Origin of the sequence: Streptomyces sp. NPDC005761 (assembly GCF_040630635.1) — a bacterium.
Classification (GTDB): Bacteria; Actinomycetota; Actinomycetes; order Streptomycetales; family Streptomycetaceae; genus Streptomyces.
In genome coordinates, this window is the sequence record NZ_JBEXXX010000006.1 from 1 (window position 1) to 57671 (window position 57671).

The following is a 57671-nucleotide window of genomic DNA, read 5'->3' on the forward strand; positions in this document are numbered from 1 at the left end:
GTGTCGGTATTCCAGCCGGGTGACCTACCCCCCGCCCCCCCCCCCCCCCGCGCGCGCGCCCCGCCCCGCGGGGGGCCCCGGGGCGGGGCACCCCCCCCCCCCCCGGGCGCGCCCCCCCCCCGACAGCGGGTCCACACCGAACGTGCGCCCCGCGGGCAGTTGGTGCGCGGCCACGGCCGAGGCGACCGTGGTGCCCCAGACCGGGACCAGCACCAGCGCCCCGGCGGTCGGCGCCCGGCCGGTCCCGACCGTGACGCCCGCCGCCGTCAGAGCCTCCCGCAGGGCGGTGGCGTCCGCCTCCCCGGCCGGGGAGGCGGCGACGACATGCACCGGCCGGTCCGCGTCCCCGGGGACCGGTGCCTCCGGTGCGGGCGTGGCCGCGTCGGAGCCGTACGGGAACCAGCCGCGTCCCGTCTTGCGCCCGTGCAGTCCGGCCGCCACCCGGTTCGGGGTCAGATACGAGGGGCGGAGCCGGTCCTCGTGGCGGAAGCCGTCCCAGATCGAGTCGATGACGGCGGCCGTCACATCGAGTCCGGTGAGGTCCATGAGTTCGAACGGGCCCATCCGCAGGCCCAGCACGTCCCGCGCGATGCGGTCGATGCCCGCCGGGTCGGCGACGGTCTCCTCCAGCAGCGCGAGCGCCTCCGTCACCAGTCCGCGCCCTGCGTGGTTGACGAGGAAGCCGGGGGTGTCCGCGACCGTGACCGCGCGGTGCCCGCAGCTCTCGACGAGCGCGGTCAGCAACGGCGGGATCTCCGGGCGCGTGGCCGCACCGGGCACGACCTCGACGATCCGCATCAGCGGGACCGGGTTGAAGAAGTGCAGTCCGGCCAGGCGCGTCGGGTCCTTCAGGGTGGCGGCGATCCGGGTCACCGACAGCGACGAGGTGTTGGTGGCGAAGACGGCCGATGCGGGCAGTGCCTGCTCCAGCCTGCTGAAGACGTCCGCCTTGGTGGCCAGGTCCTCCCGTACGGCCTCGACGACCAGCCCGACGTCCGGGCCCCCGGCCCACGGGTCGTCCAGCGGAACCAGCCGGTCCAGCGCGGCGTCCGCCTCCGAGGCGGACATCCGGCCCTTGTGCACGGCGCGTTCGAGCATGGACCGTACGAAGCCTGCCGCCTCCGTCACCGCCTCCGGCCGCACGTCGCACAGTTCGACGGTGTGTCCGGCGGTGGCTGCCCACTGGGCGATGCCGCGGCCCATGGCTCCGGCGCCGACGATCCTGATACGCATGGTGGTCCTGGTCCTCTCGATGGGGCGGTTGGCGGTCGGGCGGGACGGATCAGCGCAGGTACACGCGCTCCGGGTCGACATCCTCGCGCAGCAGCCGCAGCTCCGCCCCGGTCGGGGGCGGCACCTCGTCGACCGTGTCGGCGGCCCGGAGGTCCCAGCCGGTCGCGGCCCGGACCTGTTCCACGGTGACCCCGGGCTGGACGGCGACCAGGCGCAGTTCCTCGCCCACGCCCTCGCGGGCCAGGATGCCCAGTTCGGTGACGACCCGGGTGACGCCTGCGCCCAGCGGACGGATGCCTTCGGCGAGCGCGCGGTCGGGCCCCGGGGTGGTGCAGAAGTCGAGCGCCGCCGGGAAGGACCGCGGGTGATGACGGCGCATCACCACGAAGACCTCGCGGGAGTTGGCCATCACCTCGACGCCGCCGCCCGAGCCCGGCAGCCTGACGGACGGGCTGTGCCAGTCGCCGATCACGGAGGTGTTGAGGTTGCCCCAGCGGTCGATCTGCGCGGCGCCCAGGAAGCCGATGTCGATGTGGCCGCCCTGCAGTACGCAGCCGAAGAGCATGGACATCGAGATCACCGCCTCCGCGCCCGTGATGAGGACCGCGTCGGCGATGGTCTCGGGCAGGTGCGAGGGGTGGGCGCCGCACACCCCTGACTCGTACACCACCTCGATGTCCGGGGCCACCGTCAGACGGGCCAGTTCGGTGGCGAGGGTCGGCAGGCCGATTCCGGCGAACACGGTGCGACGGGCGGCCAGTTCGCGGGAGGCGACGACGGAGAGCAGTTCGGACGAGGTGACGGACGGGGGTGCGGTGCCGGTCATGGCCCGTTCCTTCCCCTGCTCCGTGGCGGCGATACCGTCGGCGGTGCTCACAGTCGCCGCCCGTAGTTCACCGGCTCGCTGAGCGCCTCGCCGACCGCGAGCCCCGCCCAGAACTCCTCGCCGAGCCTGTCGACGTACTCCGCATGGTCCGCCGTGCCGTGCACCCACTCGTCCAGCCAGGCACGGAGCCGCTGCTGGTCCTTGCTGATGTGCGACCAGGCCCGGTAGAAGGCGTTGTCCCGGTCGTAGTAGCCCTGCGCGAACGAGGGATGCGCACCGCGTGGGCAGTGGACGACCGCGTCGACCGCGTGCGCGGGGACGAGCGTGCGGTTGGGATCCGAACGGATCACCTCGTCCTCGACGATCTCCTCCACGACGACGACCGCCTTGTCCGCCGCGTACACCGCCTCGGCCTGGACGCCGGTCAGCCCCCATATCTGGGTGTTGCCCCTGCGGTCGGCGCGCTGGGCGTGGATGATCGTCACGTCCGGGTTGACGGGCGGTACGACGTAGATCTGCTCGGGTTCGCCGTCCGGACCGGGGTACGGCGAAGTGACCTTGCGCAGACCGCTGTTGACGGTCGGGAGATCGCTGCCTCCGTAGGAGCGCAGCGGATGGAACGGCAGCCGCCGGGCGCCGGCGAGATAGCGACAGACCATTCCGTAGTGGCTGTACTCCTCGAATGCGAGGGGTGCCGGGTCCGCGCTCTCCACCCGCCGACGGAGCTCACCGAGCGAGCCGGCCGACGAGTTGCCCACGAACGAGGAGACCAGCCGGGTCACACAGCCCGCGGCGATCATCTGGTCCACGACGATGTCCGCCGTCATCCGTACGACAGTGAGGTCACGGCGGCCCTGTCGGATGATCTCGTGACCCGCTGCGGTCGGGATCAGGTGGGTGAAGCCTTCGAGGCAGACGGTCGCGCCGTCATGGACGAAGGCGGCGACCGCCGCCTTCATCGACATCGACTTGTCTGTCCGGTCCGTCGGGGCCACGGTGCTCCTCTGCGTGTGCGGGCGCGCGCGTCGCCCCACGGTGCCAGCGGCCATTGATCGCTGTCCAATACCGAATTAAGCTCGGATCGAGACGGTGAATTAATCAATGGGTGCGGAGGGAGGGGCGGGCGTGGAACTGCGCCACCTGTTCGCGTTCGTCGCCGTGGCGGAGGAGCTGCATTTCGGCCGGGCCGCCAGGCGGCTGCAGATGGCCCAGCCGCCGCTGAGCCAGCAGATCCGTCAGCTGGAGAAGGAGCTGGGCGTCCAGCTCTTCGAGCGCAACACCCGATCGGTGCGGCTGACCAGCGCGGGGGAGTCGTTCCTCCAGCCGGTGCGGACCGTGCTCGACGACCTCGACACCGCCGTACGGGCCGCGAGAGCGGCGGGCCGCGGCGAGTACGGGCGGGTCAGCATCGGCTTCGCGGGAGCCTCCAGCCACGAGACGCTGCCCCGGCTGACCCGGGCGGTGCGCGCCGCCCATCCCGGGATCGAACTCGTCATGACGGGCCAGACCTACGCCAACGTCGCCCTCGCCCGGGTCGCGGACGGCTCGCTGGACCTGGGGTTCGTCCGCCTGCCGGTGACACAGCCCGGCGTCACCTTCCGGGTCATCGACGAGGAGGAGCTGGTGTGCGCACTGCCCTCCGATCATCCGCTCGTCGCACGTGACAGCGTGCCGCTGGAGGTGCTGGCCGGGGAGCCCTTCGTCTCGTTCCCCGCGAACACCGGCTCCACCGTGCGCGACGCGATGGTCGGGGCCTGCGAGGCTGCCGGGTTCAACCCCCGGGTGGTGCAGGAGGCCCCGGACTCGTACACGATCCTGGCGCTCGTGGCCGCGGGAGTCGGGGTGACCCTGACCGTCACCTCCGTCCAGCACATCCAGCAGAGCGGCCTCGTCTACCGGCCCCTCGCCGGGCCGCCGATCAGGCGGCAGGCGGCGCTCGCCTGGCGGGCCGACAACCCCTCGGCCGCCCTGCGCGCGGTGCTCGCCGTCGCCGAGGACGCGCTGCCCACCCCTCGCACGGCTGATTGAGACGCTCGACGTCTTGAATCAGGGGGAACAGGATATTGGACCGACTCAGTCGTCGGGTGCGAGGGTCAAGGCAGACCCTTGTCTCCTTCTTCCGCACTCACGGAAAGGCGCCCCTGTGCCCGACCAGAACGATGTCGTGATCTGCGAACCGTTGCGCACCCCGATCGGCCGCTTCGGCGGGGCGTTCGCCGGGCAGACGCCGGCCTCCCTCGCCGCACGCGTCATCGCCGAGGTCGTCGCCCGCACCGGGATCGACCCGGACCGGGTCGACGAGGTGATCCTCGGGCACGCCTATCCGTCCTCGGACGCCCCCGCCGTGGGCCGCGTGGCCGCCCTGGACGCCGGGCTCCCGCAGTCCGTCACCGGCCTCCAGACCGACCGCCGCTGCGGCTCCGGCCTCCAGGCCGTCCTCGACGCCGCGATGCAGATCAGGGCCGGGTTCAGCGAGGTGGTGATCGCCGGTGGCGTCGACGTGATGAGCGCCGCCCCGTACTACACGCACGACGGCCGCTGGGGCATCAAGGGCCCCGGTCTCCAGCTCCACGACTCGCTGGCCCGCGGCCGGGTCACCGCCGGCGGCGTCAACCACCCGGTGCCCGGCGGCATGATCGAGACGGCGGAGAACCTCCGCCGCGAGTACGGCATCAGCCGCGCCGACCAGGACGCCCTGGCCCTGCGCTCGCAGCAGCGCGCGGCCCGGGCGGCGGCCGAGGGGTGGTACGCGGCCGAGACCGTGGCCGTCACGGTGAAGACGCGCAAGGGCGAGACGGTCGTCACCGCCGACGAGCACCCCCGCCCCGACACCACCGCCGAACAGCTTGCCGCACTCCGCCCGATCCTGAGCGGGTCCGACCCGGAGGCCACGGTCACCGCGGGCAACGCCAGCGGTCAGAACGACGCGGCCGCCGCCTGCCTGGTGACCGGCGTCGCCACCGCGGAGCGCCTGGGCCTCACCCCGCTGGTCCGGCTGGTCTCCTTCGCCCGCGCGGGTGTGCCCGCGGCGACCATGGGCATCGGCCCTGTACCCGCCACCCGCACGGCACTGGCCCGCGCCGGGCTCTCCCTCGCCGACCTCGACCTGATCGAGCTCAACGAGGCCTTCGCCGCGCAGGTGCTGGCCTGCACCCGCGAACTGGGTCTCGGCGAGAAGGACCACGAGGAGCGGATCAACGTCAACGGCTCGGGCGTCTCGCTCGGCCACCCGGTCGGCGCCACCGGCGCCCGCATCCTCGCCACCCTCACCAGGGAACTGCACCGCCGCGAGGCCCGCTACGGACTGGAGACCATGTGCATCGGCGGCGGCCAGGGCCTTGCCGCGGTCTTCGAGCGCGTCGCGGTCTGAGACCTGCCGGCACGGTGGACCGCGTCCCGGGCTCGAAGTCCTCGGTGAAACAGCCGTCGTGCCGGATGCGGAACCGCTCGAGCTCCTCGCCCCGCGCCGCGACACCTCCGCGGCCCCCACCCGGGCTGCTCCCGACGATCAGCGCTTCATCAGGGCGAACACGCCCCATCCCAGGTACTCGCGCTGGTACCGGGCGTGCCGCACCGGCCCCGTGTCCAGTTCCGCGCGCATCTCGCCGGCCAGCTCGTCGTCGGGGTTCGCGTCGAGCCAGCGCCGGATGCTGAGCCACTGAGCCGCGACGTACCGGTCCCAGCCCTGCTGGTCGGCGAGCACCATCTCCACCACGTCCCAGCCCAGCTCAGCGAAGTGTCCGAGCAGTTCCGGCAGGGCGAAGAAGTCGTCCCGCCCCGTGGCGTGACACGCCTCGACGGTCTTCAGGTCCGGCGGCTCCCGGCGCCAGTACGGCTCACCGATCAGCAGCAGACCGCCCGGCCGCACCGAGCGCTCCAGCAGCCCGACCGTGCCGGCCACGCCGCCGCCGATCCAGCTGGCGCCGACGCACGCGGCCAGGTCGACGGGTTCCGGTGCGACATGGCCGGACGCGTCGCCGTGCACGAAGCCGACCCGGTCCGCCACCCCCAGCTCCGCCGCCCGCTCACCGGCGGCGGCCAGGAAGACGGTGCTGATGTCGACCCCGGTCCCGGTCACACCGTGATCGCGTGCCCAGGTGCAGAGCAGCTCGCCGCTGCCGCAGGCGAGGTCGAGCATCCGGGTACCCGGAGCCAGGCGCAGGGCCCGGCCCAGGGTGGCCAGGTTCTCCTCGGTGAACGGATTGTGTACGCGATGGCCGCTCTCGCGAATGGTGAATGCACGGGGAAGGTCCACGCCGGGAAGCTAGGCCGTCCCGGTGCCGCAGTCCACCGAATTACCTAGCGGTACACGGGCGCGTGCTCGTCGGGCGCCTGCGTCGGACCCGCCGCCAGGTGGTCCCGCCCGGCGTCCGGGTCCGTCAGCCGGTTCAGCCGCGCCGGTACGTCGAAGCCGACCAGCAGCACCACGATCACCGTGCCCGCGAACGTCAGCACGGCCAGGGCCCGGCCCAGGTCCATCCCGGAGGCGAGATGGGCCCCGAGCACCGGGGCGACGGCCCCGCCGAGGGCGCCCACGTTGTACGTGAAGCCGAGCGCCGCACCCCGGCTCGCGGTCGGGAAATGACCGCCGATGTAGCGGGGGAGCAGACCGGAGATGCCGAAGCTCGTCGCCTGGAGCAGGAACAGCAGGATGCCGAGCAGCATCAGGTTGTTCTGCACCGCGAAGACCGGATAGACGAAGGCGAGCGAGGCCAGCAGCGTCAGCGCGTACGCCTTCTTCGTGCCGATCCGGTCGCCGAGGAAGCCCGCGACCCAGCAGCCCACCATGGTGCCGAAGCCGGCGAAGTACAGCACGTCGGTGACCTGGTCCGTGGTGTAGCCCAGCTCCGTCTTCAGATACGTGGGCAGCAGGGCCTGGATCGGCCAGGAGTAGAGGAACGCGAAGAACAGCGTCACGATCATCGACAGGTACAGCACCCAGCCGCGCTTCCCGCCCAGCTGGACGGCGAACGCTGCGAGCGTGAGACCTGCGATCACCGAGAGCACCGGCACCATGCCGGCTCCGCCCGGCGTGAAGACGAGGAACAGGGAGACCGTGGCGACGACGACGAGGACCGTGTTGACGGTGGCGCGGGCAGGGGTGAGGAACAGTGGCCGGAAGGGGTTGGGCTTGGCCTCCTCCTCCGCCACGGACTCCGTCCACTCCTCGGCTTCGGGCAGCGCGCGCCGCATCCACAGCGCGATGGCGATCGGGATCAGGCCCAGGTAGAACATCCAGCGCCAGCCGAGCGAGGGCACCACCCAGTCGTAGACCTGGGCGGCGAGCACCGAGCCGACCGAGAAGCCCGAGATCAGGAAGCCGCTGGCCCGGTTGCGCAGCGCGGCGGGCCAGCTCTCCATGACGTAGGTGGAGCTGGCGCTGTACTCACCGGCCATGCCCATGCCGATGGCCAGCCGGGCGGCGAACAGACTGGTGTAGTTCCATGCGAACCCGCAGGCGAAGGTGCCCACCGAGTACAGCAGGATGCTGAGCACCATCGACAGCTTGCGGCCGTAGCGGTCGCCGATGGCGCCGAGTACGGCCCCGCCCAGCCAGCGGGTGATGAACGCGCCGGAGATCAGGCTGGCCGCCTGCACCGTGCTCAGGCCGAACTCGTCACTGATCTCGGTCAGCACGAGGGTGATCAGCACGAAGTCGAAGCCGTCGAGGACATAGCCGATCCAGGCGGCGAAGAACGACTTCCACTGGGTGCGGCTGACCTGGCGGTACCAGGGGAGCGTGGGGGGTGGTGAGATCTGCACGGTGACTCCAGGATGCGGGACGGTGCTCGCCTTTGAACAGCCGTCCCGCGTGGTGGGGGGCAGGTCAGGGCCGGGTGATGCCCTCGACGAAGCGGGCGGTCAGGGCGGTGGGGGCGGTGATGGCGGTGCCGACGACGACGCTGTGGGCGCCGCGTGTCAGGGCCTCGGCCGCCTCCGCGGGGGTGTTGATGCGGCCTTCGGCGACCACCGGGACATCGATCGCGGCAGAGAGTGCCGAGACCAGATCGAGATCGGGGCCGGTCTGCTTCGGCGTGCCGGGAACGTAGCCGGACAGGGTCGTGGAGACGAAGTCCGCCCCCAGCCCCGCCGCCGCGACCCCCTCGGCGAGGGTGGAGACGTCTGCCATGACGAGGGCGCCCGCCGTGTGTACGGCCTCGACGAGCTCGGCGAACGTCGATCCGTCGGGGCGCGGCCGGTCGGTGGCGTCCGCGGCGACGACGGCCGCGCCCGCCCCGGCCACCGCGAGGGCGTGCCGGACGGTCGGGGTGATGAACACCCCGGTGTGGCCGTCCTTCCACAGGCCGATGACCGGCAGGTCGACGACGGCGGTGATCGCGGCGACGACCTCCGGGTCGTTGGCCCGGATCGCGGCGCCACCTCCGGCGACGGCCGACAGCGCGAGCCGCACCAGGGTGGACGTCTCCCGCATGGGGTCGCCGGGGGGTGCCTGACAGGACACGATCAGCTTGCCCCGGAGGGTGGCGGCCAGTTCCTGCGCGGTCATCGGAGAGCTCCCGGGTGGTGGAGGGGAAGGGTGGTGGTGAGGGCGGCCGCGCCGAGCACGGCCGCGTCGTGGCCGAGGAGCGGGGCCCGGGGGACGAGCCCGCGCAGCGGAGCCATCAGCTCCGCGGTGAAGGCCGCCCGTAGGACGTCCCCGTACAGCGCGCCGATGCGCGGGACCCCGCCGCCGACGACGACCCGGTCGGGTCCGAGAGCGTTGGCGAGCCCGCCGAGGACGTGGCCGGCGGCGGCCGCACCGGTGGTGATGGCCGTGACGGCGTGGGCGTCGCCCGCGGCGGCCCGCGCGGCGACGGTCTCCAGCCGGTCCACGGGGGCGCCGGTCAGCCGTGCGTAGTGGGCGGCGATCCCGGGCCCGGAGGCGATGACCTCCAGGTGGCCGGTGGCGCCGCAGGTGCAGAGCAGACCGGCCGCCTCGGGACTGGGCAGGTGGCCGAGGTGCCCGGCGATGCCGGAAGCGCCGTGCAGCATCCGCCCGTCGACGGCGACGGCGCCGCCGACTCCGGTGCCGATGGCGGCGAAGAGCAGCGAGCCGTGGCCCCCGGCCTCTGCGTTCAGCGCGGCGAGCTCCGGCCCGGCGGTCGCGCGCACGTCGTTGTCGCAGGCCACCGCGTAGCCGGTGCGGTTGGCGAGGCCGACGCCCAGCGGGGTGCCGGCCCAGCCGCGCAGCGAGTCGGTGGCGCTGGTGACCATGCCGGTACGGGGGTCGATGACCCCGGCCGCCGCGATGCCGAGCACCGCGGCGCTGTGGCCGGGGTCGACCTCCGCGGCGGCCGCGGCGAGCGCGTCGAGCACCGCCGCCGCGCCCTCCCGGGCCGGGGTGGGACGGCTGTGCCGGGCCAGGACCGTGCCGTCGGCCCCGAGGAGCGCGGCGGCGATCTTCGTACCGCCGAGGTCGAGGCCGACGACGGGCGGCCCGGCGGGTGCCGGCTGTGCCGAGGTGGTCATCGGACCGGCGGCAGACCGGCGTCGCGCAGCCGTCCGGAGACGAGCGCGACGGACTCGGCGGACAGCTGGATCTGCGGGAACGCGGTGTCGCCGCACTCGATGATGCCGAGCAGCCGGAGCGCCGACTTGAACGAGCCGAGCGCCGAGGAGCTGCGGCCCATGTCCGCCTCGGGGCCGACGTCGACCATGGCGAACAGCTCGATCAGCCGCTCCTGCTCCTTGGCGGCCAGCGTCCAGTCACCGGCCCGCGCGGCCTCGTAGAGCCGTACGTAGCCGGCGGGGTCCACGTTGCCGATGCCGGGGACGACGCCATCGGCGCCGGCGAGCAGGGCCGCGTCGACGGTCAGCTCGGAGCCGGTGAGGATGCTGAAGCCCGGGACCGGGCCGTTGGCACGGCCCTCGCGGCCACCGAGCTCGACGATGAGCCGGCGCAGCCCGCCCTCGTCGCCGCTACTGTCCTTGAGCCCGGCCAGGGTGCCGTCCTCGGCGAGCTCGCGGACCAGAGCGGAGGACAGCTTGCTGTGCACGGCGACCGGGATGTCGTACGCGAACAGCGGCAGGTCCACCTCGGCGCGCAGCCGGCGGAAGTGCCCGGCGATCTCCCTGGCGTGGGTGCGGGTGTAGAACGGCGCGGTCGCGACCAGGGCGTCGGCACCCAGGGCGGCGGCCGCCCTGGCGTGCTCGACGACCCGGGCCGTGGTGGTGTCGATGACGCCGGCGAGGACCGGGACGCGGCCGTCGGTCGTGTTGACGACGGTCTCCAGGACCGTGGCGCGCTGTTCGTCGGTGAGGTAGGCGACCTCGCTGGTGGACCCGAGCGCGAAGAGTCCGTGCACACCCCCGGCGACTAGGTGCTCGACGAGCCGGACGAGGGACGTGGTGTCGACCTCCCCGCGGGAGTCGAGCGGGGTGCAGACCGGCGGGACGACGCCGTGCAAGGGTGCGGTCAGAGACATGGTGAAGGCTCCAGCTGATCGGGACACCGATCCGTGCCTGAGCGGCTACCCGGATCGGGATGTGGGACGTAAGATGTCCTATGTCTGGCTTCACCTTAAACAGATGCTCCTGCGAACGGTCAAGGGGCAACGGCACTTCAGGAGGACGTTGTGGCGCGGCCCACCATGGCGCAGGAGATCGAGCGCTGGATCAAGGAACTGATTCTGGAGCGACGGCTCGCGCCGGGCGACGCGCTGCCCACCGAGGCCGAGCTGATGGAGCTCTTCGGAGCCGGCCGGGTGTCCGTGCGCGAGGCCCTCAAATCGCTCCAGGCGGTCAACGTCGTGGAGATCCGCCGCGGTTACGGCACCTTCGTGGGCTCGCTCTCCCTGTCACCGTTCGCCGAGGGCCTCGCCTTCCGCGCTGCCGTCCGTCACCGCCAGGGCGAGCCGGGGCTCGCCGAACTGATGAAGGTGCGCGAGGCACTGGAGGCGGGACTCGTCGGGACCGTGGCGGCCGGAGTCCCCGACGAGGACCTCAAGGTGCTGCGCGCCCTGGTCGCGAAGATGGAGGAGGAGGCCGGATCGGGCGGCAAGGTCGCACGCTCCACCGACCGCGCCTTCCACCTCGCGCTCTACGCCTCGCTGGACAACCACCTGCTCAGCGAGGTGCTCGACGCGTTCTGGGCGGCCATGGACCGGGTGCGGGAGGACCTCGACGACGGCCACCAGGACCCGTCGGTCACCTGCGCCCAGCACCACGAGATCGTCGAGGCGGTCGCGGCGGCCGACGGCGTGCGCGCCGTGAGGGCGATGCGCACCCACTTCGACGGCATCCGCACCCGGCTGGAGCCGTCCCTGGTCCGGTAGCTCCGCGCAGCCGGCCAGGCATCACGTCGTCGCCGCCCTGGCCGGCCCGTGGCCGCCGCGCATGTCGGCACGGCCCGCAGAGCCTTCATGGATCAGGATCGGACGGGCCCGCACCGCACGTCCGACCCGAAAGGCCACACGCATGACAGCAGAGTCACCGGCGCAGACCGTGCAGCGCTTGTTCCCGCTGCTCGCCGAGGGGAAGAGCGCGGAGGCGGCGGCACTGTTCGCCGACTCGGTGTCGTTCTCGGTCCCGCATCCGCCGGGCATTCCGTGGGTGCCGGAGGCCGACTCGAGGGAGGGCATGCGGACGTTCTTCGAACTGCTGCGGACCCATGTGCGAGCCAAGGAGTTCGACCTCCGCCAGATCGTCGCCGAGGGCGACGACGTCGTGCTCTTCGGGCGCATGGTCTCCGAGGTCAGGAAGACCGCCCGGGACATCGACACCGCGTTCGCCCTGCACGCCACGGTCCGGGACGGACGGATCACCCGTTACCACCTCTACGAGGACAGCTACGCCGTCGCCCGGGCCTACTTCGGCGACTGATCCGCCGGGAGACGCGCCGGATCGGTCGCCGAGACCGTCACTCGCGCTGGACGCCTCCGTACAGATAGCTCCCGGCGCCGTCCAGCGTCGCCCGGCTCCAGTCCGCCACCTCCGCGGGGCCCATCGCCGCCCAGTCCGGGGTCCGTTCGACCATGGCGTGCCCCAGCCTGCGGCCCAGGGCGACCAGACGGGCGCCCTCGCCCGACCGCTCGTCGGCGTACCGGCGCAGCGCGTCGGCGGCCGACGGTGAGGCCTGCAGGACCCGCTCCAGGCAGAGCGCGTCCTGCAGCGCCTTGGTCGCGCCGCTCGCGGTGTGCGGCCTGGTGATGCTCGCAGCGTCGCCCGCCAGCAGGAACGGCGGCTCGGCGACCCGGGGCACATGGAAGTCGGCGACGTCGTGGCATGCCAGGGAGGTGTGCGCACCCCGGGCGACGATCTCGGCCCAGCCCGCCGGGAAGTGCTCCTCGGCGACGTGCCGCACGTATTCCTCGCGCGCGGCGGTCCACGACGGCGGGGGAGGGGGGCCGTAGATGGCGTAGGCGAGCAGCCCCGGCCCCTCGGCGGCGCCCGGGATCAGGTAGAACACACCGTGTCCGCCCCGGAATCCCAGCGTGATCCAGGCGGTTCGCACCAGCTCCCACTGGTGCGGGTGCCCGGTGAGCACGTCGAGCGGGAGGGTGCCCCGCCACACCACGTACCCCGCCGGAACAGGCCGCACCCCCGGGGCGAACGCCGCCCGGGTGACGGACCGCGGCCCGTCCGCCCCGACGACGACGTCGTAGCGTTTCTCCGAGCCCGCCGTACGGATCACCGCGCCGCCCGACGGATGACGCAGCACCTGGGTGACGGGACGCCCCCGGTGGTATGTCACTCCGTCGGCGTTCGCGCGCAGCGTGCGCCACAGCAGCCCCCAGTGACACGGCGTCACCGCACTTTCCTGACGGGCCAGTTCACGCGTGGAGCGGCCGCCCGGCTCCCGGGCCAGCCAGACCCGCGAGGGCACCGGGGCCGTCGGCATGCCGGAGTCCAGATAGCCGGCCGCGACCAGCTCCGCGTGGAGCGGCGGCGGGATCACGATGCCGAACCCCCGGTCCTCCAGCGCCCCGTCGCTGCGCTCGTACACCGTGACCTCGGCCCCGGCCCTGGCTCCGGCGATCGCCATGGCGCAGCCGGCGACACTCCCGCCGACGACCCCGATGCGTAAACCCGTCACCGCCATGTCCGCCACCACCTTCCCCGGTTGCTCCGACCGCTGTGGACGGAGCCCATTGAAGAGGCCGGCGGCAGCCTGCGTCCAACCGTCCCGTGACGGCTGGACGCAGGGCCTTCTTCCGCGCTATGGCGTGACGGTCACCGTCGCGCTGCCCGAGGCCTGCTTGCCGTCCGCCTTGTACGTGACGGTGAGCGCGGCGTTGCCCGAAGCCCCCGCGGGCACGGTGACCGGGACCTTGATGTTGGCGCCCTCTCCCGGACGTGTCGCCGGGAACGCCACCTGCTTGGTCGTCCATCCGGCGGGCACGGTCAGGTCGAGCGTGCCCGCGCTGCGGGTGACGTCCATCCGGTTGACGACCCGGACGGTGATGTCCGCGGCCGTACCGGCTTTCAGCGTGGCCGGCGGGGTGATGGTGATGTCGGCGCAGGTGCCGCCGAGCCACTTCAGGTCGAACGAGTCGTACGTGATGTGCTCGGCGTTGCCGCGCTCGTACAGCAGCCCGACCCGGCCGCCCGGGAGACGGGTCAGCGTCGAGTAGGCCGCGGCGCCCGCGTCGACGACCTTCTTGATCGGCCACGTCTTCCCGTTGTCACAGGACATCTTGACCGTGAGGTTCTTCCGTGACGTGGCCTCGGTGTTGCTGAACAGCAGCCAGGAGGACTGCGGGTCCGAAGCGGCGGCGTCGGGGGCGTAGCGGATGACCGAGGCGTTGTTCGCCGGGTCGGGCAGCTCGGTGTCCTGGACGAACGGGGTGTAGGTGACCCCACCGTCCGTGGAGTACGCGATCGTCCGGTAGGGCGCCGAGCGGTTGTTGAGCATGATGGTGCCGTCGTTCAGCTCGACGGTCTTGTTCTCGTCACCGCCGGGGCCGACCGGAGTGCCCATCTTCCAGGTCTCGCCGTGGTCGTCGCTGTACGCGCTCGCCGCGTAGTTGGCGCCGTTGATACGGACCGCGTACTGCTGGATCAGCCGGCCCTTGTGCGGCCCGTTGCGCAGCTGGATGCCCTCGCCGGACGAGGCGAACATCCCGGCCCAGGCGGGGTCCTTGATCTGCTTGGTGATACGGCGATGGGTCCAGGTGAGCCCGTCGTCGTCCGAGTAGCTGTAGTCCGCCTGGAGGACGTTCGGATCGGTCTCGTCGTTGCCGGTGGCCGAGCCGAAGAAGCCCTGGTTCACCCCGGCCGCGTAGAACATGAAGAGGCGGCCGGTGGTCCGGTCGACGAGCAGGCTCGGGTCCCCGTACCCCTTGGGGGCGGCGTCCTTGCGGACCACCTGCTGCGCCTGCCAGGTCGTGCCGCCGTCGGTGCTGCGCCGCAGCACGACGCTGATGTTGGACGGCAGGTCGCCCAGGGTGGGGCGGGCGTCGTAGGCGGCCAGCAGCGTGCCCTTGACCGAGGTGGTGAGGGCGGGGATGCGGTAGTGGGGGGAGCCGACGCCGTCGACGGTCAGGTCCTGGGTGGTGAGCGTGCCGGGGGCGGGTGCCGCGGCCTGCGCGGTGCCGGTGGTGGCGACCACCAGCAGGGTGGCGCCGAGCAGGGCGACCGGGACAGTTCTGTTCATGGACGATCTCTCTTCTCGGAAGGGGTGGGGCTTCGCGAAGGGTGGGAGACAGGGGGAGGTGGGCCTGGCTACGGGATGTTCAGGGAACAGACCGCGCTGCTTGCCTCGAAGATCCGCAGTTCCTTGATCATCCTGAGCGCGACGCGGTGGTGTCCGCGCTCGTTGGGGTGGAGTCCGTCGCTGAGGAGGGACAGGGGGACCTGGCCGCCGTCGCCGTCTCTCCAGTCGTTGTAGTGGTCGACGAAGACGGCCTGCTGCTGCGCCGCGACCTCGCCCATGACCTGGGCGTACTGCGAGAGGTTCGCCCGGCCCGGCCACGTCGCCGGATCCACCGGGTTGGGTGACTGCAGGACCGGAACCGGGGAGCCGGGCAGCGCACGCACCGACCCCACGAGCGAGACGAGGTTGGCCCGGTAGGCGTCGAGGCCGAGTCCCGACGTCGCGATGTCGTTCGTACCGATCATGATCGACACGACGTGCGGCGAGAAGGCGGTGACCCGCTCGCCGAACCGTGCGACGAGTTCGGCGCTGGTCGCGCCGCTCACCCCGGAATCGATCACGAAGTCGCGGTTCTTGGGCTTGCCCAGCTCCCAGCGCACCCGTTCCATCCAGTGTTCCGGGTAGCTGCGCCAGCCGTGGGTGTGCAGCGCACCGTGGGTGATGCTGTCGCCGGTGACGACCCAGGTGGCCGGAGTGTCGCTGTTGAGGATCGTGGAGATCCGGCCCAGGTCCGCGAGATCGGGGCGGGGGCTCTGCGCGACCAGCTCGGTCTCGCTCAGCACCCGGTCCCAGACCGCGGCCCGCTCGATGGTGCCGGTGAAGAACCACTCGCCGCCGGGGTGATCGCTGTCGGTGTTGCGCCCCAGTGCGAGGGCGGCCGGCTTGGTGACGTTCTTGACGAAGGCGTGCCGCACCGTCTGGAAGACGGTGCGGCCGCCGGCGTGCAGCCTGGTGCCGGACGCGTCGACGGTGACGGCGACGGTGTGGCGCAGCCCGTCGTCGTACCGTGTCCGGGTCATGACATTAATGAGGACCACGCCCTTGTCGCGTACGGAGAACTGAAGGGCGCCGCCGCTCGGGTTCAGCGTGATGTTGGAGGAGGGGGCGGTGGGATCCGAGGCGCTGATCAGCGTCATCGCCTGGTGGTGAGTGGTGGTGCGGAAGGTGACGACGATGGTTCCCGTGGTGAGCGGGGCGAGTGCGCCGGCCTGGTTCGACAGGTCGACGTATTCGCTGCCGTCCAGGTCCACCGGGGTGTCGTGGTCCAGGACCGGGCCGCTGCCCGGAGCGGCGGCGAAGGCGCGGCCGCCGAGCTGGGTGCTCAGGGCTGCCGCGCCTGCGGCAAGGAGCATGGATCGTCTGCGCACGGAAGGTGCCTCCGGTCAGGAGTGGCCGGCCTGCTCGGTCGGCAGGCCTGCGAACAGGGAGGCCACCCAGGCCAGTTGCTCCCGCTGCTGGTACTCCGCGCCGCCCTCGTGCCCGTTGAACGCGTAGATCCGCACGTCCTTGGGTCCGGCGTAGCCGTTGTAGGCCGTGAAGCAGGTGGAGGGCGGGCAGATGTCGTCCATCATCGCGATGGAGAACAGCGCGGGAGCCGTGGCCCGGGTGGCGAGCAGTGCGGCGTCGAAGTACGACAGGGTGGAGAAGACGGTCTCGCCGCGGTCGCGGTGGAGCTTCAGGTACTCGGCGATCTCGGTGAACGGGGGGCGGCCCGAAATCTCCGCCCCGCGACGGAAGTTGCAGAGGAACGGCACATCCGGCAGCACCCCCGCCAGGCCGGGCACGAGCCCGGAGACGGCCAGCGCGATCCCGCCGCCCTGGCTGACGCCGGTCACCACGATCCGGTCCGGATCGATCCCGGGCAGGCCGCGCACCGCGTCGACGCAGCGCACCGCGTCGGTGAACAGCCGCCGGTAGTAGTACGTTTCGGGGCTCTCGATGCCCCGGGTGAGGAAACCGGGTACGGCTCCGGCCGTGCCGCCGTCCGGATCGGCGGTGTCGCCGCCGGCAGCCGACCAGCCCTGACCGCGGGTGTCCATGAGCAGGTGCGCATGACCGGCCGAGGCCCAGAGCAGGTTCTCGTGCGCCAGCCCCCGGCCGCGTCCGTAGCCGAGGAACTCCACGACGCAGCCCAGCGGTTCGCTCGCCCCGGCCGGCATCCGCAGCCAGCCGCGCACCGGTTGTCCGGCGAAGCCGGGAACCGTCACGTCGTACGTACGGACCTGGGTGAGCCCGGTCTCCACCGGTGCGAACACGGGCTTGTCCGCCGCGCAGGAACGGGCCTCGTCCAGGGTCCGCGACCAGAAGGCGTCGAAGTCCGCCGGAACGGGAAGCGACGGCCGGTAGTCGCGGCAGTCCGCGAGTGAGAGGTCCGTGAACGGCATGGAGGTGCCCTCCTGGGGTGCGGCGGGTGGTGCCATGTGCGAAGTGGCGCACACGCCATCAGACGGATGACGTCAGATGTCCTATCGGCACACGGACCCTAGGCACCCACCACGTGGGCCGTCAAGGGTCCGTCCGGCCGGTTCCGCCGGCTCCAGGTGACTCGGGTGGGCGGCTCAGCGCCGGGCGCGAGCCTCGGAGATCCGGCGTCGTACGGGGGCGTAGTGCTCGCCGAGCGCCTTGATGAACCCGGTGATGTCGCCCGCCCGGGCGGCGTCCACGATGCTCTGGTGAGCCGCGATCGTGGCCCTCTCGTCGGCGTGCGTGAATCCGTCCAGGTGCGGCGCGACGATCGCGTACACATCCCAGAACGCCATCGAGAGCTGGCCGATGAGGTCGTTGCCCAGCGGTGTCACGAGCAGGGCGTGGAAGGCGCGGTCGGCATCCACGAAGCCGTGCCCGTCCTGGGCCCCGGTCGCGCGCATGGTGGCCACCAGGCCGTCCAGGGCGTCCAGCTGCTCCGGGGTGAGGAGTGAGACGATCCGGTCGGCCCGCCCGCGCTCGAAGAGCTCGCGCACGTCGACCAGGTCGGACATCACCTGGAAGTCGTCGTCGGGCGAGAGCAGCCCGCGGAAGGTGAGACTCTCCACCAGCGCGGACAGGCTCAGCCGGCCGACGTACGTGCCGTGCCCGTGACGGACCTCGACGATGTCCAGCGCGTTGAGGATCTTGACGGCCTCGCGGACGCTGGAACGGCTGGCGCCCAGCGCCTCGCACAGGGCGGGCTCGGTGGGCAGCGGGTCCCCCGGACGGAGCCTCTCCTCGAGGATGTACCGCTTGATGCCGTCGACGACTTCCTGCCGGAGCAGCTGCCGGCCGGGCCTCGTTCCGGACATATGTGAACTCCCCACCTCTTGACCCCTCTCGATTGTCAAGCTACGTTCCCACGCTATCAAGGCATCAGACATCTGACGTCTGATGCTTCAGGTTTCGCGGCCCGCCGTGAAACCCGCGCCAGACCCCCGGTTTTACCCACGACGCCCCACCCCAAGTCCCTGGAGGACCCGTGCCCGAGCTGAGAGCAGCCGGTGTCGAGCGCCGCACCTTCCTGCGTTACACGAGTGCCGTCGGTGCCGCGGCCGCCATCACGGCGGGCCTTTCCGCATGCGGCGGTCCCTCCTCGACCGCCAACGGCTCGACGGGCAAGGGCAGCGGCAGCGACCTCATCGAGGCCGGTCTGTCCTACCCGCTGTCGACCGGCTTCGACCCGATGATCACCTCGGGTGCGACCCCGTACGCCGCCAATATGCACATCTTCGAGGGTCTGGTGGATCTCGATCCGGCAACACTCGTGGCGCGGCCCGCACTCGCCACCGAGATGCCGAAGAAGATCAACGCCACCACCTACCGCGCCACGCTGCGCAAGGGTGCGACCTTCCACGACGGATCGGCCGTCACCGCCGACGACGTCGTGTTCAGCTTCGAACGCATCCTGGACCCGAAGAACGCCTCGCTGATGGCGCAGTTCGTGCCCTTCATCGACACCGTCGAGGCCGTCGACGCCGGCACGGTCGAGTTCAAGCTCAAGTACCCCTTCGCGCTCTTCCCGTCCCGCATCGCCGTGGCCCGGATCGTGCCGAAGAAGATCGTCGAGGCGGACGTCAAGGGATTCGACGCCAAGCCCGTCGGCTCGGGGCCGTACAAGTTCATCTCGGCGACCCGCGAAGACAAGATCGTCTTCGAGAAGTTCGACAAGTACAACGGCGCCCACCCCGCCAAGGCCAAGAAGATGGTCTGGCGCCTGATCTCGGACCAGTCGGCCCGCGTCAGCGCCATGCAGTCCGGCCGCGTCCAGGCCATCGAGGACGTCCCGTACATCGACGTGAAGGGACTCTCCGCCTCGGCGAAGACCGAGTCCGTGCAGTCCTTCGGCCTGCTCTTCCTGATGTTCAACACCGCCGACAAGCGGTTCGCCGACAAGCGGGTCCGCCAGGCCCTGCACTACGCGCTGGACACCGAGAAGATCATCAAGACCGCCATGGTCGGCAACGCGTCGGCCGCCACGGGCTACGTCCCCGCCACGCACCCCGACTACCACAAGGCCGCCACCGTCTACACGCACGACGTGGCCAAGGCGAAGAAGCTGCTCGCCGAAGCCGGGGTGAAGGACCTCAAGTTCACCGTCCTGACCACCGACACCGGCTGGGTCAAGGACATCGCCCCGCTGATCAAGGAGAGCTGGGCCGCGGCCGGCATCCAGGCCACCCTGGGCATCGCCCAGTCCGCGGCCCAGTACGCAAAGGTCGACAGCGGTGACTTCGAGGTCCTCGTCGCACCCGGCGACCCCTCGGTCTTCGGCAACGACGCGGACCTCCTGCTGCGCTGGTTCTACTACGGCTTCTGGCCGGAGAACCGCTACGGCTGGTCCAGGACCACCGAGTACAAGAAGGTCAAGCAGCTCCTCGACAAGGCCGCCCAGGCTGGCGACGAGGCGACCCGCAAGCAGCTGTGGGGTCAGATCACCGACGTCGTCGCCGACGAGGTGCCGCTCTACCCGATCCTCCACCGCAAGTTGCCCACCGCCTGGAACGAGAAGGGCCTGACCGGCTTCAAGCCGCTGCCGACCACCGGCCTGTCCTTCCTCGACGTGAGCCCCGCCTGACCGGCGATCCCCGCCGGGCCGTACGGCAGTCCCCGCACAGGCTGCCGCAGCGACCCGGCACTCCCGCCCGGATCGGGCCGACCCGGCCCGATCCGGCGGGAGCCCCGGACACGCGTCCGACAACCCGGTCCGGGACACCGAGACGCCCGGTCTCCCGGACCGAATGACCGCCCAACCGCAAGGAACCCGACGATGGTTGCTTTTCTCCGGCTCGCGCTGCGCCGCGTCGCGATGATGCCGGTGATGATCCTCGGTATCGCGTTGCTCGTCTTCGTGGTGCTGCAGTTCTCGCCGGTCGACCCGGCCTACAACGCGCTCGGGGAGAGCGCCTCCCCCGAGGCCCGGGAGGCCTTCGCCGAGGCCAACGGGCTCAACGACCCGTTGCCCGTACGCTACTTCCACTTCCTCGGCCAACTGATCCACTTCGACCTCGGGTCGACCGTGCCGCCGAGCCAGCCCGTGGTCGACCGGATCACCGCCGCCTTCCCGCTCACCCTCCAGCTCACCATCCTCGGGCTCGTCATCGCCGTCGTCCTCGCCGTCCTCGGCGGCGTCCTGGGCGCGATGTACCGCGACCGCTGGCCCGACCAGCTCTTCCGGGTGCTGTCCATGGCCGGGGTCGCCATTCCGTCCTTCTGGCTCGGCGTCCTGCTCATCCAGCAGTTCGCCCTGAACACCCAGATCTTCCCGACCGGCGGATACACCAACATCGCCGACTCGTTCGGCGGGTGGCTCCGGACGATGTTCCTGCCCGCCGTGTCGCTCGCGGTGCCCGTCGCAGCCTCGCTCGCCCGCCTCATCCGCACCTCGATGGTCACCGAACTCGACCGGGACTACGTCCGCACCGCCCAGGGAAACGGCCTGCCGGTCTTCCTGGTCGTCCGGTCCGTGCTGCGCAACGCACTCGTCACCCCGCTCACCGTGCTCGGCGTCAAGGTCGGTTACCTCCTCAGCGGCGCGGTCGTCATCGAAGCGATCTTCGACCTGCCCGGCATGGGCAAACTCATCCTCGAAGGTGTCACCGGAGGCGACATCGCCCTGGTCCAGGGCACCGTACTGACCATCGCCATCGCGTTCCTGGTGGTCAACGTCATCGTCGACCTGCTCTACCTGCTGGTCAACCCGCGCATCAGGACGGTGTGACATGTTCGCCACGGGCCGTCTGGCCAAGAAGCTCTCCCGACCGGGCGTCGCCTTCCGCGCCCTCCCGGTAACCTCCCGCGTCGCCTTCGGCGTCCTGACCGTCGTCATCCTCGGCGCCGTGCTCGCCCCCCTGCTCACCCAGGACCCACTGGCCACGGGAAACCCCGTCCAGGCCCCGAGCGGCGCGCACTGGTTCGGCACCGACCGGGCGGGACGCGACGTGTTCGCCCGCGTCCTGCACGGCTCGCGCTACTCGCTGGTCATCGGCCTCGGCTCGACCGCCTGCGCCCTGGTCGCCGGGGCCCTGCTCGGCTCGCTCGCCGCCACTTCGCGCAAGCTCGGTGACGAGTCCGTCATGCGCACGCTCGACGTCATCATGTCGTTCCCGCCGATCGCCCTCGCGGCCGTCCTCGTCGCCGTGTTCGGCACCAGCATCCCGGTGATCATCTTCACGATCGCCTTCGTGTACACCCCGTCGCTGGCCCGCGTGGTCCGCGCCAACGTCCTCTCCCAGTACGGCGAGGACTACGTCGCCGCCGAGAAGGTCATCGGTGCCCGGCGCGGCTACATCGTGCTCAAGCACGTAGCGGTCAACTGCATGGCCCCGGTCATGGTCTTCGCGACCGTCATGGTCGCCGAGGCCATCATCTTCGAGGCCAGCCTCTCCTTCATCGGCGCCGGTGTGCAGGACCCCGACCCCAGCTGGGGCAGCGTCCTCGCCTACGGCCGGCAGATCCTCCTGGCCGGCGGCTGGTGGGCCACCTTCTTCCCCGGCCTGGCTCTCCTGATCACGGTCCTCGCGCTCAACATCCTCTCCGAGGGCCTCACCGACGCCTCCGCCGCGCCCAGGAGCGCCCGCGCCGCCGTCGACCCCACCGCGACCACCGCACCGGACCCGGTCGAGGCCGCCGCCACCGTCGACATCGACGCCGCCCTCACCAAGCTCGCCCAGCACATCAACGCCACCGAGCCCACCATCACCCCGGTCCGCGCGGACGCCGACGAACTCCTCGCCGTCCGGGACCTGGCGATCCGCTTCCCGGACCGATACGGCGAGATCCCCGTCGTCGACAGGCTGAACTTCACCGTCCACGAGGGCGAGACCCTCGGCCTGGTCGGCGAGTCCGGCTGCGGCAAGTCCATCACCAGCCTCGCCGTCATGGGCCTCCTCGCCCGCAACGCCGAGGTCAGCGGCGAGATCCTCTACCGCGGCCGGGACCTGCTGAAGCTCCCGCCGAGGGAACGCCGCGCCTTGATGGGCCCCGAGATCGCGATGGTCTACCAGGACGCGCTCTCCTCCCTCAACCCCTCCGTGCTCGTCGGCACCCAGCTGAGGCAGCTGACCTCACGCGGCGGTACGAAGACGCCCGCCGAGCTCCTGGAGCTCGTCGGCCTCTCGCCCGAGCGCACCCTGCGCAGCTACCCGCACGAGCTCTCCGGCGGCCAGCGCCAGCGCGTACTCATCGCCATGGCCCTCTCCCGCAGCCCCCGTCTCCTGATCGCGGACGAGCCGACCACCGCCCTCGACGTCACCGTCCAGGCCCAGGTCGTCGAACTCCTCATCCGGCTCCGCGACGAGCTCGGCTTCGCCATGGTGCTGGTCTCGCACGACCTCGCCCTCGTCGGCGACCTCTCCCACCGGGTCGCCGTGATGTACGCGGGACGCCTCGCCGAGGTCGGAGAGACCCGGGCGTTCCTCACCGACCCCGCCCATCACTACAGCCGCGGACTACTCGGCTCCGTCGTCTCCCTGGAGGCCGGCGCCGAACGGCTCCACCAGATCCGCGGCGTCGTCCCCGCACCCCAGGGCTTCGGCGCGGGATGCCGCTTCGCGGGCCGCTGCGGTGCGGCGACCGACCTCTGCCGCACCGCCACCCCCGCACTCACCGGGCGCGGCACCACGAACGACCACGGCTTCTCCTGCCACCACCCGGCCGGGGCCGCCACGAAGAAGCTGGAAGGGAGCGCCCTGTGATCAGGCTCAACGGCGTCCACGTACGCCACAAGGCACGCAGCGGCGGTCTCTTCAGCCGCGACGCCGTCCACGCGCTGACCGATGCCACCCTGGAGGTCAAGCGCGGCGAGATCGTCGGCCTGGTCGGGGAGTCGGGCTGCGGCAAGTCGACACTCGCCCGGGTGCTGACCGGACTGCAGAAGCCCACCGAGGGAGAGGTCCTCTTCCACGGACGCGACCTGTGGGCCATGCCGGGCGCCGAGCGGCGGGGCGACTTCGGCTCCGCCGTCGGCGTCGTCTTCCAGGACCCGTCCACCGCCCTCAACCCCCGGCTCACGGTCCGCCAGATACTGCACGACCCGCTGGACGTGCACCGCCGCGGCACCCGCGAGGAGCGCGAGGCCCGCGTGGAGGAACTCCTCGACCTGGTCGGCCTGCCCGGACACACCCTGGCCGCTCTGCCGGGGCAGCTCTCCGGCGGCCAGCGCCAGCGCGTCGCCATCGCCCGCGCCCTGGCGCTGGAACCCGAGCTGATCGTCGCCGACGAACCCACCTCCGCGCTCGACGTCTCGGTCCGCGCCCAGGTCCTGAACCTCCTCGTCGACCTGCGCGAACGCCTCGGCCTCGGCATGGTGTTCATCTCGCACGACATCCAGACCGTGCGCTACCTCGCCGACCGCATCGCCGTCCTCTACCTCGGCCGCATCGTCGAGGAGGGCCGGGCGGCCGATGTTGCGGGCAGCCCCCGCCACCCGTACACCGAAGCCCTTCTCTCCGCGACACCCAGTCTGCTGGAGACGACGCAGCGCATCGTGCTCACCGGCCCGGTGCCCTCCGCCACCAACCCGCCGCCCGGCTGCCCGTTCAGCACCCGTTGCTGGAAGGCCGACGACGAGTGCTCGACCGCCTTCCCGGGGGAGACCTTCGGGGCCGGCGAGCACCGCTGGCACTGCGTCCACCCCCAGACCCCCGCGTCCCCCTTTGGGGACCCGAACCCCGTACCGTCCGCAAGGAGCACCGCATGACCGCCCGAACCCCCCGCTACTCGGGAGTGATCCCGCCCGTCGTCACCCCGCTCACCGCGGACGGCGAGCTCGACCGCCCCTCCCTCGAGCGGGTCGTGGGGCATCTCCTCGACGGTGGCGTCAGCGGGCTCTTCGCCCTCGGCAGCTCCGGCGAGACCGCCTATCTGACGCCCGGACAACAGGACGAGGTCATCGAGGTCATCACCTCGGCGGCAGCCGGCCAGGTGCCGGTCCTCGTCGGCGCCATCGAGACCACCACCAACCGCGCGATCGAGCGGGCCCGGCGGGCCGCCGCACTCGGCGCGGACGCCGTCGTCGTCACCGCGCCGTTCTACACCCGCACCCATGACCTGGAGATCGACCGGCACTTCCGGGACATCGCCGCCGCCGTCGACCTGCCGCTCCTGGCGTACGACGTGCCGGTCTGCGTGCACAGCAAGCTGGATCCGGAACTGCTGCTGCCGCTCGCGGCCGACGGTGTGCTGGCCGGTGTGAAGGACTCCAGTGGGGACGACGGCTCGTTCCGCCGGCTGGTCCTCGGCGCCGGTGAACTGCCGGACTTCTCCGTCCTCACCGGCCATGAGCTGGTCGTCGACGCGATGATGCTCGGCGGCGCCGACGGCTCGGTCCCGGGGCTCGGCAACGTCGACCCGCACGGGTACGTACGCCTCCACCACGCCGCGGTCACCGGCGACTGGGCCGCGGCCAGGGCGGAACAGGACCGTCTCGTCGCGCTCTTCGACATCATCCGGGCCGCCCGCCCCGGCACGGTGTCCGCCACGGCGGCCGGACTCGGAGCGTTCAAGACCGCGCTCATGCTGCGCGGGATCATCAGCACCAACGTGATGAGCCCGCCGATGCGCAGGCTGGACGCCACGGAGACGGCGACGATCGCCGCGTGCCTGGACCGCGCGGGACTCTCCCGGGTCTGATGACCGCGAGCGCGGTCGCCCGGACGTGCGAAGGTCCGGCCGGACAGCTTCCCGCTGTCCGGCCGGACCTTTTCGTGTGCGGGGCTACATCACTTCTGCGCGGCGCGGCTGCGACGCATCAGCAGGCCGCCACCGAGCACCAGGGCGGCGCTGGCGCCACCCGCGATGCCCAGGTTGTCGTTGGCACCGGTGTGCGCCATCTGCGGCGGCTTGTGGTGCTTGGACGGGGTGTGGTGCCAGGTGTGGGTCGGCGGGTTGTGCGGGTGCCAGGTGTGCGTCGGCGGGTTGTGGGTCGGCGGGTTGTGCGTGGGCGGGTTGTGGTGCGGGGGGTTGTGGGTGGGCGGGTTGTGGTGGTGGCTGGGCGGGCAGTTGTGGTCGTGGTGGTGCTTCGGCGGCTTGTGCGGCTTCGGCGGCTTCGGCGGGTTGTGGTGACCCGGCTGGCAGGCGCAGTCGTGGTCGTGGTGGTGGTGCTTCGGCGGCTTGTGGTGCGTCGGCGGCTTGTGGTGGTGCGGGGGCTTCGGGGTGTCGACCTCACCCGACTCGTTCTCGCACTCGTTGCCGAAGGCGGGGTTCAGCGCACCCACCACGTCGACCGTGTTGCCGCAGACGTTGACCGGAACGTCGATCGGCGCCTGGATCAGGTTGCCCGACAGCACACCGGGGGAGTTGGCGGCGACACCGTCGGCGTCCGCGCCCTGGGCGTCTCCGGCCTCGGAGCCGCCGTCCTCGTTCTCGCACTCGTTGCCGAAGGCGGGGTTCAGCGCGCCGATCACGTTGACCGTGTTGCCGCACAGGTTGACCGGGATGTGCACGGGCACCTGCACGGCGTTGCCCGAACCCACACCGGGCGAACCGATCGCGGCGCCGTCGGCCGAGGCGTCGGCGAATGCGTAACCGCCGGAGGCGGTCAGGATGCCTGACGCCGCCGCCATGACGAGCACGCTTTTACTCAAGGCTTTTCGCATCGATTGCCCTTCCTGGGACATTTCGCGCGGGCAGTATTGACCCGCAATTCATTCATCAGGCCGTCCAGCAGCCGTCGGGCCTGCCAGTTCTGCTGGGTGGGCGTCCCTTCGGGCAAGCTTGACGACACCCCTAACGACGCAAAAGCGCGCGGGAAACGTGGAACCAGTGAGAATCCTGTGATCACTCGGACGGGCTACGGATATGCGTTCGCTTGACGTTTCCGCTCCGTTCCGCCCGACCTCCTTCGTACGGATGTCCGCGCAGTCATGGCATTCGGGTGAATGGAGATAACCAAACGTCCGCAGGTCAGTTGGTCAGTGCGCTCCGGTACGGGGCGTCCAGTACGAGAAGGGTTCATCGTGATCAAGAAGGTCCTGGCTACGGGTGCCGTCGCCGCCTCCATCCTCGGTCTCGGCGCGACGCAGGCGATGGCCATCGGCGACGCGGGCGGCACGACCTCCATCAACGGCAACGGTGCCTCGCAGTCGTTCGGCAACGCCGAGACGCACGGCGACGGCAGCCCGCAGTTCGGCCTGGTCCAGGGCTCGCTGAACAAGCCCTGCATCGGCCTGCCGGCCAAGGCCAACGTCGGTTCGCTGATCGGCCTCATCCCGATCGCGGTCCAGGACGTCAACGTCCTGTCCTCCCCGCAGAACCAGCAGTGCACCGAGAACTCCACCCAGGCCAAGGGTGACGAGCCGCTGTCGCACATCCTGTCCGGCATCCCGGTCCTCTCCGGCAACGGCGCCGGCAACAGCTGATCCAGCTGTCAACAGGCCCGGGCCGTCGGCGTTTCCCGTCGGGCGGCCCGGGCCTGCTGCTGCCCTTCCGGGGGCGCGCGAAGAAGTCCACATGACCCACAGCGGTAACAGTGCGTGATCGGAAGCTGCATCATTCGGGCGGATTCAGAAGAATCTCCCCGACGAAGAGTTTCGCTTACCGTCTGAAATCGTTACGAATTGCAGCGGCGGAGTTACGAGTGATCAGGACCGCGCTCGTGCGGCACGAAAGTCGTGGCCGCTCCGGATTCCGCCGAAAGAAAGGGTTGACAGTGAAGTACACCAAGATCGCCGCCGTTGCCGCCGGAACCCTGATGGCGATGGGCACCGCCGTTCCGGCCTTCGCCGACTCCGGCGCCGAGGCCGCGGCCGTGCACTCCCCGGGCGTGCTGTCCGGCAACGTCGTCCAGGTTCCGATCCACGTCCCCGTGAACGTCTGCGGCAACACCGTGAACGTCATCGGGCTGCTGAACCCGGCCTTCGGCAACTTCTGCGCCAACTTCTGATTGGCGCGCGCCGAATCCGTTCGGCGCCGGTCTGCCCCGGATCGCATTCCATGCGATCCGGGGCTTTCCTCTTTTCTGCGTTCCGTCCCGGGAGTGCGCTGCCCTCCTCGATGCGGCGGAACGGCCCGAAGGTATTCCGCCGGCCCGGGGCGCGGTGCGCCGGCGGCTGGGGGCGGACATCCGGGCGGGCGCGCGGGACGGAGTACGGACAGTGCACCACCGAACCGTGTCCGGTGTCCTCCCCTGTACTCGAATCAGTGATTAGTCATGCAATCCTCCGAAGCCGCGGGAAGTCGTCCGGAGAAAAGCGGCACCGTCCAGTTGCCCGTCAGCAATCAGATCGTTACCCAGAGAGAAAGCGGCAGAAGTCACAGCTAAAGAAGGCTGGTGCGGCGCGGGGACGCGACCGAAACGGATGCCGCTGCAGAAGGGAACCCGAAAGTGAAGTACGCGAAGACAGCTGCGTTCGTTGCCGGTTCCGTGGTCGCTCTCGGAACGGCTGCTCCCGCCTTCGCCGTTACCAACGCCACGGCCCCCAGCTTCAGCCTCGACGGCGGTGTCAACCAGGTGGTGGCCGCGGCCCCGCAGGCCGTCGACCCGGTCGTCGACACCGTCGGCGGTGCCGCAGAGGCGCTGCAGAAGGACGGCACCGTCACCAAGGTCGCCGGACAGGCCACCGGTGCGGCCAAGGGTGCCGCCCCGCTCATGGGCGGCCTCCCGATCGGCGGCTGACCGTCCCCACGACGGCGGTTCCCGCCTCTTACCGAGGCACGCGCATTTCTCCGGTGCCGCGCATTCCGTAACCGTACGGAGCGCAGGAGCACCGTTCGAGTGAAGCGCCACAACCATTCCCCCCACCGCGAGTTGATCAGTTCGCTCCGGACAGGCGGGCAACAGAAAACCCCAGAAGGGCTATTTCATGATCAAGAAGATTATGGCCTCGGCAGCCGTCGCGGCATCGATCGTCGGCGTCTCCGCCGCGATCGCGCCGCAGGCCATGGCGATCGGCAACGAAGAGGGCACCACGTCGGTCAACGGCAACGGCGCCGTGCAGTCGTACGGCAACTCCGCCACCCACGGTGACTGGAGCCCGCAGTTCGCGCTGATCCAGGGCTCGCTCAACAAGCCCTGCATCGCTCTTCCGGCCAAGGCCAACGTCGGTTCGCTGCTCGGTGCCATCCCGATCGCGGTCCAGGACATCAACGTCCTGTCCTCGCCGCAGAACCAGCAGTGCACCGAGAACTCCACCCAGGCCAAGGGTGACGAGGCTCTGTCGCACATCCTGTCCGGGATCCCGATCCTGTCCGGCAACGGCGTCGCCAACGACTGACGTTCCCGAGGCGCCCGCGACTTCCGAGGCGCCCGCGGTTCCTGGACCACACGTGGGGCCGACCCGTCCTTGCGGCAGCCGGATTTCCGGCCGCCCGGGCGTGTCGGCCCCACGTCGTGTGCCGGGGCGAGGCGGTGCGCTCCCCCGAAAGGAGGGGTCCGCTGAGCCGGTTGCCGTAGGGATGGCGCAGGCTCACCGCCGTACCGGGTAAGGGCCACTCATGGACCAGCACGACAGTCAGCGACGGCAAGATCCCCATGGGCACCCGCAGGACGGCACACCGATCTACGACCGCCTCCTCGCCGAGTGGCAGGCGGCGGCGCGCGGGGACCAGGCACCGCCGGGCGGTTCGGAGTCCGCGCCCGCCGGCGTGGGCGGCCTCGTGCCCGGAGCGCGCATCTCCGGCGAAGGGGCGCGGGGTTGACGCCCGGACGTCGAACTTACGCCGGATCGAACCCATTTGAGTGGAACCGCGGAACCGAAGCCTCCGTATGAGGTTGATCAGTACGTTCCAGAACGGAACGCTCCGAAAGGTGAAGCGTGATGAAGAAGATGATGGCCGGCGCAGCAGTGGCCGTGTCCCTGGTCGGCCTCTCGGCCGCCGTGGCCCCCTCGGCCATGGCGATCGGGAACGAAGGGGGCACCACGTCGGTCAACGGCAACGGTGCCGTGGACTCGTTCGGCAACAGCGTGACCCGGGGTGACGGCAGCCCGCAGGTGCAGCTCGTCCAGGGTTCGCTGAACAAGCTGTGCGTCGGAGCGCCGATCAAGGCCAACGCGGGTGCGCTGGTGGGCATCATCCTGCCGGTGGCGGTCCAGGACATCAACGTCCTGTCCTCCCCGCAGAACCAGCAGTGCGCCGACAACTCGACCCAGGCCAAGGGCGACGAGGCCCTCTCGCACCTCGTGAACGGCATCCCGGTCCTCTCCGGGAACGGCATCGGCAACAACTGAGTCCGACACACACACCGCGGGCGGCCCGGAAGGTCTCGGGCCGCCCGCGGTGCGTGGGTGAGGCACCTGAGCACGCGGATGCCCACCGCCCCACGGGGGCGGTGGGCATCGTGCGTGGCGGGGCGGTCAGCCCAGGCTGCGTACCGGAAGGACGCAGTGGGCGGAGCTCGCGATGACCTCCGGGTCGCCCGCGAAGAGGCGCAGCTCCTCCTCGCCCACCGGGAGCCCGGGGGCTCCCTGCGGCCAGGGGCGGGTGGCGAACATCGCGTGCACCTCTCCCTGTGCGGTGGCGGCCGCCAGCCACTGGGGCGGCACGGGGTACTGGGCCTTGAAGTGAGGAAGCGTCAGGACGGCCTGGCCTGCCTGGACGAGGAGCTTCACCGGCAGGCCCGGAGTCTCGTCGGCGCGTACGGGGGCTCCGCCGGCCGGGAGCCCGCAGCGGTTCAGGGCGATGCGCATGGCGGCCTCGCCGACTGCGGGGCCGTCGCATCCGTCGCCCAGCGAGTAGGCGAGCAGGAAGGCGACGTCGTGCCCGTCGTGGGGGTGCTCGCCGCTCCAGCCGATCAGGATGAGCGTGCCCAACTGGGCCTGGGTGAACGTGCCGGGGGCTGTCTGGGGGGAGGTCATGTCCGGCACCCTAACCGTCCGCGACCGGTCGATCTCCATGCGTATCACCCGATCGAGGGAGGGGAGGTGCGATTCCGGTCGTAGGCCCCGGACTTCCCTCGGCGCACCGGAACGGAGCCCCGCAATAAATCCGTTGACGCCCCCCGGCCGCCGCGGGCTATCGTGGGCAGCGTTACGGACGGCGGGGAAACCGTCGGTGCCGGACCGTGCGTGAAACCGGAGGTGAGGACATTGATGACTGTCGCTGCGATGGGCGCTGCCCACAAGCCGAAGAGCATCATTCCCACCCCCGTGGCCGCCGGCTGACCCACCTCGAGAACTTCCGCGCCGCAGTGCGCATCGCCGGGGCCACCCTGTGAAGGGTTTCCCTTGTCTTTCCCGTCTTCCTTCTCTTCTTCCTCCTCCACTCTTCAGGGCTCCTCGTCGGCGCACCCCCTGACCGCCTACGGCTGGGACGACGCCTGGGCGGCCGACTTCGCCCCGTACGCCGAACAGGGGCTGCTGCCGGGACGCGTCGTGCGCGTCGACCGCGGGCAGTGCGACATCGTCACCCCGCAGGGGACGGTCCGCGCCGACACCGCGTTCGTCGTGCCCCGTGACCCCATGCGGATCGTCTGCACGGGCGACTGGGCAGCCGTCGACCCCGACGGCGACCCGCAGTTCGTCCGTACGCTGCTGCCGCGCCGGACCGCCTTCGTCCGCTCGACCTCGTCCAAGCGTTCCGAGGGCCAGGTGCTCGCCACCAACATCGACCACATCGTCATCTGCGTCTCGCTCGCGGTGGAGCTCGACCTCGGACGGGTGGAGCGGTTCCTCGCCCTGGCCATGTCCAGTACCGGCGGAGACGCGCTGCTGCGTGACGCGGCGTCGGCCGGGGACGGGGTCGCCGAGACCGTCGTCGTCCTGACCAAGGCCGACCTGGTCCCGGACCCCGTCACCCTGTCCCACCTCGTCCAGGACATCGAGCGTCTCGCGCCGGGCGTGCAGGTGCTGCCCGTCAGCTCCGCCACCGGTGAGGGAGTCGACGTGTTCTCCGCCATCGTCTCCGGCGGTACGAGCGTGCTGCTCGGTGTCTCCGGTGCGGGCAAGTCCACGCTGGCCAACACCCTGCTCGGGCACGACGCGATGGAGGTGCAGGCAACCCGCGACATCGACGGCAAGGGACGGCACACCACCACGACCCGCAACCTGCTGGTCCTGCCGTCCGGCGGTGTCCTGATCGACACCCCGGGACTGCGCGGGGTCGGTCTGTGGGACGCGGAGACGGGCGTCGGCCAGGTGTTCTCCGAGATCGAGGACCTGGCCGCGCAGTGCCGGTTCCACGACTGCTCGCACGAGGCCGAGCCGGGCTGCGCGGTGCTGGCGGCGATCGAGGACGGATCGCTGCCCGAGCGGCGCTACGACAGCTACCGCAAGCTGCTGCGCGAGAACCAGCGGATCGTCGCCAAGACCGACGCCCGCGTGCGGGCGGAGATCCGGCGGGACTGGAAGCGCAAGGGGGCCGAGGGCCGGGCCGCCATGGAGGCGAAGCGCGGCCGGGTGCGGTAGCGGGGGCCTCTGGTCGACGTCCGGAAACCGCGAGTGCGGCGGTGCCCGGGGGAGCACACTGGACGGTGTGATGGACGAAGAGACCAGGTACGAGGCGGTGAGCAGCCGCGACGCGCGTTTCGACGGGGAGTTCTTCTTCGCCGTCGAAACGACCGGCATCTACTGCCGGCCGAGCTGCCCCGCCGTCACCCCCAAGCGCAAGAACGTCCGCTTCTACCCGACCGCGGCCGCTGCCCAGGGCAACGGCTTCCGGGCGTGCAGACGCTGCCGCCCGGACGCCGTGCCCGGCTCCGCGGACTGGAACGTCCGGGCGGACGTCGTCGGCCGCGCCATGCGGATGATCGGCGACGGCGTGGTGGACCGGGAAGGCGTCCCCGGTCTCGCCCACCGGCTCGGCTACAGCTCCCGGCAGGTCCAGCGGCAGCTCAACGCCGAGCTGGGCGCCGGGCCCGTCGCCCTGGCCCGAGCCCAGCGTGCGCACACCGCGCGGCTCCTGCTCCAGACCACCGCGCTGCCGGTCACCGAGATCGCCTTCGCGGCCGGGTTCGCCAGCGTGCGCCAGTTCAATGACACCGTCCGGCAGATCTACGCCCGTACCCCGAGCGAACTGCGCACCGAGGCCGGCACCGGGCTCGGCGCCGCAGTCCGCCAGGCCCGCACCACCGGCATCCCGCTCCGGCTCGCGCACCGGGGCCCGTACGCGGCCCGTGAGGTCTTCGACCTGCTCGCCGCCGAGACGGTCGACCGGATCGAGGAGGTCAGCGGGGAGCCCGGGGCCCGCACCTACCGCCGCACCCTGCGCCTGCCGCACGGCACCGGCATCGCCGCCGTGGACGAGCGCTCCGCGGGCTCCTGGCTGGAGGCCCGCATCCACCTCACGGACCTGCGCGACCTGACCACCGCGGTGCAGCGGTTGCGCCGCCTCTTCGACCTGGACGCCGATCCGTACGCCGTGGACGAGCTGCTCGGTGGCGACCCGCTGCTCGCGGCCGGGGTCGCCGCCCGCCCGGGGGTGCGCTCGCCCGGCACGGCGGACCCCGAGGAGTTCGCCGTACGGGCGTTGCTGGGCAGTTCGGCCGCCGGTGAACTGGTCGAGGCGTACGGCAAGGTCCTGGACGTGCCCTGCGGCGGGCTCACCCATGTGTTCCCCGAACCGGGCGTCCTGGCCGGGGCGGAGTCCGGCCCGGATCTGCGGGCGCTCGCCGCCGCCCTCGCCGACGGCGCCGTACGGCTCGACGCGGGCGCCGACCGGGACGAGTCCGAGCAGGCGCTGCTGCGGCTGCCCGGCATCGACCCCGCCACCGCGAGGCTGATCCGGATGCGAGCCCTGGGCGACCCCGATGTGGACCCGTACGGGACGCCCGGCTCGGACCGGTGGCGGCCCTGGCGCTCCTACGGCGTACGCCGGGCGGCCGTGCAGGGGCGCGAAGGGCTCCCGGCGTAGGGCGGTCGTGGACGGGTGCCGCCGAGGTGACGACGACGGAGGGGCGTCAGCCCCAGATCACCGCACCCAGCCACGCCCCCGCCACGAGCAGGCACGCGAACAGCTCGACGAGCACGGAGTAGCCCGTCGCCCGCATCACCGAGCGGACCGACGCCCAGCCGGCCCCGCGGCTGCCCAGGCGCAGCCGCTCGGCCCCGTAGATCACGCCCACGTATCCGGCGATGGCTCCCACTACGGGGAGCACGAAGAATCCGGTGATCGCGCCGATCCCGCCGAGCATCAGCGTCCGACGCGGAGCGCCGGACTCGCGGGGGCGGCGCGGCGGCAGCAGCGGTTTCAGCGCCTGGTTCAGCAGGAGCAGCGCCGTCGCCCCGATCAGGACGCCCCAGGCGGCCGGCGTGATGTCCGTCAGCGCCCACCACAGGACGGCGGCCCAGACGATCGCCTGCCCGGGCACACCGGGCACCAGCACACCGATCAGGCCGAGGAGGATGACCAGGCCGACGGCGACGAGCTGCCACACACTCATCTGACCAGCCTGCCGGAGTCCGGCCGGTCCTGCCCGTCGTCGCGCTCCGGCCCGGGCCCGTAGGCGCAGCTCAGAGCCGTGACGGAGGGGACTGCGGACCTCTCAGGGGCGCGGCTCGCGGGCGACCCAGCCCCGCTCGTACGCATGCCAGCCCAGCTGGAGCCGGGTCGACACCCCGGTGAGCTCCATCAGGCCCTTGACCCGGCGTTGCACTGTCCGCAGCCCCAGGTCGAGCTGTTTCGCCACGCTGGCATCGGTCAGTCCGGCCAGCAGCAGCGACAGGATCTCCAGGTCCGTCGGATCGGGCCCCGTCGTGTCCTCGCCGACCCGGCCGCTCTCGGCGAGCCGCAACGGCATCGCCTCGCGCCACACCGCCTCGAAAAGCCCCGTGAGTGACTCCAGCAGCCCGGAAGCATGCACCACCAGGGCCGCCGGCTCCGCGCCGCGGCGGGTCAGCGGCACCATCGCCAACGCCCCGTCCGCGACGACCAGCTTCGTCGGAACCCGGTCCACGACACGGCACTGCTCATTTCGGCTCAGCGCCGCCGACAGCTCCACTATCCCCGACGGCAGTCCCAGCACCTCGCGCTCGACCACCACCCGGAACGAGACCCCGCGGGTGGCTGCCTGCTCCTCGGATTCGTTGTCGAGCCCGCTGACCGCGATCGGGTTCCCGGTGACCAGGGCGCACACCTCGCTCGTCGCCCCCAGCTGCAACTGGTGGAAACGATGAGCCACGGCGCTCGCCCCGGTGACGACCTCGACCAGATCGTGCACGGCGGGCTCGGCCGCGTCCGCGCGGTACTCCTCCGCCAGCAGGACCGCGGCCAGCTCCGCCTGCTCCAGCTCGTGGCGCTGCTGCGTCAGCAGCGCCCCCAGGGCGACCCCCGGCGGCGCCGCCACCCACCGTCCCGTCCTCGCCGACGACTGGGCGGCGAGTCCGTGCTGCTCCAGCCGTCGCAGTGCCCGCTCGGTGTCCCGTTCGGGCAGCGCCAGCCGGTGTGCGAGATCGGAGACCTCCGCGGCTCCCACCGCCACCAGCGCGCGATAGGCCGACTCCTGCGTCTCGTCGAGACCTATGGCTCCCAGCATCCCCGGACCCCTCCCGACCGCGTTGCTTCCCTGTGATTCGTCCTGCTCGGCCGGCCTGCGGTGGCGGAAAGCGGCCACGGCGTAAACCCGCCGTGGCACATCATCGCTGTACCCCCCGTCACTCTGCCAATGTGGCGCCACCGCAGCACCAACAACCTCCGGAATGCAGGCGTTTACGCCTGTCCGTTCCGGTTTTACTTGGGGAGAGCGATGCGTCCGATATCGCGTACGGCACTGGGGGCGGCCACCGCCGCCGTCCTCGCCGTCACGGTGATCGCGCCGTCCGTGGCAGCGCCACAGGGCGACGCGGGCACGAAGAGACCGCTGACCGGCGGCGCGGCCGCCGCTGCCGAGGCGGTCAAGCCGGTCGCCGTCACACTGGTCACCGGCGACAAGGTGCTGGTGCACACCGACGGTTCGGGGAACGCCTCGGCCACCGCGGCGGCACGCGAGGACGGCACCGTCCCCCTCGTCCAGACCCGCCGCTCGGGAAAGGACCTGTACGTCTACCCGGACACCGCGGTGAAGGCGCTCGCCGACGGCACCGTCGACGAGGAACTCTTCAACGTCACCGGGCTCATCCGGCAGGGCTACGACGACGCGCACGCGGACTCCGTCCCGCTGATCGCGACCTACTCCAAGGACACCGCGCGCAGCGCGCCCGCCACCCCGCGCGGCGCCGAGCGCGGCCTCGCCCTCCCCGCCATCGACGGCGTGGCGCTCAAGGCCGACAAGCAGCGGACCGCCGGATTCTGGGCGGACGTCACCAGCACCCGGTCCCGCTCCACGGCAGGGCTGAAGAAGCTCTGGCTGGACCGCAAGGTCGAGGCCAGCCTCGACCGCTCCACCAAGCAGATCGGCGCCGACCTCGCGTGGGCCGCGGGCTACGACGGCAAGGGCACGAAGGTCGCCGTCCTGGACACCGGCGCCGACGCCGGACACCCGGACCTCCAGGGCCGGATCACCGAGTCGAAGAACTTCACCGACTCCGACACCACCGACGACCGCCAGGGCCACGGCACCCACACGCTCTCCACCGTGGGCGGCACCGGCGCGGCCAGCGACGGGAAGAAGAAGGGCGTCGCCCCCGGCGCCGACCTGCTCGTCGGCAAGGTGCTCAACGACAGCGGCTCCGGCGACTCCTCCTGGATCATCGCGGGCATGCAGTGGGCCGTCGACCAGAAGGCCGACGTCGTCTCCATGAGCCTGGGCAGCCAGACCCCCACCGACTGCACCGACCCGATGAGCATGGCAGCCGAGGAACTCGGCAAGAGCAAGGACACCCTGTTCGTCGTCGCCGCCGGCAACGCGGGACCGACGCTCAACACCGTCTCCTCGCCCGGGTGCGCACCCAGCGTGCTGACCGTCGGAGCGGTCGACCGCGACGACTCCACCGCCCAGTTCTCCAGCCGCGGGCCCGCGATCGTCTCGCACACCCTCAAGCCCGAGATCGCCGCCCCCGGCGTCGACATCTCCGCCGCCGCCGCAGGCGGCCGAGGCGTCTACGCGTACCAGTCGATGTCCGGTACGTCGATGGCCACCCCGCATGTCGCGGGCGCCGCCGCCATCGTCGGGCAACGCCACCCGGACTGGACGGCCCAGCAGGTCAAGGCGGCCCTCGTGTCGTCCGCGAAGAGCGACATCCCCGGTGACGTACGCGAGACCGGCGGCGGCCGGCTCGACGTCAAGGCCGCCATCGACACCACGCTCACCGGAGCACCCGCAGTCCAGGGCGGCACCTTCAACTGGCCGCAGGACAGCACGGACCGCACCACCGTCCAGGTCCCGTACACCAACACGGGCGACAAGCCGGTGAAGCTCTCGCTCGCCCTCCAGGGCGTCACGGGCAACGACGGCTCGGCCGTCCGGTCCTCCGTCGCCGCCCTCGGCGCGAAGAGCGTCACCGTGCCCGCCGGAGCGACCGTCCAGGTCCCGCTGAAGCTCGACCCGGCCGCCGGGCTCCGGAACAGCCAGTACGGCGATGTCACCGGCCGCGTGCTGGCCACCGCCACCGGTGGCGTCAAGGTCTCCACCCCGTTCTCGCTGTATGTCGGGGCCGAGACCGTCACCCTGCGCGTCAAGCTGATCGACCGCAACGGCAAGGCGGCCGCCGGATCGTCCTCGCTGGACGTCATCGGGACCGACACCGCCACCGGCGAGCGCCGCTTCAACGACGGCTCGACCGACCAGGTGTACGAGGTGCGCCCTGGCGCCTACTTCGTCTCCAGCTTCATCGTCTCGGGCGACCCCGAGGACGCCACCGGAAACCTCGTCGGTTCCGTCGGCTACCTCGCCCGGCCGCAGCTGAACGTCACCAAGGACACCGTCCTGGTGCTGGACGCCCGCAAGGCGCACCGGATGAAGCTGAAGACCGAGGACCGGGTCACCGAGACCCGCAGTGCCACCCTCGCCTTCGGGCGCAGCTGGGACGAGGTCTGGCGGCACTCCGGGTCCATCGCCGGCGGCAGTGTCATCGAGGACTATCTGGTCGACATCCAGGGCCGGGCCCAGGACGGCGACTTCGAGTTCGACAGCTTCTGGCGCGCCTACGCCCCGCAGATCGAGAAGCTCGCGGTCGTCGGAGGTGCCACGCTGCACCCCACCCCCGCGTCCACCGGCTCCGTCAACCTCGACGGAACGGGCCAGGCAGCGCTCGTCGACGCCGGCACCGGAACCCCCGATGAGCTGAAGGCCGCCGACGTCACGGGCAGGATCGCCCTGGTCGAGGTGGCGGACGACGGTCTCATGGCCGTTCAGGCACGCGACGCACGGGCCGCCGGTGCTGTGGCGATCATCGCGCACCGCCCGTCCGCCGGCCCGTGGAAGCCGTCCGTCGGCCTGGGCGTGGCGCCCCTGCCCTCACTCGGCATCCAGGCGGACGAAGCGGCCGCCCTGACCGCCGAGCTGGCCGCCGGACCGGTCGAGCTGAGCTGGAAGGCCACCGCGGCCAGCCCGTTCGTCTACAACCTGGCCTTCCCCGAGACGGGCACCGTCACATCGGATCGCACGTACAAGGTCAAGGACAGGACGCTCGGCAAGGTCGATTCCACGTACGAATCGATGGGCGTCACAACCGACTTCGTGGACACGCTGCTCGTCGCCCGCCCCTACGGCGCCAGGTACGGCGTGGGCTCGTTCGACAGTGTCGCCGCACCGGGCAAGCGCACCGAGTACTACTCGGCGGGCGACAGCACCTGGCAACAGGCGATCTCCTCCAGCTTCCCGTGGGGCGAGTTCATGATGGACAAGCTCCGTACCTACCAGCCCGGTTCGAAGCGCGCGGCCAACTGGTACCGGGGCGTCCTCGTCCCGTCCGCGCCCCGTGACGACCAGGGCGTCGAACAGCTCGCCGCCGAACGCCAGGACAATCTGATCGGCGTCGCCCCGGGCTTCTGGAGCGACACCGAACACAGCGGCCTCCAGGGCTCCTTCGGGGACATGGGCAGCATGCGCCTCACCAGCGGCGGTCAGGTGCTCGGCGAATCCGGCTGGCCGTCCGGGGTGTTCACCGTCCCGGCCGGGGACGCCGCCTACGAGCTCACCATGATGACCATGAAGTCCGGTCAGCCCGCGAGGGTGTGGGCGCGGTCCACCAGGACCGAGACCACCTGGAAGTTCCGTTCGCACCGCGACGAGAACGTCTACTCGCAGGGGATCCCGCTGCTCTTCCCGGGCTACGACCTGCCCTCGGACGGCATGAAGACCCTGGCGGCGAAGGACGGTCAGCAGATCGCCCTGAGCGTCTCGGGCCACGCCGGCTACACCCCCGGCCAGGTCACGGCCGCCAAGGTCTCGTACTCGTACGACGGTGGCGAGACCTGGACCGGGGCCACCACGGCACAGCGCAGCGGCCGTTGGACCGCGACCGTGAACCACGCGGACGCGGCGGGCAAGCCGGTCACCCTGCGCACCGAACTGACGGACTCCCACGGCAACTCCGTCGTCCAGACCGTGACCGACGCCTACGCCGTGCGCTGACGTCGCGTCACCCGACCGGTCCGCCGGGCGTCCTTCCCGTGGGGGGTGGGGCCGCCCGGCGGACCTCTTCCATGACGGGCCGCGGCCACTATTTCCGGATGTCCCGTTTTCGGGCGGCCTCCGCGGTGGACAATAAGGGCATGAGTCAGCAGGGGGAGAGGCCCGCCGCCCACGAGGACGACTGGTGGCGCAGGCTGTACGACGAATCCGCCCCGGACACCGGGGCCGGCCACGCGGCCGACAGTCTCGACGACCGTTTCGACTCGGCGTCGGGCGCGGTGGGATCCGATGGCGGTGACGCGTACGGGACCGGTGCCGCGGTGCCCGAACCGAGGGCGGCGCCTTCGGCGGCCACCCGAACGGCGGATCCGTCACCGGCCCCGCCGGCCGAGGTGACCGCGCACGCCCCCTGGGAGCCGCCGGCCGGCCCGCCACGACCGCGCACCTTCGCCGGTCCACCGCCCCCGCCCGCTCCCGTGCCGCCCCCGCCCCCGCCCGCTCCCGTGCCGCCCCCGCCTCCGGACCTCGCGCCAGAAACGCCGCAGCCTCCCGCCGACCCCCGCATCGCCCGGACCTTTCCGCCCGGGCAGGAGTCAGGGCCGCCGCCGCCCCCGGCCGCACCGCCGGGAGTCCCTCGGCCGCCGGCCCCCGTCGAGGCGCCGGCTCCCCCGCTGCCGCCGCCCCCTGCCGAGCCGCCGGCAGCCCTTCAGCCGCCTGTTCCCGTCGGGGCGCCCACCGCGGAAGCGCCCACCGCCGTGACCCGCCCGCCCGCGGTGCCGGACGAATCCGTGCCGCCCCTGCCCAGGCGCCCGGTCGCCGAACGGCCCCATGACGCCGTTCCGCCCGAACCCGCCCCGGAACCGGACCCCGGCCCCGAGGCGGCGGCGCCGCGTCCCCCGATCGGCCACGTGGGTGCGCGGCCGCCCACGTACGATGCCGAACCCACCGCGCTGCCCGCGAGCGACCCGCGCGAACTGCACGGCCTCGTCGCCGACACGGTGCTCGACGGTGCCCGGTACGGCACGTACACCCTGCGGGCCGCTTCGGTACGGGGCGACTCCGCCCGGTTCCGGGGCGAACCCCGGCGCGACGCACTGCTGACCGCGCGGTTCGGCGCCGCGGAGGGGGCCCTCGTCCTGGTCGCAGTCGCTGGCGGTGCCCGGTCGTCCGAGAGCGCGCATCTGGCGGCGGCCGACGCCTGCCACTGGATCGCCGAAGCGGTAGGCCGCAGCCACGCCCGGCTCTCCGACGACATAAGGGCGGGCCGCCGCGGCGACCTCAAATCCGGGCTGCACCGGCTGACCGACCGGAGTTACGGCAAGCTGCGGGCCCGCGCCGCCGAACTCGGCCGCGAACCGGACGAGTACACGGCGGGTCTGCGCTGCCTCCTGCTGTCCGCCGATCCCGAATGCCGTACCCGGGTGTTCTTCGGCGTGGGCGGCGGGGGGCTCTTCCGGCTGCGGAACGGCAGTTGGCACGACCTCGAACCGATCCTTCCGCAGCCCGGCGCGCTCACCGGCGAGGCCGTGGTGGGCTTCGGCTCGTCCCTGCCCGAGAGCGGGCCCGAGGGTGACCGGCTGACCATGGACCTGGGGGTCACCACCGGCCCGTCCCCGTACATCGAGGGCCCGGTCCCGCCTCCCGCCGAGCCCTTCCGCTTCCGGGCGTCGGTCGCCCGGCCGGGTGACACCCTGCTGCTGTGCAGTCCGGGTCTCGCCGAGCCGCTGCGCGGAGAGCCGGCCCTCGCCGAGGAACTCGCCGAGCGCTGGACGCCGGCCGAGGCGCCCGGCCTCGGCGTGTTCCTGGCCGACACCCAGCTGAGGGTGAAGGGGTACGCCGACGACCGGACGGCGGTCGGCGTCTGGGAGGCGTAAACACGTGCGCCGTGGGTTGATGGACTCCGGAGAACCCGTCCGGGCGAGGCTGCGGTGCCTCGGACCGCCGGACCGCCGTCAGCCGATCGTGCACGGAGCACGGGCAGAGGGAGTGCGCACCCATGGCCAAGCAGAACGTGTCGGAGCAGTTCGTCGACATCCTCGCCCGGGCGGGCGTGAAACGCCTGTACGGAGTGGTCGGCGACAGCCTCAACCCGGTCGTCGACGCCATCCGCCGCAACCCCGGCATCGACTGGATCCAGGTCCGGCACGAGGAGACGGCCGCATTCGCCGCCGGGGCGGAGGCGCAGGTCACCGGCGAGCTGGCGGCCTGCGCGGGGTCGTGCGGCCCCGGCAACCTGCACCTCATCAACGGTCTCTACGACGCGCACCGGTCCATGGCCCCCGTGCTCGCGCTCGCCTCGCACATCCCGTCGAGCGAGATCGGCCTCGGCTACTTCCAGGAGACCCATCCGGAGCTGCTCTTCCAGGAGTGCAGTCATTACAACGAGATGATCTCCAACCCGCAGCAGATGCCGCGGCTGCTCCAGACGGCCATCCAGCACGCGATCGGGCGGGGCGGCGTCGCCGTCGTCTCGATGCCCGGCGACGTGGCCTCCCAGCCCGCGCCGGAGAAGTCCGTCGAGCACGCCCTGGTCACATCGAGGCCCACCGTGCGGCCGGGCGACGCGGAGATCGAGAAGCTCTGCCGGATGGTCGACGAGGCCAAACGGGTGACCCTGTTCTGCGGGAGCGGCACGGCGGGCGCGCACGCCGAGGTCATGGAGTTCGCCGAACGGGTGAAGGCTCCCGTGGGCCATGCGCTGCGCGGCAAGGAGTGGATCCAGTATGACAACCCGTACGACGTCGGCATGAGTGGGCTGCTCGGCTACGGAGCCGCGTACGAGGCCACGAACGAGTGCGATCTGCTGATCCTGCTCGGCACGGACTTTCCGTACAACGCCTTCCTTCCCACCGACGTGAAGATCGTGCAGGTCGATGTGCGCCCCGAGCACCTGGGCCGCCGCTCCAAGCTCGATCTGGCGGTCTGGGGCGACGTCCGCGAGACGCTGCGCTGTCTGACGCCGCGGGTGAGGGCGAAGAGCGATCGCAAGTTCCTCGACCGCATGCTCAAGAAGCACGCGGACGCGCTGGAGGGTGTGATCAGCGCGTACACCCGCAAGGTCGACAAGCACGTCCCGATCCATCCGGAGTACGTGGCCTCGGTACTGGACGAACTCGCGGACGAGGACGCGGTGTTCACCGTCGACACCGGCATGTGCAACGTCTGGGCCGCCCGCTATCTGACACCGAACGGCAAGCGCCGGGTGATCGGTTCGTTCAGTCACGGCTCGATGGCCAACGCGCTGCCGCAGGCCATCGGCGCGCAGTTCACCGACCGGAACCGGCAGGTCGTGTCGATGTCCGGGGACGGTGGATTCACCATGCTGATGGGGGACTTCCTGACGCTCGTCCAGTACGACCTGCCGGTGAAGGTCGTCCTGTTCAACAACTCCTCGCTGGGCATGGTCGAGCTGGAGATGCTCGTCGCGGGGCTGCCCTCGTTCGGCACGACCAACAAGAACCCGGACTTCGCGGCTGTCGCGCGGGCCTCGGGGGCGTACGGCGTCCGCGTCGAGAAGCCCAAGCAGTTGGAGAGCGCCCTCAAGGACGCCTTCAAGCACAAGGGGCCGGCGCTCGTCGACATCGTGACCGACCCGAACGCGCTCTCCATCCCGCCGAAGATCAGCGCGGACATGGTGACCGGCTTCGCGCTCTCCGCCAGCAAGATCGTGCTGGACGGCGGGGTGGGCAGGATGGTCCAGATGGCCCGGTCCAACCTGCGCAACGTGCCCCGTCCGTAAGGGCACGAGGTGGGTGACGGGGCGTCAGAGGAAGTTCCCTGACGCCCTCTAGGCGCCCTCTGAGCAATGTGACATATTACTGGCGTGTTCACGAGACAGCCTTTGGACGTGGTCGTCGTCGGCGCCGGAGTCGTCGGTGCCGCCTGCGCGTACTACGCCGCCCGGTCCGGCCTGTCGGTCGCGGTGGTGGACAGCGGACCGGTCGCAGGCGGCACCACCGGAGCCGGGGAGGGGAACCTCCTGGTCTCCGACAAGGAGCCGGGTCCGGAGCTGGACCTGGCGCTCCTGTCCGCCGCGCTCTGGCTGGAGCTGGCCGAAGTCCTGCCCCCTGCGGTCGAGTTCGAACAGAAGGGCGGGCTGGTCGTCGCGGCGGGACCCGATTCGCTGACCACCCTGACCGCGACCGCCACCGGACAGCGCGCGGCAGGGGTACTGACCACAGCGGTGGCGGCGGACGAACTCCGCGAGTTCGAACCGCACTTGGCTCCCGGACTCGCCGGCGGCGTCCTCTACCCACAGGACGCCCAGGTGCAGCCGGCCCTGGCTGCGGCCCACCTCGTCCGTGCGGCCCGCGACTCCGGAGCGAGCTTCCATCCGGGGCAGGCGGTCACCACCGTGCTGACCGGGCCGACGGGCGCGGTGCGGGGCGTACGGACCGGGGCGGGCGACCTGCTCGCCCCCGCCGTGGTCAACGCGACGGGTGTGCGGGGCGGCGAACTGGCCGCCCTGGCCGGCGTGGAACTGCCCGTGCTTCCCCGGCGCGGTTTCGTCCTGGTGACCGAGCCGTTGCCGCGCCTGATCCGGCACAAGGTGTACGCGGCGGAGTACGTCGCCGACGTGTCGAGCGCATCGGCCGCCCTGCAGACCTCGCCCGTGGTGGAAGGCACCCCGTCAGGGCCGGTCCTCATCGGCGCCAGCCGCGAACGGGTGGGCTTCGACCGGACGTTGTCCGTCCCGGTGGTCAGCAGACTGGCCGCGGCGGCGGCAGCGCTCTTCCCGGTCCTGGCCGACGCCCGGGTGCTGCGGGCCTACCACGGCTTCCGCCCCTACCTGCCCGACCACCTTCCGGCGATCGGGCCCGACCGAAGGGTGCCGGGCCTCTTCCACGCCTGCGGTCACGAGGGCGCGGGGATCGGACTCGCTCCCGCCACCGCCGCGCTGGTCACTGCCGCGATCCGGGGGGAGGAACCGGCCCTGGACCCGCGGCCGTTCCGCCCGGACCGGTTCGACGCGGGTGCCGGCCCCGGCGGCTGATGCCGCCGACGCACCGCCGTACGCCCCGAGAAGTCCGCTGACGGCCGGGACCGCCCGACCGCCGACCGAGCAGGAGCCCCTGGTGAGACGTCCCCGCATCCGTACGGCCGCGCGAACCCCGGCGGCCCTGGCCGGCGCCCGGCCCGGCCCCGGTTTCGAGATCACCTTCGACGGCCGCCCGGTCCGGGCCCTGCCCGGCCAGAGCATCGCGGCCGCGCTCTGGAACGCCTCCGTCCTCACCTGGCGCACCACCCGCGTGAACGGACGGCCGCGGGGCGCCTTCTGCGGGATCGGCTCCTGTTTCGAATGCCTGGCCACCGTCAACGGCAGGCCCAACCGACGCGCCTGCCTGCTGCCCGCCCGCCCCGGCGACGCCGTCACCACACAGGAAGGGGACGGTCATGCCGGTCCCGCCCGCTGAACCGTCCGCCGCCCGGCCGGACCGCACCGAACTGGCGGTGGTGGGAGCCGGACCCGCCGGGCTGGCCGCCGCGGTCACCGCGGCCGACGGCGGAGTCGACGTGGTCCTGCTCGACGCCGCGGACGCACCGGGCGGCCAGTACTACCGCGCCCCCGCCCCCGGCATCGGCGCCCTGCGGCCCGAAGCCCTGCACCACGGCTGGGCAGAGTTCGCGGCCCTCACCGCACGGCTCGACCGGCACCGCTCGGCGGGCCGGATCCGCCACCTTTCCGGCCACCACGTGTGGGCCGTGGAGCGGAGCGGAGCGGACTGGAGGCTGCACGCGGTCACCGGGCCGGACAGCCAGGACGGGGCCACCGCCCTCGACGCCCGCCGCCTGCTGATCGCGACCGGCTCCTACGAGCGTCAGCTGCCCTTCCCCGGCTGGACGCTGCCGGGCGTCGTCGGAGCAGCCGGGGCACAGGCCATGCTGAAGTCGGGCCTGGTGCTGCCGGGCCGGCGCATCGTCGTCGCCGGGAGCGGTCCGCTGCTGCAGGCCGTCGCGGTCTCCCTCGCCCGGGCGGGCGCCCGGGTGCCCGCGCTGGTGGAGGCCTCCGGCTACGGCGCGTACGCGCGAGCGCCCCTGGTGCTGGGCGCCGACCCGGGCCGGCTCGTGGAAGGGGCCAGGCACGCTGCGGCGCTGGCGCGGCACCGGGTCCGGCCGCTGACGCACCGGGCGGTCACCGCCGTCCACGGCGCCGGCCGGGTGGAGGGCGTCACGGTCAGCCGGCTGGACCGCGACTGGCGCCCGGTCCCAGGGACCGGGCGCCGCATCGACTGCGACGTCCTGGCCGTCGGGCACGGGCTGGTGCCCCAGCTCGACCTCGCGGTGGGGCTCGGCTGCGCCACCCGGTGCGGCGCGGACGGCTCGGCCGCGCTGGTACTCGACGAGGAACTGCGCACCACCGTGCCCGGCGTCTGGGCCGCGGGCGAGACCGGCGGCATCGGCGGTGTCCACCTCGCCCTGACCGAGGGCGAACTGGCCGCCCACTCCGTGGTCACGGAAGCCCGCGGCGCCCGCGGCGGCCGGGGCCGGGCCCGCACGGCGGCGCTCCTGCGGGCCCGGCGCCGCATGCGCGCGTTCGCCGCCCTCATGGGTGCCGTGCACCGGCCGGGGCCGGGCTGGACCGCCTGGACCGCGGCGGACACCGAGGTCTGCCGGTGCGAGGAGGTCACCACCGGCGCGATCCGCACGGCCGTCGGGGAACTCGGCGCGGGGGACAGCCGCACGGTCAAGCTCCTCACCCGGGCCGGGATGGGCTGGTGCCAGGGCCGGACGTGCGGATTCGCCGTGCGGGAACTCGCCGGGTGCGCCGCGGAAGCCGGGGCCCCCGACCGCCGCCCGCTCGCCGGCCCGGTGCCCCTCTCCGTACTCGCCCGCGCCTTCCGACCCGAGGACACGTGAGGGCACGCACCGCGCCCCTCGCCGTCACCACTTCCACCACACCTCTCAAGGAGCCCTCATGACCACGAACACGCCCGTACGGACCAGCCCTTGGCGGGGCGTCATGGTCGCCACACCGCTGACCCTGCGCGAGGACCGGTCCATCGACTTCGACGCGTACGCCGCACATGTGCACGACCTCGTCGCCGCAGGCTGCGACGGGGTGGTGCCCAACGGCTCGCTGGGGGAGTACCAGACGCTCACGGACGAGGAGCGCGACCAGGTGGTACGCGTGGCCGTGGAGGCGGCCGGGGACGGAGCCAGGGTGATGCCCGGTGTCTCCGCCTACGACAGCACCCAGTCGCGGCGCCGCGCCGAGCAGGCGGCCGAGGCCGGTGCCGGATCCGTCCTGCTGCTGCCGCCCAACGGATACGCGTGCGAGGAGGCGGCGGTGCGCGCGCACTACGCGGAGGTCGCCTCGGTGGGACTGCCGGTCGTCGCGTACAACAATCCGTACGACACCAAGGTGGACCTGACACCGCGGCTGCTCGCCCAGCTCCATGCGGAGGGTTCCGTCGTCGCGGTCAAGGAGTTCAGCGGGGATGTCCGCAGGGCGTACGAGATCGCCGAGGAGGCGCCGGGGCTCGACCTCCTGGTCGGCGCCGACGACGTCCTGCTGGAGCTCGCCGTGGCCGGGGCCGTCGGCTGGATCGCGGGCTGCCCCAACATGCTGCCCGCCGGCTGCGTCGCGCTGTACCGGGCCGCCGTGTCCGGGGACCTGGAGACGGCACTGCCGCTGTACCGGCGGCTGCACCCCCTGCTGCGCTGGGACTCCAAGCCGGAGTTCGTCCAGGCCATCAAGGCGTCGATGGACATCGTCGGACGTCACGGAGGTCCCACCCGGCCGCCCCGCCTGCCGCTCGACACCGGATCCCTGGCGGCCGTGCGCGCGGCCACCGAGAAGGCCCTGGCCGAGGGCCTGGACTGACCCGCCACCCCAACCGTGACCACAGCAGACACCCGTCGGCGGGATCGTCGTACCGGACCGGCGGACGACCGAGGGGGACCTTTGCGCACGCGTCACATCTTCCACGCCGTCGACTCGCACACCGAGGGCATGCCGACCCGGGTGATCACCGGCGGAATCGGCACACTGCCCGGCGCCACCATGGCCGAGCGCCGCGCCCACTTCATGGCGCACCGGGACACGGTGCGCACCCTGCTGATGTACGAGCCGCGCGGGCACGCCGCCATGAGCGGGGCCGTGCTCCAGCCTCCGACCCGGCCCGACGCAGACTTCGGGGTCCTGTTCATGGAGGTCTCCGGCTGTCTGCCGATGTGCGGCCACGGCACCATCGGGGTGGCCACCGTCCTGGTGGAGACCGGCATGGTGGAGGTCACCGAACCGGTCACCACCGTACGGCTGGACACCCCCGCCGGACTGGTGAGCGTCGAGGTCCGGGTCGAGGGCGGCGCCGCCACCTCCGTCACGCTCACCAACGTCCCCTCCTTCAGCGCAGGACTCGGTCTCACGGCGAAGGTCCCCGGGCACGGCACCGTGCCGTACGACCTGGCGTACGGCGGCAACTTCTACGCGATGGTTCACCTGGACGACCTGGGCCTGCCGTTCGACCGGTCCCGCAAGGACGAACTGCTGGCCGCCGGGCTCGCCCTGATGGACGCGGTCAACGAGACCGACCGCCCGGTCCATCCGCTCGACCCCGCCATCCACGGGCTCAAGCACGTCCAGCTGATCGCCCCCGGTTCGGACGCCGTCCGCTCCCGGCACGCCATGGCCATCCACCCCGGCTGGTTCGACCGCTCGCCGTGCGGCACCGGTACCTCCGCGCGCATGGCCCAACTGCACGCGCGGGGCGAACTGGCCCTGGAGACCGACTTCGTCAACGAGTCGTTCATCGGCACCAGGTTCACCGGCCGGCTCATCGCGGAAACCACCGTGGGCACGCTGCCCGCCGTGGTCCCCACCGTCACGGGCCGCGCCTGGATCACGGGCACCGCACAGTACTTCCTCGATCCGGCGGACCCGTTCCCCGAAGGGTTCCTGCTGTGATCCACCCAGTCCATCGCGGACAACGTCACATTGTATTCTTGGGCTCCGCACGGTCCTGGAGGAACAGACATGGCCCGCCTGACGTCCCTCAATGTGATCTCGGCTCAGGAGCACCTGCGCGACCAGGTGGCGCACGCGCTGCGGGCGGCACTCATCTCCGGTGAACTGAAGCCCGGGACCGTCTACTCCGCACCCGCGCTCGCCTCCGAGTTCGGAGTCTCGGCGACGCCCGTCCGTGAGGCGATGCTCGACCTGGCCCGGGAGGGCCTGGTCGAGGCCGTCCGCAACAAGGGCTTCCGGATCACCGAACTCACCGAGCAGGACCTCGACGACTTCACCGAACTCCGCGCCATGATCGAGGTCCCCACCGTGGGCCGGATCGCACGGATGGGCCTCACCCAGGAGTTGGAGGCGCTGCGGCCCGTGGCGCTGGAGATCGTCGAGGCCGCGCGGCGGCACGACATCCTCGGCTACCTGGAGGCGGACCGCCGCTTCCACCTCGCACTGCTGGCACTGGCCGGGAACCGCCGACTGGTCGAGGAGGTCGGCGAACTACGCAAGCGCTCCCGGCTGTTCGGCCTGAACCGGCTTGCCGAGTCGGGGCAGTTGATCGCCTCCGCGCAGGAGCACGTACAGCTGCTGGACCTGGTCGTGGCCGGGGACGCGCCGGGGGCCGAGGCCTGCATGCTCGCTCATATGTCCCATGTCCGGTCGCTGTGGGCCGACGGCCGGCAGGCCACGGCCGACGGCGACGGCGAGGGACCCGAAGCGGTGCCGTCCCAAGAGGTCTGAGACCTCCGCGGAGCCCCGCGGTTTGTGGCCCTCCCTGGGCGCGCGGGGCGGCCCCGGTCGCCTGGGCCGGACGGCCGGGTTCGAGTCCATGGCGCCGGACGCCTCGTCGCCGGTCCGTCCCGGCGCGCCACGCCTGCGGCCGCCGCCCCCGCCCTCAGCTGTCCAGCAGCCCCGCCATCCAGGCCTCGACACCGTCCGGAGTGCGGGGGAGCGCGGACGACATGAGGCGGGCGCCGTCCCTCGTGATCACCAGGTCGTCCTCGATCCGGACGCCGGTGCCCCGGAGCGAGCGCGGCAGCGTCTCGTCGTCCGGCCGGAGGTAGAGCCCCGGCCCCACAGTGAGTACCTGTCCCGTCTCCAGGACCCCGTCCGGGTAGATCCCGGGGCGGGCCCGCGCGCAGTCGTGGACGTCCATGCCCAGCATGTGACCGCTGCCGCACAGGGTGTAGCGGCGGTGGAAGCCGTTCCCGGGCGCGAGTGCCTCTTCCGCCGGCATCGCGAGTACGCCCCACTCGTGCAGACCCTCGGCGATGACATGCATGGCGGCTTCGTGGAAGTCATGGAACCGGGCGCCCGGCCGCAGCGCCGCGATGCCCGCGTCCTGTGCGGCCAGCACCAGTTCGTACACGCTGCGCTGGACGGGGGTGAAGGTGCCGGACAGCGGGATCGTGCGGGTGATGTCGGCCGTGTAGAGGGAATCGGTCGCCACGCCCGCGTCCAGCAGCAGCAATCGGCCACGCTCCAACGGGCCGTCGTTGCGGGTCCGGCGCAGCACACACGCGTGGTCACCGGCGGCGGCGACGGTCGGAAAGCCGGGGCCGTGGCCTTCGAGCCGGGCCCGCAGCCCGAAGACTCCCTCCACCCGGCGCTCGCCGCGCGGGTCGGCGACGGCCTGCGGGAGGGAGCGCACGACGTCCTCGAACCCGGCGGTCGTCGCATCGACGGCTCGCTGCAACTGGCCCTGCTCCCATGAGTCCTTGACGAGCCTGAGCTCGTCGATCACGGAGTCGAGCCCGGCCGGGGCGCACCGCAGTGCGGGCAGCCGGCGGGCGTCGCCGAGCCAGGCGTCGATGGATGGATCCACGCCGGTGAGGACTCGCGTCGGGGGCTGGGTGGCGGTCAGGAGCTTGTCCCACGCGGCCCTGTGCTCGCACCGGATGCCGGTGAGCGCGGCGGTCTCGGCCAGGCCGGGTCTGCGGCCGACCCAGAACTCCCCGTGCGCGTGGTGGAACTCCTGACTGCTGCGGGGCGAGCCGGGTCTCACGTACAGGACCGCCTCATGGCGTGCGTCCCCGTCCGGTTCCAGGACCAGCACATGGCCGGCCTGGTCCTCGTCGGTGAGACCGGTGAGCCAGGCGTACGCGGTGTGCGGCCGGAAACGGCTGTCGGCGTGGAGGGGCCGGGCGGAGGGGGAGCCCGCCGGAACGACGAGCCGTTCGCCCGGGAACCGTGCGGCGACGCGGGCGCGACGGGCCGGTGTGAGGGCGTGGGCGGCGACGCGGGAGCCGGCCGGGAGCGGGGCCTCGGCCCAGCTCGTACGCATGAAAGCGTCCAGGGCCGGTGACACCGGCAGGTCGTGGCTGCCGACGGGGAGTCGGGGCTCGGTCACGGGGCGGAACTCCTCGGGCTGAAGCGGCATCGCCCGCAAGCAGAGCGCCGCGGACGGGAGTTGGCGCGCAGATGAATGTGCGCCCAGCGCCTTCCAAAGAACATGTGACATGTGCCATTGTACAGGCGGTCGCGGTTGAGGTCGTGTTCATGTCATGGGCTGGTTCATGGACCACCCGTCGGCCCCGCCCGCACCATCCCCCACGCCGCGCACCGTCGCGCGGCACCACACCGCTGGGAGGCGGCACGTGAAGAACCGTATGGTTCGACAGAGATTCACCGGCCTGTCCACCGTGGCCCTGGCCGCCTGTCTGGGTGTCGGCCTGCTCGCCGCACCGAGCCGGGCCGCCGAGCCGCGGCCCTCCGCGCCGACGGCCGTTCACACGACTGCCGCCGCGGACAGGGTCGTTGACCCCGGGGCGCCCGAGCCGGGCGGCCCCGCCGCGCAGTCCCTCACCGCACCCGTACAGGACGCCGCCCACTGGGGCGGCACCGCCCTGAAGCCTGCTGACCGGGCCCCGCAGACCGCGTCCAAGGACGCGCTGAAGCGCGACTACGACGACCCCCGGGCCACCACGTCGAGCCATCCGGCCCCGTCGATGAGGACCAAGGCCCGCTCCGCCGCGAAGGCCGCCGGCCTTGCCCCGGCCGCCGCGTGCTCCGTCTCCGACTTCACCAGCCGCACCGGCAGCGCCCTGGTGCAGCAGGTCAGGTCGTCGACGACCGATTGCGTCAACACCCTGTTCGGAGTCAAGGGCAACGACGGCTACCTCGCCTTCCGTGAGGCCCAGATGGTCAGCGTCGCGGCCGCCCTGCGCGACGGATCGGCCGCCTACCCGGGTGACAGCAGTACCGGAATGCCGCAGCTGGTGCTCTTCCTCCGGGCCGGCTACTACGTGCAGTACTACGACCCCGGCACCGTCGGTTCCTACGGCGCCCCGCTGCGCACCGCGATCCAGGGCGGGCTCGACGCCTTCTTCGCCTCCGCGCACTCGCGCGACGTCACGGACGCCAACGGGGAGACCTTGGCCGAGGCCGTCATCCTCATCGACAGCGCCGAGCAGAACGACCGCTACCTGTACGTCGTCAAGCGCCTGCTCGCCGGCTACAACTCCTCGTACAACAGCTCCTGGTACATGCTCAACGCGGTCAACAACGTCTACACCGTGACCTTCCGGGGCCACCAACTGCCCGCGTTCGTCAGCGCCGTCCAGGCCGACCCGAGCCTGCTCGACTCGCTCGCAGGGTTCGCCCGCGACCACCTCGACCTGCTGGGCACGGACCGTTCGTACCTGACCTCCAACGCCGGGCGGGAACTCGGGCGCTTCCTCCAGGAGGAACCGCTGCGGCCAAAGGCCCGGCCGCTCGTCATCGACCTCCTCGGCCGCAGCTCGCTGACCGGACCCACCGCACCGCTCTGGGTCGGGCTCGCCGAGATGACCGACTACTACGACCGCGAGAACTGCACCGCGTACAACACCTGCGACCTGGCGGCGCGGATCCGGAGCGCCGTCCTTCCCGTCCGGTACACCTGCAGCGACAGCATCCGTATCCTCGCCCAGCAGATGTCCTCGGCCGACCTCTCGGCGGCCTGCACCAGCCTGCGGGGGCAGGACGCCTACTTCCACGCGGTGGCACGCGACAACGGCCCCGTCGCGAACGACAGGAACACCACCATCGAGGTGGTCGTCTTCGATTCGAGCACGGACTACCAGACCTACGCCGGAGCCGTCTACGGCATCGACACCGACAACGGCGGCATGTACCTGGAGGGCGACCCGGCAGCGGCCGGAAACCAGCCGCGCTTCATCGCCTACGAGGCCGAATGGGTGCGCCCCGCCTTCCAGATCTGGAACCTCAACCACGAGTACACGCACTACCTCGACGGCCGGTTCGACATGGCCGGTGACTTCGACGCGAACATCACCACGCCGACGATCTGGTGGGTCGAGGGCTTCGCGGAGTACGTCTCCTACTCCTACCGTGACGTCACCTACGACGACGCCGTCACCCAGGCCGCCGCGCACACCTACACCCTGCGCTCGCTGTTCGACACCACCTACGAGAACGCCGACCAGACGCGCATCTACAACTGGGGCTACCTGGCTGTCCGTTACATGCTCCAGTCGCACCGCGCGGACGTGGACCGCCTGCTGGGCCTCTACCGCAGCGGCGACTGGAGCGGCGCCCGCACCCTGCTCACGTCCACCATCGGCAGCCGCTACGACTCCGACTGGAACACCTGGCTGACGGCGTGCGCTGCGGGCAGTTGCGGCACCATCGAGCCGTCGGCCGAGTGCACCGCGGGCGACGTCCGCGAACTCGGCCAGGACTGCGCCCGGAGCGGACAGCAGGCCGGCCGGGGCAACTACTCCTACCTGTACCTCTACGTGCCTGCCGGAACCACCCGGCTGAAGATCACCACGAGTGGCGGCACGGGTGACGCCGACCTCTACTACAACGCGAACGGCTGGGCCACCACCGGGGCCTACACATCACGTTCGACCGGCAGCGGAAACGCTCACACGCTGACGGTCGAGAACCCTGCGCCAGGCGCCCACTACATCAGCCTGTACGCAGTGCAGGACTTCGGCGGAGTGAAGGTCTCCACGCAGTACTGACCGGCCCGGGGGCCACGGTTGCGGCCGGCCGCAACCGTGGCCCTCAGAGCAGTCGCAGGGCGCCCGGGGCCGTCTCGGCCCGGATGATCTCGAGCAGCCGGTCGAAGAGCGTCGGCCCCGCGCCGGCCTCCGCCCGAGCCAGTTCCTGCCGCAGCCGCGGCAGGTTGCTCGCATGGGCCCGGCCCAGCAGGACGCGGAGGTGGCGCGCGGTCTCGGCATGGGCCAGGGCGCGCGCGGACAGCGCGTGGTCCCGCCACTCGAAGACGAAGTCGCCGTCGTCCGGCGTGCCCATGCCGCCCCTCAGACAGTCCGCGAAGGAGTCGAGACCCCGGCCGAAATAGCCGCCGGGCCCGTTCACCGCCTCGCCGATCACGTCCCAGAAGCGCTCCAGGCCGGTGACCTCGGAGCCGTCGATCACATAGGTCACGGTCATGGGGCGAGCGTACAAGCACGCCGGTCCGGTGATCCGCGCCGCAGGTGGGGGACTACGGCGCGGACCGGACCGGGGGTCTCAGCAGCCGTGGTCGACGAGGTCGAAGGTCTCGTAGTGGTCGGCGGTGTAGTAGTCCTCCTGGACCTCCTCGCCCGTGACGATGCGTCGCGCACCGCGGGTCGGGGAGCCGGGGGTGATGACGGTGTACTCGTGGTAGTACCCGGTGCTCTGTCCGGGCAGGACGCCCTCGCGGTTCTGGAAGACGGTCCCGTCCTGGTCGTACGGGAAGGGGCCGCCGGAGTCGATGAGATCGAGGGTGTCGTGGGCCTGGGACGGCAGCGCGGAGTAACAGACGCTGCCGACGGAGGTGGTGGCGGCGGTCGCGGTGACGGGGCCGCCGACGAAGAGGACGGACAGGAGGGCGGCGACGCCGCCGAGCGTGGTGATCCGTGGGGGGATTCGCATAGCCACCATGATGACGCGCGTAGATACTGTTCCGTCAACGCCAACAAGGGTGAATTTTTCGGGTGTTAACCGAGGAGACGGTAAATGCCGTGCACTCCGTCGCCGCTCGCACCGGGCTGGGCGGAATGGCTTCACTCTCGACGGCGGTGCGCCCGGAACAACGGCTGTGGCGGCAGCTACCGCTGCGAGCGGGCTGGAGAAACCGCCCGGCGCCCGCGGGGAGACCCTGCCCCATTTCTTCCCGTGCCGCGCTGCAAGCGTGACAGCCCGTAGGCGGGGCATGCATTGCGTGAGCACCTTCGAGGACAGGGGGCGATTCACTGTGTGGGCGGGGGAAACGATGGAGCGTCAGGAACTGGCCCGACTGCATCGCAGAGTCGGCCGTGCCGATGTGGCGGCCATCTCAGAAGTGCGGGGAGCGGTTCGGGAGTTACTGCGGTATCGATGGAGCGAGGAGCCTGCGCAGGTGGCCGAGCTGCTGCTCAGCGAGCTCGTGACCAACGCGCTGGTCCACACGGACGACGGAGCGGTCGTCGCCGTGAGCGTGGCACCGCAGAGACTGCGTGTGGAGGTACGGGACTTCGTCCCGGGCATGCCCGCGTCATACGTACCGGACGCCGACGACGGTACGCACGGCAGGGGACTGGTGCTCGTGGAGAGCCTCGCGGACTCCTGGGGGATCAGCCCGCACGCCCTGGGCAAGGTGGTCTGGTTCGAACTGGACGGCGAACGGCCCTGACGATCACGCCGGATCGTCAGGGCCGTGTCCCGCAGGGCCGCCGGCCGATACATCAGCCGAACTGCTGCTCCAGGTCCTTCAGCTTCTGCTCCAGCGAGTCGAGCCGGGGCAGCGCCTGGGTGTCGTCCTCGGCGGTGAGGTCGACGGCTCTCGGATCAGTCGCGTTCAGTTCCGGGACGTCTCTGGAGTTCGGGCCGTTGACGGCTTGCAGGGATGGCCGGGGTCTGAGGGGCAGCTGACCCGGCTCGGATATGGCGGGCTCCGTGACGGACTGCGCGGAGCCCGTCGCGGGGCCGATGGCCTGGACGTCGACCTGGGCGCCGCCCCGGCCGACCCGTCCCCAGGCCCGGTTCTGCCGGTTCAGGGCCTTGATCTGTGCCCGGTCCAGCTTCTCCTGGTCTCTCCTGCGGAGACGGTTCTGCTCCTTCTCCCGGCGGTCCTCACGGACCTCGTCGACCGCTTCGTCCAGCGTGCGCACGCCTTCGAGGAGCATCAGCGACCAGGCGCCGAAGGTCTCCCGGGGCGCGCGCAGCCACCGTACGATCCGGATCTGCGGCAGCGGACGGGGCACCAGGCCCTGTTCGCGCAGCGCGGCCACGCGGGTCTGCTTCAGCGCCCGGTCGAAGAGCACGGCCGCCGAGAGGGACATCCCCGCGAAGAAGTGCGGAGCGCCCGCGTGGTTCAGGCCGCGCGGCGCGTGCACCCAGTTGAACCAGGCGGCCGCACCGGCGAAGGTCCACACGAGCAGCCGTGAACCGAGCGCCGCGTCGCCGTGGCTGGCCTCACGGACAGCGAGCACGGAGCAGAACATCGCCGCCCCGTCGAGCCCGAACGGCACCAGGTACTCCCAGCCCCCGGAGAGGCCGAGGTTCTGCGTGCCGAAGCCGACGAGCCCGTGGAAGGAGAGCGCGGCGGCGACCGCCGCGCAGCAGAACAACAGGACGTACGAAGCGGTGGCGTAGAGCGCTTCCTTGCGTCTGCGCCGTTCCTCGCTGCGTTCCCAGGTGTCGTCGGCCGCGGATGTGTCAGAGGCGCGCTTTCCGCGCGCGACCACCGCCACCGCCGCCATGACCCCCGCCAGCAGCACGGCAGCCGGAAGCAGCCAGTCAAGCGATATGTCGGTCAGTCTCATGCGCGGTCCCTTGCGTCGCGATAGGGCGTTTCGGCCGCCATCGTGCCGGGGATTGCCACGCGTACAGGCGGTTTCGGGGCAAGAGAACGCCAATGGGGTGGCAGAGCCGACGGATATCCGCGATCTGGTCGAATGCCCGTATGTCGCAGGGGAGGTGTGTTCGATTCACGCCACCCTTGCGGGCGGTGTGGATCAGGGCCGCCCGGCCCCGAATCACCGGACGGCCCGCGGGTTCGTCCGGATCGGGGAGGACTCCACGAGCCCGGCCCGATCCGGACGGGAGGCGCTCAAGGGGCGGGCGTCAGCTTCCGGACCCGGTCCGCGTCGCAGGTGCGCGGGCAGGTGACACAGGTGTCCTCGGGACGCAGCGTGTAGAACATGCAGCAGCTCGCGCGGTCCCGGGTGGGCAGCGACTCGCCGTCCGGGCCGGTCAGTTCGCGGAAGCCCGCCGTGCCGACGTACGGCTTGGTGGTGCCCGGCAGGAGGGCCTCCAGCTCGGCCATCGCGCGCCGCTCCTCACCGAGGAGATGGGCGATGTACCAGAGCCCCTCGACGATCTCGTCCGTGGCCATGCCCCACAGGGCCCGCTTGCCGCGTCGCATCCGCGGGCCGAAGCCGTCGAGCACCGGGCCGAGGTGTTCGGCCACGGACGCGAGCACTTCGGCACGCAGCGCGGTCTCGTCCGCCACGACGCGCGCACCCGGCAGGTCCGCCGCCGGATCGCCGGGCAGGCAGGCGAATTCCCGCACCCGAACGGTCAGGTGGCCCAGCGCCCGATGGAAGGCGACGTCCTCGACCGGGATCCGGGGCACCCGTCGGTGCAGGAACCACGGCACCGTCACCAGCAGACAGGCCGGCCAGGCGTACCGGTGGAGGCCGAAGCCGGCGACCACGTCGGGCCGGGCCCGCTGCCCGTAGTCCCGCAGTACCTGTGCGTCGTCCCAGGCGAGGAAGGCGTCGAGTCCGCTGCCCCCGGCCGCGAGCTCGTGGGCGCCCACCCAGCCGGTCCCGCCGGGGGTGGGCTCGCTGTCCGTGAGCGCCTCGGCGCGCAGGCCGGGAAAGACCTCGGCCAGACGCGCGTACGCGTCCGTCAGTGCCGAGGTCGTCGTGCCCGGAAGCAGGGTGGGGAGGGTCATGCAGGGACCACCGAATCGCGATCGTTTGCAGGTAAGCCTTACCTTACCCGATGTGATCGATGTTTGAACTGCAGCCTCCTCCGCCTATCGTGCACAGGAGGCGCCGCGCATGCGAGCAGCGTCCGCGACCGGCCGAGGAGGTACCCGTGGAGCAGGGCAGAGCCCGTGAGGACGTGTGGTCACCGCACGCGTCCTCCGCTTCCGCCTCCTCGTCCCTCCGGGTGCCCGAGCAGGCCCGCGGCGAGCACACCCACAGCGAGCCGCCCGCCCCCCGGCCCCCGGTGCAGCGGCATTCCGTCCGTGGCCAGATCCTGGACGCCCTGCGCGCCGCCCTCGTCGACGGCGAGCTGATTCCCGGGCAGGTCTACTCCGCCCCGGCGCTCGGCGCCCGCTTCGGGGTCTCCGCCACACCCGTCCGCGAGGCCATGCAGCAGCTGGCCGTGGAAGGGGCCGTCGAGGTCGTGCCGAACCGAGGCTTCCGGGTCGCCGAGCGCGGTCCGGGCGAGCTGGCCGAGCTGGCCGAGGTGCGGGCGCTGCTCGAAGTCCCCGTCATGCTGCGGCTCGCCCGCACCGTGCCGCCGGCCGCCTGGTGCGCCCTGCGCCCGCTGGCGGACGCCACCGTCGCGGCGGCCGCCGTCGGTGACCGGGCGAGCTACGCGGAGGCCGACCGGGCCTTCCACGGAGCGGTGCTCGCGCTGGCGGGCAACGCCCAGCTGGTGATGGTGGCCGACGAGCTGCACCGCCGCTCCCAGTGGCCCCTGGAGGGCAACCCCGTCACCCGCCGCGCAGATCTGCTGGCGGACGCCTCGGAGCACACGGCCCTCCTGGACGCGCTGATCGCCCAGGACGTGGCCGTCGTGCAGTCGCTCGTACGAGAACACTTCGCGGGCTCCGGCGGCTGACGCCGGGCCCGCGCCCGTGGTCTCAGTTCGCCTCAGCGGTCCCCGGCCCCGGAGGGTCCAGGTGCGGGGCCAGCCAGGTCGGCACGCCACCGAGCAGCCGGAACAGCCGGCCCGCCTCGGCGCGCAGCCGCGTCGCGGCCTCCGGTTCGGGTTCGGCGTCCGCCATCGCGATGAGCGCCGGGGCCGTACCGACCAGATAGCCCAGCTCCTCCCTTATCCGCAGGGACTCCGCGAAGCCGTGTCTCGCTTCCGCCAACTCGCCCTCGCGCAGGGCGATCAGGGCCAGATGGCGCCAGGTGGAGGAGAGCAGCAACGCGTCCCCCTGGGCCGTGGCGCCCGCGTGGGCCCTGCGGTACGCGGCGCGGGCGGCCTGCGGCGAGTCGGCGATGTTCTGTGCGATCAGGCCCCGCCGGAAGTCGAGCAGCGGACG

The 57671-nt window shown here is 71.8% G+C and carries 50 protein-coding genes and 2 pseudogenes (1 of these 52 running past the window's edge); 29 read left to right on the forward strand and 23 right to left on the reverse strand.

Annotated elements, in window-relative coordinates:
* Positions 1–123 precede the first annotated feature (123 nt).
* From ABZ434_RS07810 to ABZ434_RS07820, 3 genes and pseudogenes are all read right to left on the reverse strand, one after another.
* Positions 124–1233, reverse strand: a pseudogene (locus ABZ434_RS07810) (3-hydroxyacyl-CoA dehydrogenase NAD-binding domain-containing protein); the annotation flags it as partial.
* 49 nt (positions 1234–1282) lie between these two features.
* Positions 1283–2059, reverse strand: coding sequence for a CoA-transferase (locus ABZ434_RS07815; RefSeq protein ID WP_359132915.1), 777 nt, complete (start codon positions 2057–2059; stop codon positions 1283–1285).
* A gap of 47 nt (positions 2060–2106) precedes the next feature.
* Complete coding sequence (locus ABZ434_RS07820) at positions 2107–3024, reverse strand: CoA-transferase (RefSeq protein ID WP_359133257.1); 918 nt, start codon at positions 3022–3024, stop codon at positions 2107–2109.
* A gap of 160 nt (positions 3025–3184) precedes the next feature.
* On the opposite strand from ABZ434_RS07820, the gene ABZ434_RS07825 reads away from it, so the two are divergent.
* Both ABZ434_RS07825 and ABZ434_RS07830 read left to right on the forward strand, forming a co-directional pair.
* Complete coding sequence (locus ABZ434_RS07825) at positions 3185–4087, forward strand: LysR family transcriptional regulator (RefSeq protein ID WP_359132916.1); 903 nt, start codon at positions 3185–3187, stop codon at positions 4085–4087.
* A 115-nt stretch (positions 4088–4202) separates the two neighbouring features.
* A complete protein-coding gene (locus ABZ434_RS07830; protein ID WP_359132917.1) occupies positions 4203–5429 on the forward strand; it encodes an acetyl-CoA C-acetyltransferase in 1227 nt (408 codons plus the stop codon).
* Between the two features lie 138 nt (positions 5430–5567).
* Here the strand turns inward: ABZ434_RS07830 and ABZ434_RS07835 are convergent, their stop codons facing one another.
* From ABZ434_RS07835 to ABZ434_RS07855, 5 genes are all read right to left on the reverse strand, one after another.
* A complete protein-coding gene (locus ABZ434_RS07835) occupies positions 5568–6314 on the reverse strand; it encodes a methyltransferase domain-containing protein (protein ID WP_359132918.1) in 747 nt (248 codons plus the stop codon).
* Positions 6315–6358: 44 nt separating this feature from the next.
* Complete coding sequence (locus ABZ434_RS07840) at positions 6359–7822, reverse strand: sialate:H+ symport family MFS transporter (protein WP_359132919.1); 1464 nt, start codon at positions 7820–7822, stop codon at positions 6359–6361.
* Positions 7823–7886: 64 nt separating this feature from the next.
* Positions 7887–8567 (reverse strand): N-acetylmannosamine-6-phosphate 2-epimerase, encoded by a 681-nt coding sequence (locus ABZ434_RS07845; RefSeq protein WP_359132920.1) that lies wholly within the window; start codon positions 8565–8567, stop codon positions 7887–7889.
* A complete protein-coding gene (locus ABZ434_RS07850) occupies positions 8564–9529 on the reverse strand; it encodes an ROK family protein (RefSeq protein WP_359132921.1) in 966 nt (321 codons plus the stop codon). Before ABZ434_RS07850 ends, ABZ434_RS07845 begins: the two co-directional genes overlap by 4 nt.
* Positions 9526–10485, reverse strand: a complete 960-nt coding sequence (locus tag ABZ434_RS07855; RefSeq protein ID WP_359132922.1) for a dihydrodipicolinate synthase family protein — start codon at positions 10483–10485, stop codon at positions 9526–9528. Before ABZ434_RS07855 ends, ABZ434_RS07850 begins: the two co-directional genes overlap by 4 nt.
* Before the next feature lie 150 nt (positions 10486–10635).
* Between ABZ434_RS07855 and ABZ434_RS07860 the strand changes: the two genes are divergently transcribed.
* Positions 10636–11334, forward strand: coding sequence for a FadR/GntR family transcriptional regulator (locus ABZ434_RS07860; protein ID WP_359132923.1), 699 nt, complete (start codon positions 10636–10638; stop codon positions 11332–11334).
* Between the two features lie 142 nt (positions 11335–11476).
* Positions 11477–11881 (forward strand): nuclear transport factor 2 family protein, encoded by a 405-nt coding sequence (locus ABZ434_RS07865; protein WP_359132924.1) that lies wholly within the window; start codon positions 11477–11479, stop codon positions 11879–11881.
* Positions 11882–11918: 37 nt separating this feature from the next.
* On the opposite strand, the gene ABZ434_RS07870 is transcribed toward ABZ434_RS07865, so the two are convergent.
* The 5 genes from ABZ434_RS07870 to ABZ434_RS07890 all read right to left on the reverse strand — a co-directional run bounded on the left by ABZ434_RS07870 (position 11919) and on the right by ABZ434_RS07890 (position 17932).
* On the reverse strand, positions 11919–13100 hold the full coding sequence (locus ABZ434_RS07870; protein ID WP_359132926.1) for an FAD-dependent monooxygenase: 1182 nt from the start codon (positions 13098–13100) through the stop codon (positions 11919–11921).
* A gap of 117 nt (positions 13101–13217) precedes the next feature.
* Positions 13218–14654 (reverse strand): exo-alpha-sialidase, encoded by a 1437-nt coding sequence (locus ABZ434_RS07875; RefSeq protein ID WP_359132927.1) that lies wholly within the window; start codon positions 14652–14654, stop codon positions 13218–13220.
* Positions 14655–14722: 68 nt separating this feature from the next.
* Positions 14723–16021: a GDSL-type esterase/lipase family protein gene (locus ABZ434_RS07880; RefSeq protein WP_359132928.1), complete on the reverse strand. Its 1299-nt coding sequence runs from the start codon at positions 16019–16021 to the stop codon at positions 14723–14725.
* Between the two features lie 15 nt (positions 16022–16036).
* A complete protein-coding gene (locus tag ABZ434_RS07885; RefSeq protein ID WP_359132929.1) occupies positions 16037–17038 on the reverse strand; it encodes an acetylxylan esterase in 1002 nt (333 codons plus the stop codon).
* 174 nt (positions 17039–17212) lie between these two features.
* Positions 17213–17932, reverse strand: a complete 720-nt coding sequence (locus ABZ434_RS07890; protein WP_359132930.1) for an FCD domain-containing protein — start codon at positions 17930–17932, stop codon at positions 17213–17215.
* A gap of 170 nt (positions 17933–18102) precedes the next feature.
* Between ABZ434_RS07890 and ABZ434_RS07895 the strand changes: the two genes are divergently transcribed.
* The 5 genes from ABZ434_RS07895 (at position 18103) to ABZ434_RS07915 (ending at position 24752) form a co-directional block, all read left to right on the forward strand.
* Positions 18103–19698, forward strand: coding sequence for an ABC transporter substrate-binding protein (locus ABZ434_RS07895; protein WP_359132931.1), 1596 nt, complete (start codon positions 18103–18105; stop codon positions 19696–19698).
* 192 nt (positions 19699–19890) lie between these two features.
* Positions 19891–20841, forward strand: a complete 951-nt coding sequence (locus ABZ434_RS07900; RefSeq protein ID WP_359132932.1) for an ABC transporter permease — start codon at positions 19891–19893, stop codon at positions 20839–20841.
* 1 nt (position 20842) lies between these two features.
* Positions 20843–22816 carry a dipeptide/oligopeptide/nickel ABC transporter permease/ATP-binding protein gene (locus ABZ434_RS07905; RefSeq protein WP_359132934.1) on the forward strand — a complete coding sequence of 658 codons (1974 nt, stop codon included), beginning with the start codon at positions 20843–20845 and terminating at the stop codon, positions 22814–22816.
* Positions 22813–23820, forward strand: coding sequence for an ABC transporter ATP-binding protein (locus ABZ434_RS07910; protein ID WP_359132935.1), 1008 nt, complete (start codon positions 22813–22815; stop codon positions 23818–23820). Before ABZ434_RS07905 ends, ABZ434_RS07910 begins: the two co-directional genes overlap by 4 nt.
* Complete coding sequence (locus ABZ434_RS07915) at positions 23817–24752, forward strand: dihydrodipicolinate synthase family protein (RefSeq protein ID WP_359132936.1); 936 nt, start codon at positions 23817–23819, stop codon at positions 24750–24752. The genes ABZ434_RS07910 and ABZ434_RS07915 overlap by 4 nt, the downstream gene beginning before the upstream one ends.
* A gap of 89 nt (positions 24753–24841) precedes the next feature.
* Here ABZ434_RS07915 and ABZ434_RS07920 read toward each other — a convergent pair whose 3' ends face one another.
* The gene (locus ABZ434_RS07920; RefSeq protein WP_359133259.1) at positions 24842–25693 is read right to left on the reverse strand and encodes a chaplin family protein; all 852 of its coding nucleotides are present in this window, start codon (positions 25691–25693) and stop codon (positions 24842–24844) included.
* 384 nt (positions 25694–26077) lie between these two features.
* Between ABZ434_RS07920 and ABZ434_RS07925 the strand changes: the two genes are divergently transcribed.
* The 6 genes from ABZ434_RS07925 to ABZ434_RS07950 all read left to right on the forward strand — a co-directional run bounded on the left by ABZ434_RS07925 (position 26078) and on the right by ABZ434_RS07950 (position 29287).
* Entirely contained in the window at positions 26078–26479 is a 402-nt protein-coding gene (locus ABZ434_RS07925; protein ID WP_326739621.1) for a rodlin, read from the forward strand.
* A gap of 332 nt (positions 26480–26811) precedes the next feature.
* Positions 26812–27003 carry a chaplin gene (locus ABZ434_RS07930; RefSeq protein WP_359133261.1) on the forward strand — a complete coding sequence of 64 codons (192 nt, stop codon included), beginning with the start codon at positions 26812–26814 and terminating at the stop codon, positions 27001–27003.
* A 441-nt stretch (positions 27004–27444) separates the two neighbouring features.
* A complete protein-coding gene (locus ABZ434_RS07935) occupies positions 27445–27735 on the forward strand; it encodes a hypothetical protein (RefSeq protein WP_359132937.1) in 291 nt (96 codons plus the stop codon).
* Between the two features lie 187 nt (positions 27736–27922).
* Positions 27923–28333: a rodlin gene (locus ABZ434_RS07940; RefSeq protein WP_326739624.1), complete on the forward strand. Its 411-nt coding sequence runs from the start codon at positions 27923–27925 to the stop codon at positions 28331–28333.
* Between the two features lie 220 nt (positions 28334–28553).
* A complete protein-coding gene (locus ABZ434_RS07945) occupies positions 28554–28757 on the forward strand; it encodes a hypothetical protein (protein WP_359132938.1) in 204 nt (67 codons plus the stop codon).
* 119 nt (positions 28758–28876) lie between these two features.
* Positions 28877–29287: a rodlin gene (locus tag ABZ434_RS07950; RefSeq protein ID WP_359132939.1), complete on the forward strand. Its 411-nt coding sequence runs from the start codon at positions 28877–28879 to the stop codon at positions 29285–29287.
* A 126-nt stretch (positions 29288–29413) separates the two neighbouring features.
* On the opposite strand, the gene ABZ434_RS07955 is transcribed toward ABZ434_RS07950, so the two are convergent.
* Entirely contained in the window at positions 29414–29914 is a 501-nt protein-coding gene (locus ABZ434_RS07955; RefSeq protein ID WP_359132940.1) for a DUF5949 family protein, read from the reverse strand.
* Between the two features lie 369 nt (positions 29915–30283).
* Between ABZ434_RS07955 and rsgA the strand changes: the two genes are divergently transcribed.
* Together rsgA and ABZ434_RS07965 are read left to right on the forward strand one after the other, a co-directional pair.
* Positions 30284–31462 carry a ribosome small subunit-dependent GTPase A gene (rsgA, locus tag ABZ434_RS07960; protein WP_359132942.1) on the forward strand — a complete coding sequence of 393 codons (1179 nt, stop codon included), beginning with the start codon at positions 30284–30286 and terminating at the stop codon, positions 31460–31462.
* Positions 31463–31532: 70 nt separating this feature from the next.
* Positions 31533–32867: pseudogene (locus tag ABZ434_RS07965) on the forward strand (AlkA N-terminal domain-containing protein); the annotation flags it as partial.
* An 85-nt stretch (positions 32868–32952) separates the two neighbouring features.
* Here the strand turns inward: ABZ434_RS07965 and ABZ434_RS07970 are convergent.
* Complete coding sequence (locus ABZ434_RS07970) at positions 32953–33435, reverse strand: DUF456 domain-containing protein (RefSeq protein ID WP_359132943.1); 483 nt, start codon at positions 33433–33435, stop codon at positions 32953–32955.
* Positions 33436–33537: 102 nt separating this feature from the next.
* Positions 33538–34527 carry a helix-turn-helix domain-containing protein gene (locus ABZ434_RS07975; protein WP_359132945.1) on the reverse strand — a complete coding sequence of 330 codons (990 nt, stop codon included), beginning with the start codon at positions 34525–34527 and terminating at the stop codon, positions 33538–33540.
* 210 nt (positions 34528–34737) lie between these two features.
* On the opposite strand from ABZ434_RS07975, the gene ABZ434_RS07980 reads away from it, so the two are divergent.
* The 9 genes from ABZ434_RS07980 (at position 34738) to ABZ434_RS08020 (ending at position 48205) form a co-directional block, all read left to right on the forward strand.
* Positions 34738–38505 carry a S8 family serine peptidase gene (locus ABZ434_RS07980; protein WP_359132947.1) on the forward strand — a complete coding sequence of 1256 codons (3768 nt, stop codon included), beginning with the start codon at positions 34738–34740 and terminating at the stop codon, positions 38503–38505.
* Between the two features lie 140 nt (positions 38506–38645).
* A complete protein-coding gene (locus ABZ434_RS07985) occupies positions 38646–40379 on the forward strand; it encodes a protein phosphatase 2C domain-containing protein (protein ID WP_359132949.1) in 1734 nt (577 codons plus the stop codon).
* Between the two features lie 122 nt (positions 40380–40501).
* Positions 40502–42244, forward strand: a complete 1743-nt coding sequence (locus ABZ434_RS07990; RefSeq protein WP_359132951.1) for a pyruvate dehydrogenase — start codon at positions 40502–40504, stop codon at positions 42242–42244.
* Positions 42245–42328: 84 nt separating this feature from the next.
* Positions 42329–43498: an FAD-binding oxidoreductase gene (locus ABZ434_RS07995; RefSeq protein WP_359132953.1), complete on the forward strand. Its 1170-nt coding sequence runs from the start codon at positions 42329–42331 to the stop codon at positions 43496–43498.
* Between the two features lie 82 nt (positions 43499–43580).
* Positions 43581–43919, forward strand: coding sequence for a (2Fe-2S)-binding protein (locus tag ABZ434_RS08000; RefSeq protein ID WP_359132955.1), 339 nt, complete (start codon positions 43581–43583; stop codon positions 43917–43919).
* Complete coding sequence (locus tag ABZ434_RS08005; protein ID WP_359132956.1) at positions 43900–45363, forward strand: NAD(P)/FAD-dependent oxidoreductase; 1464 nt, start codon at positions 43900–43902, stop codon at positions 45361–45363. The genes ABZ434_RS08000 and ABZ434_RS08005 overlap by 20 nt, the downstream gene beginning before the upstream one ends.
* A 58-nt stretch (positions 45364–45421) precedes the next feature.
* The gene (locus ABZ434_RS08010; RefSeq protein ID WP_359132957.1) at positions 45422–46330 is read left to right on the forward strand and encodes a dihydrodipicolinate synthase family protein; all 909 of its coding nucleotides are present in this window, start codon (positions 45422–45424) and stop codon (positions 46328–46330) included.
* Between the two features lie 81 nt (positions 46331–46411).
* Positions 46412–47413 carry a proline racemase family protein gene (locus tag ABZ434_RS08015; protein ID WP_359132958.1) on the forward strand — a complete coding sequence of 334 codons (1002 nt, stop codon included), beginning with the start codon at positions 46412–46414 and terminating at the stop codon, positions 47411–47413.
* Between the two features lie 69 nt (positions 47414–47482).
* A complete protein-coding gene (locus tag ABZ434_RS08020; RefSeq protein ID WP_359132960.1) occupies positions 47483–48205 on the forward strand; it encodes a GntR family transcriptional regulator in 723 nt (240 codons plus the stop codon).
* Between the two features lie 154 nt (positions 48206–48359).
* Here the strand turns inward: ABZ434_RS08020 and ABZ434_RS08025 are convergent, their stop codons facing one another.
* On the reverse strand, positions 48360–49814 hold the full coding sequence (locus tag ABZ434_RS08025) for an aminopeptidase P N-terminal domain-containing protein (protein ID WP_359132962.1): 1455 nt from the start codon (positions 49812–49814) through the stop codon (positions 48360–48362).
* 259 nt (positions 49815–50073) lie between these two features.
* Between ABZ434_RS08025 and ABZ434_RS08030 the strand changes: the two genes are divergently transcribed.
* Positions 50074–52434 carry a collagenase gene (locus tag ABZ434_RS08030; protein ID WP_359132964.1) on the forward strand — a complete coding sequence of 787 codons (2361 nt, stop codon included), beginning with the start codon at positions 50074–50076 and terminating at the stop codon, positions 52432–52434.
* Between the two features lie 43 nt (positions 52435–52477).
* Here ABZ434_RS08030 and ABZ434_RS08035 read toward each other — a convergent pair whose 3' ends face one another.
* Entirely contained in the window at positions 52478–52867 is a 390-nt protein-coding gene (locus ABZ434_RS08035) for a barstar family protein (protein WP_359132965.1), read from the reverse strand.
* 78 nt (positions 52868–52945) lie between these two features.
* Positions 52946–53332, reverse strand: a complete 387-nt coding sequence (locus tag ABZ434_RS08040) for a ribonuclease domain-containing protein (protein WP_359132966.1) — start codon at positions 53330–53332, stop codon at positions 52946–52948.
* 340 nt (positions 53333–53672) lie between these two features.
* On the opposite strand from ABZ434_RS08040, the gene ABZ434_RS08045 reads away from it, so the two are divergent.
* On the forward strand, positions 53673–54071 hold the full coding sequence (locus tag ABZ434_RS08045) for an ATP-binding protein (RefSeq protein ID WP_359132968.1): 399 nt from the start codon (positions 53673–53675) through the stop codon (positions 54069–54071).
* A gap of 52 nt (positions 54072–54123) precedes the next feature.
* Here the strand turns inward: ABZ434_RS08045 and ABZ434_RS08050 are convergent, their stop codons facing one another.
* On the reverse strand, positions 54124–55203 hold the full coding sequence (locus tag ABZ434_RS08050; protein WP_359132970.1) for a DUF2637 domain-containing protein: 1080 nt from the start codon (positions 55201–55203) through the stop codon (positions 54124–54126).
* 287 nt (positions 55204–55490) lie between these two features.
* On the reverse strand, positions 55491–56339 hold the full coding sequence (locus ABZ434_RS08055; RefSeq protein WP_359132972.1) for a (2Fe-2S)-binding protein: 849 nt from the start codon (positions 56337–56339) through the stop codon (positions 55491–55493).
* A 146-nt stretch (positions 56340–56485) separates the two neighbouring features.
* Between ABZ434_RS08055 and ABZ434_RS08060 the strand changes: the two genes are divergently transcribed.
* Positions 56486–57241 (forward strand): GntR family transcriptional regulator, encoded by a 756-nt coding sequence (locus ABZ434_RS08060; RefSeq protein ID WP_359132973.1) that lies wholly within the window; start codon positions 56486–56488, stop codon positions 57239–57241.
* A gap of 22 nt (positions 57242–57263) precedes the next feature.
* On the opposite strand, the gene ABZ434_RS08065 is transcribed toward ABZ434_RS08060, so the two are convergent.
* On the reverse strand, positions 57264–57671 hold the 3' portion of the coding sequence (locus ABZ434_RS08065; protein ID WP_359132974.1) for a hypothetical protein. The gene runs 378 nt beyond the window's last position; 408 of the gene's 786 nt are visible here — the last part of the coding sequence; its start codon lies beyond the right edge, outside the window; its stop codon occupies positions 57264–57266.

What these genes read in the sequence shown, in the direction of transcription:
- ABZ434_RS07970 (WP_359132943.1), bottom strand. Translation starts at nt 33,435, where the DNA reads ATGAGTGTGTGGCAGCTCGTCGCCGTCGGCCTGGTCATCCTCCTCGGC.
- ABZ434_RS07955 (WP_359132940.1), bottom strand. Translation starts at nt 29,914, where the DNA reads ATGACCTCCCCCCAGACAGCCCCCGGCACGTTCACCCAGGCCCAGTTG.
- ABZ434_RS07820 (WP_359133257.1), bottom strand. Translation starts at nt 3,024, where the DNA reads ATGTCGATGAAGGCGGCGGTCGCCGCCTTCGTCCATGACGGCGCGACC.
- ABZ434_RS07905 (WP_359132934.1), top strand. Translation starts at nt 20,843, where the DNA reads ATGTTCGCCACGGGCCGTCTGGCCAAGAAGCTCTCCCGACCGGGCGTC.
- ABZ434_RS07950 (WP_359132939.1), top strand. Translation starts at nt 28,877, where the DNA reads ATGAAGAAGATGATGGCCGGCGCAGCAGTGGCCGTGTCCCTGGTCGGC.
- ABZ434_RS07845 (WP_359132920.1), bottom strand. Translation starts at nt 8,567, where the DNA reads ATGACCGCGCAGGAACTGGCCGCCACCCTCCGGGGCAAGCTGATCGTG.
- ABZ434_RS07975 (WP_359132945.1), bottom strand. Translation starts at nt 34,527, where the DNA reads ATGCTGGGAGCCATAGGTCTCGACGAGACGCAGGAGTCGGCCTATCGC.
- ABZ434_RS07890 (WP_359132930.1), bottom strand. Translation starts at nt 17,932, where the DNA reads ATGTCCGGAACGAGGCCCGGCCGGCAGCTGCTCCGGCAGGAAGTCGTC.
- ABZ434_RS07870 (WP_359132926.1), bottom strand. Translation starts at nt 13,100, where the DNA reads ATGGCGGTGACGGGTTTACGCATCGGGGTCGTCGGCGGGAGTGTCGCC.
- ABZ434_RS08020 (WP_359132960.1), top strand. Translation starts at nt 47,483, where the DNA reads ATGGCCCGCCTGACGTCCCTCAATGTGATCTCGGCTCAGGAGCACCTG.
- ABZ434_RS08035 (WP_359132965.1), bottom strand. Translation starts at nt 52,867, where the DNA reads ATGACCGTGACCTATGTGATCGACGGCTCCGAGGTCACCGGCCTGGAG.
- ABZ434_RS07875 (WP_359132927.1), bottom strand. Translation starts at nt 14,654, where the DNA reads ATGAACAGAACTGTCCCGGTCGCCCTGCTCGGCGCCACCCTGCTGGTG.
- ABZ434_RS07985 (WP_359132949.1), top strand. Translation starts at nt 38,646, where the DNA reads ATGAGTCAGCAGGGGGAGAGGCCCGCCGCCCACGAGGACGACTGGTGG.
- ABZ434_RS08005 (WP_359132956.1), top strand. Translation starts at nt 43,900, where the DNA reads ATGCCGGTCCCGCCCGCTGAACCGTCCGCCGCCCGGCCGGACCGCACC.
- ABZ434_RS07945 (WP_359132938.1), top strand. Translation starts at nt 28,554, where the DNA reads ATGGACCAGCACGACAGTCAGCGACGGCAAGATCCCCATGGGCACCCG.
- ABZ434_RS07915 (WP_359132936.1), top strand. Translation starts at nt 23,817, where the DNA reads ATGACCGCCCGAACCCCCCGCTACTCGGGAGTGATCCCGCCCGTCGTC.
- ABZ434_RS08055 (WP_359132972.1), bottom strand. Translation starts at nt 56,339, where the DNA reads ATGACCCTCCCCACCCTGCTTCCGGGCACGACGACCTCGGCACTGACG.
- ABZ434_RS07865 (WP_359132924.1), top strand. Translation starts at nt 11,477, where the DNA reads ATGACAGCAGAGTCACCGGCGCAGACCGTGCAGCGCTTGTTCCCGCTG.
- ABZ434_RS08050 (WP_359132970.1), bottom strand. Translation starts at nt 55,203, where the DNA reads ATGAGACTGACCGACATATCGCTTGACTGGCTGCTTCCGGCTGCCGTG.
- ABZ434_RS07940 (WP_326739624.1), top strand. Translation starts at nt 27,923, where the DNA reads ATGATCAAGAAGATTATGGCCTCGGCAGCCGTCGCGGCATCGATCGTC.
- ABZ434_RS08010 (WP_359132957.1), top strand. Translation starts at nt 45,422, where the DNA reads ATGACCACGAACACGCCCGTACGGACCAGCCCTTGGCGGGGCGTCATG.
- ABZ434_RS07900 (WP_359132932.1), top strand. Translation starts at nt 19,891, where the DNA reads ATGGTTGCTTTTCTCCGGCTCGCGCTGCGCCGCGTCGCGATGATGCCG.
- ABZ434_RS08045 (WP_359132968.1), top strand. Translation starts at nt 53,673, where the DNA reads ATGGAGCGTCAGGAACTGGCCCGACTGCATCGCAGAGTCGGCCGTGCC.
- ABZ434_RS07930 (WP_359133261.1), top strand. Translation starts at nt 26,812, where the DNA reads ATGGCGATGGGCACCGCCGTTCCGGCCTTCGCCGACTCCGGCGCCGAG.
- ABZ434_RS07855 (WP_359132922.1), bottom strand. Translation starts at nt 10,485, where the DNA reads ATGTCTCTGACCGCACCCTTGCACGGCGTCGTCCCGCCGGTCTGCACC.
- ABZ434_RS07990 (WP_359132951.1), top strand. Translation starts at nt 40,502, where the DNA reads ATGGCCAAGCAGAACGTGTCGGAGCAGTTCGTCGACATCCTCGCCCGG.
- ABZ434_RS07885 (WP_359132929.1), bottom strand. Translation starts at nt 17,038, where the DNA reads ATGCCGTTCACGGACCTCTCACTCGCGGACTGCCGCGACTACCGGCCG.
- ABZ434_RS07815 (WP_359132915.1), bottom strand. Translation starts at nt 2,059, where the DNA reads ATGACCGGCACCGCACCCCCGTCCGTCACCTCGTCCGAACTGCTCTCC.
- ABZ434_RS07980 (WP_359132947.1), top strand. Translation starts at nt 34,738, where the DNA reads ATGCGTCCGATATCGCGTACGGCACTGGGGGCGGCCACCGCCGCCGTC.
- ABZ434_RS07850 (WP_359132921.1), bottom strand. Translation starts at nt 9,529, where the DNA reads ATGACCACCTCGGCACAGCCGGCACCCGCCGGGCCGCCCGTCGTCGGC.
- ABZ434_RS08030 (WP_359132964.1), top strand. Translation starts at nt 50,074, where the DNA reads ATGGTTCGACAGAGATTCACCGGCCTGTCCACCGTGGCCCTGGCCGCC.
- ABZ434_RS08040 (WP_359132966.1), bottom strand. Translation starts at nt 53,332, where the DNA reads ATGCGAATCCCCCCACGGATCACCACGCTCGGCGGCGTCGCCGCCCTC.